This window comes from Anabaena sp. FACHB-1237 (assembly GCF_014696225.1).
Taxonomy (GTDB): domain Bacteria; phylum Cyanobacteriota; class Cyanobacteriia; order Cyanobacteriales; family Nostocaceae; genus FACHB-1237.
The window spans coordinates 1-57671 of the sequence record NZ_JACJPV010000005.1; the positions used below are offsets into that span (position 1 = coordinate 1).

Annotated in this window: 48 protein-coding genes and 1 tRNA gene (1 of these 49 running past the window's edge); 26 read left to right on the plus strand and 23 right to left on the minus strand. The window is 34.6% G+C overall.

Translation table 11 applies throughout. The features are described from left to right. The first annotated feature begins 688 nt into the window (after positions 1 to 688). The 9 genes from H6F32_RS03620 (at position 689) to H6F32_RS03660 (ending at position 9990) form a co-directional block, all read left to right on the plus strand. Positions 689 to 3004: a ribonuclease R family protein gene (locus H6F32_RS03620; RefSeq protein WP_190367983.1), complete on the plus strand. Its 2316-nt coding sequence runs from the start codon at positions 689 to 691 to the stop codon at positions 3002 to 3004. Positions 3005 to 3394: 390 nt separating this feature from the next. Beyond that, on the plus strand, positions 3395 to 4006 hold the full coding sequence (locus H6F32_RS03625; protein WP_190367984.1) for a flavin prenyltransferase UbiX: 612 nt from the start codon (positions 3395 to 3397) through the stop codon (positions 4004 to 4006). A 120-nt stretch (positions 4007 to 4126) separates the two neighbouring features. After that, a complete protein-coding gene (locus H6F32_RS03630) occupies positions 4127 to 4759 on the plus strand; it encodes a LapA family protein (RefSeq protein WP_190367985.1) in 633 nt (210 codons plus the stop codon). 234 nt (positions 4760 to 4993) lie between these two features. Continuing rightward, positions 4994 to 5542 carry a shikimate kinase gene (locus tag H6F32_RS03635; protein ID WP_190367986.1) on the plus strand — a complete coding sequence of 183 codons (549 nt, stop codon included), beginning with the start codon at positions 4994 to 4996 and terminating at the stop codon, positions 5540 to 5542. Positions 5543 to 5620: 78 nt separating this feature from the next. Then, positions 5621 to 6514 carry an acetylglutamate kinase gene (gene argB / locus H6F32_RS03640; RefSeq protein WP_190367987.1) on the plus strand — a complete coding sequence of 298 codons (894 nt, stop codon included), beginning with the start codon at positions 5621 to 5623 and terminating at the stop codon, positions 6512 to 6514. A gap of 108 nt (positions 6515 to 6622) precedes the next feature. Beyond that, complete coding sequence (locus H6F32_RS03645; protein WP_190367988.1) at positions 6623 to 7141, plus strand: tetratricopeptide repeat protein; 519 nt, start codon at positions 6623 to 6625, stop codon at positions 7139 to 7141. A 64-nt stretch (positions 7142 to 7205) separates the two neighbouring features. Then, a complete protein-coding gene (locus H6F32_RS03650) occupies positions 7206 to 7979 on the plus strand; it encodes a DUF3153 domain-containing protein (protein ID WP_190367989.1) in 774 nt (257 codons plus the stop codon). Between the two features lie 90 nt (positions 7980 to 8069). Next, positions 8070 to 8675, plus strand: a complete 606-nt coding sequence (locus H6F32_RS03655) for a 2OG-Fe(II) oxygenase (RefSeq protein ID WP_190367990.1) — start codon at positions 8070 to 8072, stop codon at positions 8673 to 8675. A 109-nt stretch (positions 8676 to 8784) separates the two neighbouring features. Next, complete coding sequence (locus H6F32_RS03660; protein WP_190367991.1) at positions 8785 to 9990, plus strand: bifunctional 2-polyprenyl-6-hydroxyphenol methylase/3-demethylubiquinol 3-O-methyltransferase UbiG; 1206 nt, start codon at positions 8785 to 8787, stop codon at positions 9988 to 9990. Positions 9991 to 10564: 574 nt separating this feature from the next. Here H6F32_RS03660 and H6F32_RS03665 read toward each other — a convergent pair. The 3 genes from H6F32_RS03665 to H6F32_RS03675 all read right to left on the minus strand — a co-directional run bounded on the left by H6F32_RS03665 (position 10565) and on the right by H6F32_RS03675 (position 14129). Continuing rightward, complete coding sequence (locus H6F32_RS03665; RefSeq protein ID WP_190367992.1) at positions 10565 to 11182, minus strand: hypothetical protein; 618 nt, start codon at positions 11180 to 11182, stop codon at positions 10565 to 10567. Positions 11183 to 11644: 462 nt separating this feature from the next. After that, positions 11645 to 12103 carry a YlqD family protein gene (locus H6F32_RS03670; protein ID WP_190367993.1) on the minus strand — a complete coding sequence of 153 codons (459 nt, stop codon included), beginning with the start codon at positions 12101 to 12103 and terminating at the stop codon, positions 11645 to 11647. Between the two features lie 82 nt (positions 12104 to 12185). After that, positions 12186 to 14129: a long-chain fatty acid--CoA ligase gene (locus tag H6F32_RS03675; protein ID WP_190367994.1), complete on the minus strand. Its 1944-nt coding sequence runs from the start codon at positions 14127 to 14129 to the stop codon at positions 12186 to 12188. Positions 14130 to 14468: 339 nt separating this feature from the next. On the opposite strand from H6F32_RS03675, the gene H6F32_RS03680 reads away from it, so the two are divergent. After that, complete coding sequence (locus H6F32_RS03680) at positions 14469 to 14708, plus strand: hypothetical protein (protein ID WP_190367995.1); 240 nt, start codon at positions 14469 to 14471, stop codon at positions 14706 to 14708. An 801-nt stretch (positions 14709 to 15509) separates the two neighbouring features. Here H6F32_RS03680 and recQ read toward each other — a convergent pair. Both recQ and H6F32_RS03690 read right to left on the minus strand, forming a co-directional pair. Next, positions 15510 to 17678: a DNA helicase RecQ gene (gene recQ / locus H6F32_RS03685; RefSeq protein ID WP_190367996.1), complete on the minus strand. Its 2169-nt coding sequence runs from the start codon at positions 17676 to 17678 to the stop codon at positions 15510 to 15512. Positions 17679 to 17984: 306 nt separating this feature from the next. Further along, positions 17985 to 20219 (minus strand): IMS domain-containing protein, encoded by a 2235-nt coding sequence (locus H6F32_RS03690; RefSeq protein WP_199294463.1) that lies wholly within the window; start codon positions 20217 to 20219, stop codon positions 17985 to 17987. A gap of 269 nt (positions 20220 to 20488) precedes the next feature. Here H6F32_RS03690 and H6F32_RS03695 point away from each other — a divergent pair, with 269 nt between their 5' ends. After that, the gene (locus H6F32_RS03695) at positions 20489 to 21400 is read left to right on the plus strand and encodes a TIGR04168 family protein (RefSeq protein ID WP_190367997.1); all 912 of its coding nucleotides are present in this window, start codon (positions 20489 to 20491) and stop codon (positions 21398 to 21400) included. A 202-nt stretch (positions 21401 to 21602) separates the two neighbouring features. Then, positions 21603 to 21687, plus strand: a tRNA-Ser gene (locus H6F32_RS03700). 6 nt (positions 21688 to 21693) lie between these two features. Here H6F32_RS03700 and pyrE read toward each other — a convergent pair. Next, positions 21694 to 22302: an orotate phosphoribosyltransferase gene (pyrE, locus tag H6F32_RS03705; protein WP_190367998.1), complete on the minus strand. Its 609-nt coding sequence runs from the start codon at positions 22300 to 22302 to the stop codon at positions 21694 to 21696. A gap of 465 nt (positions 22303 to 22767) precedes the next feature. Further along, complete coding sequence (locus H6F32_RS03710) at positions 22768 to 23832, minus strand: mannose-1-phosphate guanylyltransferase (protein ID WP_190367999.1); 1065 nt, start codon at positions 23830 to 23832, stop codon at positions 22768 to 22770. Positions 23833 to 23934: 102 nt separating this feature from the next. On the opposite strand from H6F32_RS03710, the gene H6F32_RS03715 reads away from it, so the two are divergent. From H6F32_RS03715 to H6F32_RS03755, 9 genes are all read left to right on the plus strand, one after another. Beyond that, positions 23935 to 25560 carry an LCP family protein gene (locus H6F32_RS03715; protein ID WP_395939576.1) on the plus strand — a complete coding sequence of 542 codons (1626 nt, stop codon included), beginning with the start codon at positions 23935 to 23937 and terminating at the stop codon, positions 25558 to 25560. A 127-nt stretch (positions 25561 to 25687) separates the two neighbouring features. Further along, positions 25688 to 26176 carry a pentapeptide repeat-containing protein gene (locus H6F32_RS03720; protein WP_199294464.1) on the plus strand — a complete coding sequence of 163 codons (489 nt, stop codon included), beginning with the start codon at positions 25688 to 25690 and terminating at the stop codon, positions 26174 to 26176. Between the two features lie 649 nt (positions 26177 to 26825). Next, entirely contained in the window at positions 26826 to 28430 is a 1605-nt protein-coding gene (murJ, locus tag H6F32_RS03725) for a murein biosynthesis integral membrane protein MurJ (protein WP_190368000.1), read from the plus strand. Positions 28431 to 29181: 751 nt separating this feature from the next. After that, positions 29182 to 30534 (plus strand): magnesium transporter, encoded by a 1353-nt coding sequence (gene mgtE, locus H6F32_RS03730; protein WP_190368001.1) that lies wholly within the window; start codon positions 29182 to 29184, stop codon positions 30532 to 30534. A 308-nt stretch (positions 30535 to 30842) separates the two neighbouring features. Further along, positions 30843 to 31844 carry an aspartate carbamoyltransferase catalytic subunit gene (locus H6F32_RS03735; protein ID WP_190368002.1) on the plus strand — a complete coding sequence of 334 codons (1002 nt, stop codon included), beginning with the start codon at positions 30843 to 30845 and terminating at the stop codon, positions 31842 to 31844. Positions 31845 to 31928: 84 nt separating this feature from the next. Then, positions 31929 to 32768, plus strand: coding sequence for a hypothetical protein (locus H6F32_RS03740; RefSeq protein ID WP_190368003.1), 840 nt, complete (start codon positions 31929 to 31931; stop codon positions 32766 to 32768). 31 nt (positions 32769 to 32799) lie between these two features. After that, a complete protein-coding gene (locus tag H6F32_RS03745) occupies positions 32800 to 33810 on the plus strand; it encodes a pentapeptide repeat-containing protein (protein WP_242031040.1) in 1011 nt (336 codons plus the stop codon). 91 nt (positions 33811 to 33901) lie between these two features. Continuing rightward, complete coding sequence (locus H6F32_RS03750; protein ID WP_190368004.1) at positions 33902 to 35413, plus strand: FAD-dependent oxidoreductase; 1512 nt, start codon at positions 33902 to 33904, stop codon at positions 35411 to 35413. A gap of 459 nt (positions 35414 to 35872) precedes the next feature. Continuing rightward, positions 35873 to 36307: a molybdopterin-binding protein gene (locus tag H6F32_RS03755; RefSeq protein ID WP_190368005.1), complete on the plus strand. Its 435-nt coding sequence runs from the start codon at positions 35873 to 35875 to the stop codon at positions 36305 to 36307. A gap of 305 nt (positions 36308 to 36612) precedes the next feature. On the opposite strand, the gene H6F32_RS03760 is transcribed toward H6F32_RS03755, so the two are convergent. Both H6F32_RS03760 and H6F32_RS03765 read right to left on the minus strand, forming a co-directional pair. Next, positions 36613 to 36894, minus strand: coding sequence for a DUF427 domain-containing protein (locus H6F32_RS03760; protein WP_190368006.1), 282 nt, complete (start codon positions 36892 to 36894; stop codon positions 36613 to 36615). A gap of 37 nt (positions 36895 to 36931) precedes the next feature. Next, a complete protein-coding gene (locus H6F32_RS03765; RefSeq protein WP_190368007.1) occupies positions 36932 to 37291 on the minus strand; it encodes a hypothetical protein in 360 nt (119 codons plus the stop codon). Positions 37292 to 37509: 218 nt separating this feature from the next. Here H6F32_RS03765 and H6F32_RS03770 point away from each other — a divergent pair, with 218 nt between their 5' ends. Together H6F32_RS03770 and H6F32_RS03775 are read left to right on the plus strand one after the other, a co-directional pair. Next, complete coding sequence (locus tag H6F32_RS03770) at positions 37510 to 37911, plus strand: DUF2809 domain-containing protein (RefSeq protein ID WP_190368008.1); 402 nt, start codon at positions 37510 to 37512, stop codon at positions 37909 to 37911. A 538-nt stretch (positions 37912 to 38449) separates the two neighbouring features. Beyond that, complete coding sequence (locus tag H6F32_RS03775; RefSeq protein ID WP_190368009.1) at positions 38450 to 40114, plus strand: serine/threonine-protein kinase; 1665 nt, start codon at positions 38450 to 38452, stop codon at positions 40112 to 40114. A gap of 317 nt (positions 40115 to 40431) precedes the next feature. Here the strand turns inward: H6F32_RS03775 and H6F32_RS03780 are convergent, their stop codons facing one another. The 4 genes from H6F32_RS03780 to H6F32_RS03795 all read right to left on the minus strand — a co-directional run bounded on the left by H6F32_RS03780 (position 40432) and on the right by H6F32_RS03795 (position 43798). Continuing rightward, complete coding sequence (locus tag H6F32_RS03780) at positions 40432 to 41067, minus strand: hypothetical protein (RefSeq protein WP_190368010.1); 636 nt, start codon at positions 41065 to 41067, stop codon at positions 40432 to 40434. 82 nt (positions 41068 to 41149) lie between these two features. After that, on the minus strand, positions 41150 to 42376 hold the full coding sequence (locus H6F32_RS03785; RefSeq protein WP_190368011.1) for a GUN4 domain-containing protein: 1227 nt from the start codon (positions 42374 to 42376) through the stop codon (positions 41150 to 41152). A gap of 72 nt (positions 42377 to 42448) precedes the next feature. Beyond that, the gene (locus H6F32_RS03790; RefSeq protein ID WP_190368012.1) at positions 42449 to 43243 is read right to left on the minus strand and encodes a serine protease; all 795 of its coding nucleotides are present in this window, start codon (positions 43241 to 43243) and stop codon (positions 42449 to 42451) included. A 6-nt stretch (positions 43244 to 43249) separates the two neighbouring features. After that, a complete protein-coding gene (locus H6F32_RS03795; protein ID WP_190368013.1) occupies positions 43250 to 43798 on the minus strand; it encodes a COP23 domain-containing protein in 549 nt (182 codons plus the stop codon). A 682-nt stretch (positions 43799 to 44480) separates the two neighbouring features. Between H6F32_RS03795 and H6F32_RS03800 the strand changes: the two genes are divergently transcribed. Continuing rightward, the gene (locus H6F32_RS03800) at positions 44481 to 45830 is read left to right on the plus strand and encodes a family 10 glycosylhydrolase (RefSeq protein WP_190368014.1); all 1350 of its coding nucleotides are present in this window, start codon (positions 44481 to 44483) and stop codon (positions 45828 to 45830) included. Positions 45831 to 45902: 72 nt separating this feature from the next. Here H6F32_RS03800 and H6F32_RS03805 read toward each other — a convergent pair whose 3' ends face one another. Continuing rightward, entirely contained in the window at positions 45903 to 46181 is a 279-nt protein-coding gene (locus H6F32_RS03805) for an Hfq-related RNA-binding protein (protein ID WP_190368015.1), read from the minus strand. Positions 46182 to 46425: 244 nt separating this feature from the next. On the opposite strand from H6F32_RS03805, the gene dapF reads away from it, so the two are divergent. Then, positions 46426 to 47265, plus strand: a complete 840-nt coding sequence (dapF, locus tag H6F32_RS03810; RefSeq protein WP_190368016.1) for a diaminopimelate epimerase — start codon at positions 46426 to 46428, stop codon at positions 47263 to 47265. A gap of 118 nt (positions 47266 to 47383) precedes the next feature. Here dapF and H6F32_RS03815 read toward each other — a convergent pair whose 3' ends face one another. From H6F32_RS03815 to H6F32_RS03830, 4 genes are all read right to left on the minus strand, one after another. Then, the gene (locus H6F32_RS03815; protein WP_190368017.1) at positions 47384 to 48130 is read right to left on the minus strand and encodes a creatininase family protein; all 747 of its coding nucleotides are present in this window, start codon (positions 48128 to 48130) and stop codon (positions 47384 to 47386) included. A 101-nt stretch (positions 48131 to 48231) separates the two neighbouring features. After that, the gene (locus H6F32_RS03820) at positions 48232 to 48447 is read right to left on the minus strand and encodes a DUF2839 domain-containing protein (RefSeq protein WP_190368018.1); all 216 of its coding nucleotides are present in this window, start codon (positions 48445 to 48447) and stop codon (positions 48232 to 48234) included. A gap of 84 nt (positions 48448 to 48531) precedes the next feature. Then, positions 48532 to 49299, minus strand: coding sequence for an ABC transporter ATP-binding protein (locus H6F32_RS03825; protein WP_199294465.1), 768 nt, complete (start codon positions 49297 to 49299; stop codon positions 48532 to 48534). A 97-nt stretch (positions 49300 to 49396) separates the two neighbouring features. After that, entirely contained in the window at positions 49397 to 50614 is a 1218-nt protein-coding gene (locus H6F32_RS03830; protein WP_190368019.1) for an ABC transporter permease, read from the minus strand. 512 nt (positions 50615 to 51126) lie between these two features. Between H6F32_RS03830 and H6F32_RS03835 the strand changes: the two genes are divergently transcribed. Continuing rightward, positions 51127 to 52476 carry a protein kinase domain-containing protein gene (locus H6F32_RS03835; protein ID WP_190368020.1) on the plus strand — a complete coding sequence of 450 codons (1350 nt, stop codon included), beginning with the start codon at positions 51127 to 51129 and terminating at the stop codon, positions 52474 to 52476. 63 nt (positions 52477 to 52539) lie between these two features. On the opposite strand, the gene H6F32_RS03840 is transcribed toward H6F32_RS03835, so the two are convergent. The 5 genes from H6F32_RS03840 to metK all read right to left on the minus strand — a co-directional run. Continuing rightward, positions 52540 to 53142 (minus strand): hypothetical protein, encoded by a 603-nt coding sequence (locus H6F32_RS03840; RefSeq protein ID WP_190368021.1) that lies wholly within the window; start codon positions 53140 to 53142, stop codon positions 52540 to 52542. 479 nt (positions 53143 to 53621) lie between these two features. After that, positions 53622 to 55550: a tetratricopeptide repeat-containing serine protease family protein gene (locus tag H6F32_RS03845; protein WP_190368022.1), complete on the minus strand. Its 1929-nt coding sequence runs from the start codon at positions 55548 to 55550 to the stop codon at positions 53622 to 53624. 253 nt (positions 55551 to 55803) lie between these two features. Beyond that, positions 55804 to 56319 (minus strand): COP23 domain-containing protein, encoded by a 516-nt coding sequence (locus tag H6F32_RS03850; protein ID WP_190368023.1) that lies wholly within the window; start codon positions 56317 to 56319, stop codon positions 55804 to 55806. A gap of 329 nt (positions 56320 to 56648) precedes the next feature. Then, complete coding sequence (locus H6F32_RS03855) at positions 56649 to 56861, minus strand: DUF4351 domain-containing protein (RefSeq protein ID WP_190368111.1); 213 nt, start codon at positions 56859 to 56861, stop codon at positions 56649 to 56651. A 426-nt stretch (positions 56862 to 57287) separates the two neighbouring features. Continuing rightward, on the minus strand, positions 57288 to 57671 hold the end of the coding sequence (gene metK, locus H6F32_RS03860) for a methionine adenosyltransferase (RefSeq protein ID WP_190368112.1). It continues 855 nt past the right edge of the window; the window shows 384 of its 1239 coding nt (coding positions 856-1239); the start codon falls outside the window, past its right edge; its stop codon occupies positions 57288 to 57290.

Below are 57671 nucleotides of genomic sequence, written 5' to 3' on the forward strand. Positions count from 1 at the left end.
TGTAGATGTCTATGTTGCATTGTGCTGTCGAGAGTTTAGTAATTTCTCTCATTCTCCCATACCGATTACTAGACGACCCTTATTTATCAATGCACTATTTTTTTATTCTGTCAATGCGTAAGTCCTAGTAACTATTTTCACAGAACTATATTCTAAGTCTATAATCATAAAAATAAGGTTCGCCTTGAAAACCAGTAAAGCTGTTTACCTGATTGTTGCTGATTGTACAGATGGTAAAATTAGGTGAAAAAGCGGTTTTTCTCAATAAAAAACTCAGATGTTGGTGCAAAATACTAACAAGGATGTGAATAATCTAACACCTGTAGTTAATTTTGCAGATGGTACTGGTGGGGATGGGAAGTTCTTCAAACCTAGCCTTTCATCGGCCAGTAACGTCTCACGGTTAATGATCGGTAAATTCAGGAGTGCATAATTAAGATTGTTCCGTTTGGGCAAATTGGTACAGGGATAAATTATGAGATTGTTGGGTAGTGAGAAGTTGTAGCAGGGACCTCCACTGCACAAGTAGGTGACAATCTCGTTATTTCCGGGTTGGTTATTTGCCAATGCTAGGTAGTGATACAACTATTTAGCTCCACCAGGAAAAAAATATGAACACCTGTAAGCATTTTTGCATCCAAAGAACCAGATAAAAAAGTAATGTTTTGACCAAAGGTCGGTTCACTGCATGGAATTTTCAATCGCTACACTATTGGCCAATTTTACAGATGATAAATTGGTAGCACCTAAAGTTTTGGAAAAAAAACTGGGTTGCGAAGATGAGGAAAATTTAGAGAAATTACAAATTGCTTTAGATGTCCTCGAAAAAATCGGTATTTTGGTCAAGGAACGAGGTAAGTACCGTCGGATCACTGAAGAGGGGTTAATTGAAGCCAAGTTACGCTGTTCTAGTAAGGGCTTCTGTTTTGCAATTCAGGATACTGAAGGTTCAGAAGATATTTATATTCGTGAAAGTCATCTCAGTAATGCGTGGAATGGCGATCGCGTTTTAGTTAAGGTTCTCAAGGAAGGTAGTCGTCGTCGTTCTCCTGAAGGAGAGGTAAAGTTGATTATGGAACGTTCTAATCATACTTTACTGGCGAGAATTAAACAGGCTGAAGACGGCTTTCAAGCCGTTCCTTTGGATGATCGTCTGCTATTTGAGTTAAAATTACAAATCAATAGTATGGATTTAACTCAGGCTATAGATCATCTAGCTCATGTGGAAATTCTCCGCTATCCTTTAGCACAATATCCTCCTCTAGGACGGGTTGTGCAAATTTTGGGGAGCGATGCAGAGGCAGCCGCAGATATAGATTTAGTAACTTGTAAACATGATCTTGCACGTAATTTTTCGGCTAATGTGTTAGAAGCAGCACAACAATTACCCAAAAAATTACTCAAGTCTGATTTAAAAAATCGTCTGGATCTAAGAGATATATTCACATTTACGATTCAGATGAGGAATAATGATAATTATGTAGTAGAGAATGCTTTTAGTTTAAGAAAATCTACTGATAATTGGCAGTTGATTTTTCACATTACGGATGTTGCTCATTATATCCAAGCTGATGAGTTGTTAGATAGGGAGGCTCTAAAACGCGGTAAAACTGCTTATTTGGGGGAAGTGGTGTTACCAATGTTACCAGAAATAGTGGGAGAACGGGCTTCTTTGGTGCCTGGAAGCGATCGCCTAGCTTTATCTTTTATAATTACCATTAATCCCCAATCAGGAATAGTAGCGGAGTGGGAAATTCAACCCAGTGTGGTGAATGTGGATACTACTATTAGTGATAGTGACGTGGAAGCTATTCTCAAGGGTGAACCTCATGGAGTTATCAGTGATATAGCTGAGATAGTGAAAGATTTAGCAATAATTAGTACCGCTTTGACTCAAATTCGTTTACAAAGGGGAGGAGTACAATTAAACCTACCTGTAAATAATAATCCCTATTATGATGAGGGGATAATGGGGGCTGTAGTTATGAATAATCACCAGCAACCGCAGCGATCGCTAATTACCGAAATCGTGTTATTAGTTAATGAACTAATGGCTAAACACCTCAGTGCTTTGGGAGTTCCCAGTATTTGGCGGGTACAGGGTATCCCTGATACAGAAGACCTTCAGGAAATGCTCAAATTAGCAGTTAATTTGGGTGTAGAATTAGGGATGGATCCAGAATTGGAAATACAACCTTTGGATTATCAAGATTTGACTACGGCTTTTGCTGAGTCTTCCTCAGAACAGGTTTTGACATATTTACTACAAGATACTCTTAAACCCTGTGTGTACAGCACTACTCTAGCTCCTCATTTTGGTTTAGCATTACCCCAGTATTTGCATATTACTGCACCTCTGCGGCGTTATCCTGATATGATTTTACAACGGGTATATCATCATCTCTTAGAATATGGACGCGATCGCCGTAATACTCGCGTTAAAGAGCGTGTTAATTTGCGTCATTCTGCCTCTCACCAAGAAATTAACTGGAATATATTACCTTCAGAATTACAGCAAGAAATACAAAGTGATTTGAATAGGGTTATTGTTCAGATTAATGATCGGGAGAAAGAAGTTAGAGATGCTGAATCAGATTTAGCAGGATTACAAAAAGCATCATTAATGAAAAAGCGAATCACAGAGGTATTTTCTGGAGTAATTACTGGTGTACAGTCTTATGGATTTTTTGTAGAAATAGAAGTACCTGTAGAGTCAAGTAATGAAGGAGACGTAAAGCAAACATTAAGGGTTGAAGGTTTGGTTCACGTAAGTTCATTAAAAGATGACTGGTATGAGTACCGGGCTAGACAACAGGCCTTATTTGGCAGAAAAAACCGAGCTTCCTATAGGTTAGGCGATCGCGTATTTGTGCAGGTTAAAAGTGTGGACTATTACCGTCAACAAATAGATTTAATCATTGTAGGACCTGATGGAAAACCTAAAAGTTCAACAATGAATAGTTCTGCAGAAGATACTAAAGAATCATTTAACCTAGAAGAATAGGAGTTAGGACTTCAAAAATTCAGCAGGGGTTTAGCATGGTTCATTGGTGTCAAATATGGCTTACGCCACGCCATGCTATGCTATAATCTACAAGATACTTCTGTTAGAATAGCTAAAGTTTACTAAAGTAAACTAAATACAGCAGTTTCCGTTATTATGAGGTACAGAAGTTAATGGTAAAACCTTTGTAACACAGGCATCTTGCTGTGTTCATAGTGTACCTCATGTAGATGGAATATGCTGTAATTTAAAAAGTATACAATACAACCTCATATTATCATAAAAAACGGTAAAAACCGATTGTGACAGTTGAGGGTGCGGAAGATAGGTTAGACTAAGAATTCATTCCCAGTGGGGCTGTTTTACTCCCAACTCACTATAATTGTAATTGTGCTTAACCAAAAAAAACCCTTAATTATCGGCGTAACAGGTGCATCTGGACTTATTTACGCAGTTCGCAGCCTTAAATACTTACTTACAGCCGATTATCATGTCGAATTAGTAGCTTCTAAATCCACTTACATCGTTTGGCAAGCAGAGCAAAATATCCGAATGCCGCCAGAACCAGATAAACAAGAACAATTTTGGCGACAACAAGCGGATGTTCCTACATCGGGAATATTGCGTTGTCATGCTTGGAGTAATGTAGGTGCGGGTATTGCTAGTGGTTCTTTCCGTACTTTGGGGATGATTATTATTCCCTGTAGTATGAGTACAGTAGCAAAATTAGCCGGAGGATTAAGTTCAGATTTATTAGAGCGAGCGGCCGATGTACAATTAAAAGAAGGACGTAAACTAGTCATAGTCCCTAGAGAAACCCCTTTTAGTTTAATTCACTTACGTAATTTAACCACTTTAGCTGAAGCAGGTGCTAGAATAGTTCCCGCTATTCCTGCTTGGTATCATAACCCGCAAACTATAGAAGATTTAGTTGATTTTGTAGTTGTGCGAACTTTAGATCAATTAGATATTGATTGTACCGCAATTAAACGGTGGGAATAATTGGTAATTGGTAATTGGTAATTGGTAATTGGTAATTGGTAATTAGGTAAAATATAGTTATATTCTGGTTATACAACTCCTAATTTTCAAAACCCTACACTCCGCACTATTCAGACTCCTATGAACTTATTCCGTTCCATTATTTTATTTACATTATTGGGGGGATTAATTATCTTTCTCTTCCAAAATTTATCTCCTAGTTTAGCTTTGGTGTTTTTAGGAATGCGAAGTAAACAATTACCTCTAGGTGTATGGATTTTATTTAGTTTAACTGCTGGTATAATTACATCTTTGGTAATTACTAATTTACTCAAATTGACTACTTTTAATAATATCCAAGCATCCCAAACTAAAGTTACTCCAACTCGTGCATCTTCTGAGAAAAGTGCGAGAACATCTAGCAATTTTACATCTTCTGTAAATCAAGAAGAAGATAATTTTGATGATTGGGAAAATAGGGATGATGAGGAAGAATGGGAAATAAAAGATAATTATAGAACATCCGGTAGAACATTAAGAACATCCGCAGATGAACCTCGTTCTAGTTCTGTCTATTCTTACAGTTCTCAATCTCCAGAAAATACTGGTGTGGGAAAAACAGAAATGATTTATGATGCTAATTATCGTGTGATTATTCCTCCTGCTGATCAAAGAATTAGTGATATTAATAATCAAGATGATGAGGATGATTGGAGCTTTTTTGAAGATGATGAAAATGATGATTTTGATGATGTAAAAAGTCGTAAATCTTGAATATGATATATTAAAAATATTAAAAATCTTGAAAATCTTGAAAATCTTGAAAAACTTACAGCAATTTCCATTATTATGATGAAGTACAGAAGTTAATGATCAAACCCTTGTAACACAGGCATCTTGCTGTGTTCATAGTAAGCAAGATGCTTGCACCACAGTAATTTTAGTTTAGCTACACATCAGCTTACCTGCTATAATTACTATTTTTTACATGATATTCAGGAGGAAGTGGTGAATAATTTGTTAAAAGGAGTGAATCTTTACTTAATTGGGATGATGGGATGTGGAAAAACTACGGTAGGAAATTTATTAGCGTCCGAGTTGGGTTATAGGTTTATAGATACGGATGATATTATAGTTAAAGCTGCTGGTAAGTCTATTAATCAGATATTTACAGAAGATGGCGAAAAGGAGTTTAGAAAACTAGAAAGTAATGTTCTATCTCAAGTCTGTGCTTATACAAAATTGGTGATAGCAACAGGAGGGGGAATTGTGATGCAAAAAGAAAATTGGAGTTATTTGCATCATGGTGTCATAGTATGGTTAAATGCACCTATAGAGGTATTGTATGAGAGATTAATAGAAGATAAAACTAGACCTTTATTACAAGATACTGATCTTAAAGAAAAATTGCGATCGCTTTTATCTGAACGTCATGGAGTTTACGCTCAAGCAGATTTACATATTACTATTAATGCTCAACAAACACCAGCAGAAATTACTCAGCATATATTAGAAGTAATTCCCGGTATTCTCAGAAGTGAAAATAGCCAAAATTAGAAAATTAATAATTGCAAAACTTAGGAAAATTGGCAGATAACAGCCTAAACTAGATCACTAAGTAATTAAATCAAAACAATGGTTAACGACATAGAATATATCAGGCAAGCAGAAGCTAACCGCGTAGAAATCCTAAGCGAAGCATTACCATACATTCAACAATTTGCAGGCCGTACCGTAGTTGTAAAATATGGTGGTGCGGCCATGAAAGATAGTAACCTCAAAGATAAAGTCATCCGTGACATAGTATTTTTATCTTGTGTAGGGATGAGACCAATTTTAGTACATGGTGGCGGACCAGAAATTAATAGTTGGTTAAATAAACTAGGAATAGAAGCACAATTTAAGAATGGTTTGCGTGTCACGGATGCACCAACTATGGATGTAGTTGAGATGGTTTTAGTTGGTCGTGTGAATAAAGAAATTGTGTCACTAATTAGCCAAGCTGGAGGTAAAGCGGTTGGTTTATGTGGAAAAGATGGTAATTTAATTAAAGCGCGTCCCCAAGGAGATGAAGGAATAGGTTTTGTGGGAGATGTGTGTAATGTGGATATTAAAATATTAGAAACTCTGGCTAGTAATGGATATATTCCCGTAGTTTCTAGTGTAGCAGCCGATGAAACAGGACAAGCATATAATATTAATGCGGATACAGTAGCAGGAGAAATTGCTGCGGCCTTGGGAGCAGAAAAGTTAATTTTACTGACAGATACCAGAGGGATTTTAACAGATTATAAAGATCAATCCACCTTAATTCCGAAAGTGGATATTCGAGAAGCAAGGGAATTGATTAGTGATGGTATAGTTAGTGGTGGTATGATTCCTAAAGTAAATTGTTGTGTGCGATCGCTGGCTCAAGGAGTAAAAGCAGCGCATATTATTGATGGCCGCATACCTCACGCTTTACTGTTAGAAATTTTTACAGATGTTGGTATTGGAACTATGATTTTAGGTTCTCAATTGAGAGAATAGGAGTTAGGAGATCAAGGAGTCAGGAGAAAGAATAAAGAATTTCACACTCCGCACTCCGCACTCCGCAATTGTCAATTATCAATCATCAATCATCAATTATTAACTACCATGACAGACAGTTTAGAAATTGCGAAAACTCGTTATGAACAAGGAAAAATTGCTTTTGAAAATGGCCAATATAAACAAGCAGTAGAAACCTTAAAAATAGCTAGTAGTTTAGTAGTAAAAAATAGCAAATTACAAGGAGAAATTGATATTTGGTTAGTCAATGCTTTAGAAGCTGCGGGACATTCAGAAGAGGCGATCGCGTTGTGTCAAGAACTTACCCGTCATCCTCACTATGAAACTCGTCATCAAGCTAAACGTTTAGTTTATATCTTAAAAGCGCCAAAACTGAAACGGCCAAAAGAATGGATGACAGAAATTCCTGATTTATCCACAATGAAAGATAATGAATCACAAAGATTTGTTAATTCTACACCTCGAAAATCTACTTCTGCTAAAAAAACACCCGAAAAAGAATATATTGATCTGAGTACCATAAATACCAAAGATAATAGTTTTGTTTGGGTAGCTTTAACTGCGGTTGTGGGAATAATTTCCTATTTAGTTTGGATGAGTTATTAGCTAATTTTAGCTAATATTGTCAATTCATATTAACTACATAAAAATTTCACAAAGGAATGAAATTATGAATGTCACTTTCACATTACCAAAATTCCAAATAAAACTGCAAATAATTAAGATAATTATATTAGTATTTCTATCAATATTTTGCCTATCTGGTTGTGTACAGTATGACTTAGGAGTAAACTTTAATCATACTAATAATGGTGAGATCATTCAACATATTAAACTAGGGGATAAAATCAGTATTTTTGGCAGTGATTATATTTCAGAATGGTTAAGAACCTTAGAAAATAGAGCGCGAAAATTATCAGGTTCAGTGACAAGAATTTCTTCATCAGAAATAATTGTCAAAATTCCTTTTACTAATGGTAAAGAATTAGAGCAAAATTTCACAGCATTCTTAAATACCCACACATCAGAGGATAAAGAAGGTACAGAATTATCTAGCATTAATACAAAATTAGTAGTAGAGGAAAAAAACTTAATTCTAGTATCCAGAAATCATTTAACTTATGATTTAGACTTACGTTCTTTAGCCATAGTAAACACAAAAGCTAATAATTCTCTAGTGAATTTAGACTTTAGTTTACAAGTTCCCTGGGGCTTAAAAAATCTCACTAAAAATAGTGAAACTCTTCCAGCAGATAAACAAAAACAAAATCTTGTTGTTTGGACTATTAAACCAGGAGAAATGAATCATATAGAAGCAGTATTTTGGCTACCAAACTTCTTAGGAATTGGAACATTGTTAATTGTTTTATTTGTGTGGCTTGGCTTATATTTGCGATATACAATCTTACCGAAACCTGATTTAGAAAGCAGTCAAATAGTCTAAAAGTAGTGTCAGCATCTTGATCTTGCTTGCATTGCTGATATACATTAATTTACATCCCTTATCTACATTAAACACACAACAACATATACCGTGAAATATTGTCAACAAAAAACCGACGTTTTCCACTATAATTACCTCAATGACCTATGGGGAGAAATTAATTCCTGTCCTTACTTTGCTATTAACAACCTTAACCGAGATTTTGTCAACACAAAAGGATTTTCTGTAGTATTTCAACGGGGAGGAATTACCCAAGTAGAACAAAAATTTCCCTTTTTTAAGCCTTATTTAGATGTGGCTTTATTACCCAATTGTAACGCATTTTACCTCAATCCTTTATTATTAAAAGAAGGATCTCGTGTTGATCCACATATAGATCGTTCTCTACGTTCCTATTGTAAAACCGTCCAACCTCCTGCTTTTGTCAGTGTTCTTTATGTGCGTATTCCTGAAAATATGCAAGGAGGAGAATTAGTTTTAAAATCACAAAAACGTCAATTGGGACAAATTAAACCACAGACTAATACTTTACTTTATTTTCAAGGTGATTTAACACATTCTGTTAATGCTGTAAAAACTCCAGGAAGTCGTTTAAGTTTAGTTTGTGAACAATATATTTTAGATGAAGATGAACTGGAAGAAATACCACAATTTATATTAGAATCAAGAGTAAATCAAACAACTAAAAAACGATGATATACTCAATAGATCCCCGACTTATTTCAGAAGTCTGGGATCTGAATTTGAATTTGCCCAAAATTCCCTAATCCGCTAAACTCAAAAATACTGCATTCTTGATCATCTTATGTCTGACTCCCAAAAAACCGCTCAAGTAAGTGCTGCTGTTGCAAAACTTTACGATACCTACCCCTTTCCTCCTGAACCTATCCTGGATGAACCACCTCCAGGTTATAATTGGCGCTGGAATTGGTTAGCAGCTTACAATTTCTGTACTGGTAGAAAACCTGGAAAACAAGATATTCGCATCCTTGACGCTGGTTGTGGTTCAGGAGTCAGTACAGAATATTTAGTACATCTTAACCCCTACGCTCAGGTTGTAGCTATAGATATTAGTGCTGGAACCTTGGAAGTTGCCAAAAAACGCTGTCAAAGTTCCGGTGCTAATCGTGTAGAATTTCATCATCTCAGTTTATATGATATTGAACAAATACCAGGACAATTCGATTTAATTAATTCCGTTGGTGTCCTTCATCATTTACCTGATCCCATTCGCGGTATTCAAGCATTAGCGAAAAAACTCGCTCCTGGTGGAATTATGCACATTTTTGTCTATGGAGAATTGGGTAGATGGGAAATACAACTAATGCAGCAAGCGATCGCTCTCCTCCAAGGTGACAAACGTGGAGACTATCGGGATGGTGTGCAAATAGGCAGAAAAATCTTTGCTTCTTTACCACAAAATAACCGTCTTGTCAAGAGAGAACAGGAAAGATGGTCATTAGAAAACCAACGGGATGAATGTTTTGCGGATATGTACGTACATCCCCAGGAATTTGATTATAATATTGATACATTGTTTGAATTAATTGATGCTTCTGGATTGGACTTTGTAGGGTTTTCTAATCCTAGTTTTTGGCAACTGGAAACCTTACTAGAAAAAGCACCGGAGTTAATTGAACGAACGCAGGAATTAACGCAACGTCAACGGTACAGACTAGTAGAATTATTGAATCCTGATGTAGCACATTATGAGTTTTTCCTCAGTCGTCCTCCATTACCGAAAATGGACTGGTTAGCAGATAACAGTTTATTAATAGCAGTACCGGAACTTAACCCTTGCATAGATGGGTTTCCCAGTAAATGTTTATTTAATTATGATTATCAAATCATCAATTTATCCACCACAGAAATAGAATTTTTGCAAGAATGTGATGGGGTTTTAACGGTATCTCAAATAATAGAAAAAATCACCACTACAGGAAATACAACATTAACAATTTCTGAAATTAGAAACCTGGTTAAACAACAAATAATAATGTTGACTCCATGATAATGAATTACAGTACATTCCATCTACATGAGGTACACTATGAACACAGCAAGATTCCTGTGTTACAAGGGTTTTATCATTAACATCTGTACCTCATAATAACGGAAACTGCTGTATATTCCTGACTTCTGATATTATTTGATCATTTATTGATAGGCTAAAAAAAAGAAGTCAGGGATATTTCTGTTAAACTGTTCTATTATTAAAAAGTTTCGAGAATGAGCATTTTCAATTGATTTGGATGACTCCTGAAAGTGAAAGATTTACCGCAACCCAAAATCTGCGCTTGAAATATTTGGATAAGCCTTTAATTTGATTTACAGATTTATCATCAATGGCTGTCATGAAAGAATTAAAGATTAATCTAATTTTAAATGGTGATGACTATTTTAATCAGGTTGGGATGGGATTTATTAAAGTTCCTAGTTTTTATACCTGAAATTACCAATATTCGGATTTTAACCCTAATTTCATTAAGTTTAATCAAAATAGCGATCGCATTTGGCAAGTTTTTGAAACTGAACTTCCCCCGTTCATTTGTACTACCTTGCATTATTAGCTTGATATTAGATGGTTATTGAGATGCCAGAATCTCTACTAAAATCCGCAAAAGCTCCTCTAAGTCAGCAGGAACACGGTATAAATCTAGGTCTTGAGTTATTATACGACCCTGAGGATCAAATTGCCCAAACTGCCAAATATTGCCGGTGGAAACAGCACCATGTAATATATTATTGTCTGATTCAATCCATTGATAAAGCGCGATTAATTCCACTGCTAACTGTAAAAAACCTTTTTCTAGGTCTTCATTTTTAGCTTCTACAACCAGAAAAACCTGAGAATTTTCGATAAGGTAGTCCAAAGAACCTTTTAATTGATGGTTGACAACTATGGGATATTCAATATTCAGGGTGGCCTGTGTGTAGTGTAGCAGGTCTGTTAATACTGGAGCAATCAAAAATTCTCGACGTGCAATTTCACTGGTAAGACTCAGACGAGGCAATATTTCTTCAATGCGTGTTTTTAAGTCAGGTAGACGATCAAGATCATGAGTAGATTGTGGTAATTTTAAACTACGACGTTCTAAATTAACATTAAAATAAGCTAAAATATCCTGTGGCGCAAAGTTCAGTTTAAAATAATCTGCAAATGTATAAGATTGTTCTGGATTGATAATATTTCTTTTTGGCATTCTTGATATATCGTTAGTAACTATTTAACTTAAGTTACTAGTTATTTAGTTAAAGTTGCTAAAGTAATTCATAATGAAATCGCTATTTTTATTCTGTTCATCCTTAAATTCTGGATATCTTGATTTAGATAGTTCTTCCTCGTCAATAGTACTATAACAAATCCAAAATTATTTGTCAAGCCCCTAATTAATTTTTTGCTGGGGTTTTTTGAAGTACCAGTTATGGAAAATACTTAAGTTATGTAATTTATCTAAGTAAATCAACAGAAGCAGGTTGGGTTGGGGTACAAAACCCAACACTTAGCTTAATATTGATGGCAATATGTTGGGTTTAACTTCTTTTAACCCAACCTACTAGCTAGGGAAAAATCCTTGATTTTTAACCTGCGTAGGCGGGTTTTGCCTGTGTAGACGCGATTTCCAATCGCAGATTTTTGTGGTAATTTAGAGTTTACTAAATATCTAAATATCGCCGCGAATTTCTTCTACTACACCATCACGCAGCACTATTTCCACTTGCATTTTACTAATTAAGTTATCTCCTACTTCAGCGCGAAAAACACTTTCCATCTGAAATTGGTTAACTTCTTGATCCAATTCCAATAGTTGCACTTGTTGGAGATTTTGCAACATTTGATTTTTTTGTTCTAATAGTTCACTTTTCTTTTGGTTTACCTGTAGTTGGATATTATCCATTTGTTGTAGTGTTTGAGGACCTGGTGGTTGTATACTCTGCTTTTGAATAGCACTTATCGCTCTTTGTCCTTCCATTTCTAATTGTTGCAGTTGTTGATCAATTTGATTGATTTGTGCTTGTAACTGCTCTTGTACTTCATTTTTCCACAAGGTAGTGACTATAGCTTTGACGTTAACAGGACGTTTTAACAAGAGTTGTGGGCTATTTTGGTTAGATATATCCATAAAGTTTGAGGTTTACTCTCTCTATATTTGGTGATTTTTGGCTTTTTTTTGATGTTTATGGAAAAAATACCCTTTTATAAGGCTATTTACTAAACATTCGGTTAATGATATCAGAGTATTTATCCATGACGATATGACGACGAATTTTTAAGGTTTGTGTCATTAGGCCATTTTCTATGGAAAATTGCTCTTCTATAAGTTGAAATGGTCCTATTCTATCATCGGCTCGATATCCAGGGCGGTTTTGCACTTCTGAGTTTATTTCTTGCCTAAATAAGTCCTGGACTATTTTACTCTCTAAGTCAATTTTTTCACTAACTATGTTTTGAGTTTCTAGCCATTTTTGTAATGCTTCGATATTGGGTACTATTAATGCTCCTAAACTCCGTTGATCTTGTCCCACTAACATGATTTGATCAATGTAGGGCGATCGCAAACAAGCATCTTCAATAGGTTGAGGTTCTATATTCTCACCATTGGTTAAAACTATGGTATCTTTAGCTCTTCCCGTCAAGACTAAATCATTTTGTAGTGTTACCCAACCCAAATCTCCACTATCAAACCATCCTTTACTATCTATAGCTTTAGCTGTAGCTTCTGGATTTTGATAGTATCCTTGCATGATTTGGGGACCTTTGAGTAGGACTAAACCTCTTTCCCCTGGAGGTAATGGTTTTCTGGTTTCAGGATGGACTATTTTTACTTCTGTTCCTGGTACGGGTTGTCCTGATGCTCCCAGTACATTTCGCCAAGGACGACGTGCATTTGTTACTGGTGCTGTCTCCGTAAGTCCATATCCTTGTAAGATGTTAATACCAACGGCTTCAAAAAAAGTGTCTATATGTCGAGGTAATGCACCACCCCCACTGAGGACGTGCTTTATTCTTCCGCCGGTAGCTTCCCGCACTTTTTGATATACTATTTTTTCGCCGAGTTTGTGTAAGGGTAGGATAATTACCGCTTGTATTTGGCTGGTTATTTTTTCTATGGGAGAGGGATTAGTTTTTTCTAATCTTAACCCTTTAGCGATTCCTTGTAGTCTCATATATTTGGTACTATTTCCCACAAGGAAGTTAATTAACTTTTGTTTAGTTGGAGGTTGATCTCTAAACTGCTTTTGTATTCCTTCGTAAATTGATTCCCACAAACGTGGAACAGCGATCATGTAATGGGGTTTATATTTTTTCAGGTCATTTTTAACTGAACGCAAATTAGTGTAAATCTGTGTACAACCTTGAGATAGTAAGTAATACTCGCCAGTACGTTCATAACTGTGCCATGTAGGTAAAATACTTAAAACCACTTCTCCCGGTGTAGGAGGAATTACTACCCCTAATGTAACAACTTGGTGTAATAAATTACGATGAGATAACATGACACCTTTAGGTTTTCCTGTGGTACCAGAGGTATATATTAGGGTTGCTAAATCTTCTAATTGTCTGGGTGCGGGTATAAAATTATGATTTGTGCCTATTTCTAAAAGTTGAGAAAAATTGAGAATTTGTAAACTGTCTTCTGGTGGTGTTTCATCAGATAGTAAAATTACAAATTGTATGGGTAAATCATTAAGACGTTCTCTTAATTTTTGCAATGTTTTAATATCTTCCACTACTAAAGCTGTACTACCACTATTAGCAATAATAAATAGTAATTCCTCTTTTTCAGCTTGGGAACTACGCACAGCGTTTACTGCACCTGCTGTCATAATACCTTGGTCAGCAATAAACCATCTAGGACTATTATCTGCTATTAAAGAAAGGCGATCGCCTGATTTCACACCTAATGATTGTAAACCATTGGCAAATAATTGGATATTTTCTGCTAATTCTCGATAGGTAATTTTAATTTCTGGTTTAGTATGGGGACTATGTAAAGCGACAATATTAGCAAACTTCTGAGCAGCTAAAGGCCACACCTCTGATAAACTATGAACATGGGTATAATCAGCTAAATTTCTTAGTGCCTGTCTTTCCTGATCAGAAATATTACTTAAAAAAGACGCTAGAGTAGGATTTGCTTGAATCATAGTTTGATTAAAGTTATTCAAGTGGTTTGTGTGTGATCATCAGAACCCGTAAAAAAGAAGTCAATGGTTTTGATCATGATTATCTAGTATAATTTATTGATGAAAATATTAAATGTGACACTTGTGTAAGTTAACTGCCTAATTTCTCACAAAAGTCTACCGTTTTTATCAAGATTTTTTGCTCCTATTTATAAAAACTTATGCTAAACTGATTTTATATAAAGTAAAACCTATGGTTTAAGCTAGTTTAATGACCAGCTTGAGTCATAAATGGGTGAGATTTTACCACCTTAACTTTATTAATTGTAATTTATGTGGGGGTGATTCCCAATAAGTTCGATGGAAGTATTATTAATTACTGTGATTAACGTTGCTGCTTGTATAACTTTGCCTAAACTATTATCTGTATTTTTAAGTCGTAAATCCCCCAATTGTCAAACTTCTAAAAAAGATTCTTCGTTAGCAGCAGCGAAAAACAAACTTACCAGTTTTCCGTACTGTACAGTTTACAATATAACTGGTACTCAATATTGTAAATTCAGACCGCGTTTTTGCGATCAATGTTCTCCCAATAGTTGATAGGAGTTAGGAGAACTGATAGAATGCCCAAGTCATCATTGCTCTAGCTGTTTTGTTCCTTAATTTCCGTTTCTTTTTGACAACCATTTGGGAAGTCTCAAAAGTAGGAAGTACAATCACATCATAGTTTTTAGCTAGATAGGAGCAAACTTGTTTATGGCACTCAGAACGGAGGTTTTTAATCTTAGTTCTGAGTCTTTCCATTGCTAGTCTTAGCTTGTATCTAAGTCGTTTGAATTTGTGTCCAATACTTAGATCATGTTTTGATTTAAGTTTATCAAGATGTGAGCAAAGTTTGGCTATTTTGCTGAAATCTCCACACTCTACTTTTTGTGTAATAGGGAAGACCAGTCATCCCTTTTTCCTGCTGATAACGTGCATTAAAGTTTGATTTAAACGATTTAAACTTGTGTAGCCAATAATTTTATACAGTTATTACATACAGTTATTACTACAATATCATATTCTCACAGCTAAACAAAGCATCCCTTCACCTAATTCCTTAACATTTCTTAACATTTGTACATAAATCTAAACATCATTTTCATTTATATCAATGACAAGAAATTCAAAAAATGGATTTTGTACAATTGTGGTCTTTTTAATGGAAACTAAAGATCATAACAAAAAAACCATAGCAAATTTCAGCAGTGAGAATAATTTATGACTTTAATTGATTGTGTATTCTTAACCATTGTTAGCACTGTTATTTGTTTAGCTTTACCCAGGTTATTATCCATAGCTTTTGCTAGAAAATCAACTCTTAACTAACTTTTAACTAATCTTAATTGAGATAATTAGTTAAGCCTTCTTCTTATCTCTTTTCCATCTGGCTTTCACTAACCGAATTTCCTCATAAGTGAAACTTTCGCCTAAATTTTCCCGAATTGGCGTTAGGGGAATATCCCCTAAAACCTCTAAAATTTGCCAGATTTTTTTCTGGCGTTCTAAAGGTATTAAATTATTTAAGTCTATGGGTTGATTTTTCTCAATTAAGTTCTCTATATGATTAACAATTGTACTAGGTTTAAGATGGCGATCGCGGGCGATTTCTTCTATACTAAAACCTTGTTTATATAATTCAAATGTAGTAATTTCCGTATCAGTGGGAAACTCTACAGAAGAATAATTTAACTGATAATTAGCAGGAATTTGGGAATTTTTATCTTTGACATAATCTTGAATTTCTGCTAAAAATCTTTCACCATATTGTGATAATTTATGACTACCAACTCCTGACAATTCACCAAATTCTTCTAGGGTTTTAGGCTGCATTTGTGCCATTAATTTTAAAGTAGAATCTTGAAAGATCATGTAAGGTGGTACATTTTGTTCATCTGCTATTTGTTTGCGCAGCGATCGCAGTCTATAATTAAGAATTTCAGCTTCCGCAGCTTTACTACTATTATTCTCATCCCAATTAGTTTTTTGTACCACAGGAACAGCAATAGAAACCGTTCTTTGTTTTCGCATTACTTCCCAACTTAAAGCATTAAGTTTTAACACAGAATAACCATCAGCAGTTTGTTCTAATAAACCTTGATGTAATAATGATCTGCCTAAAAGTCGCCATTCATCCACAGATTTTTCCTTACCTATACCATAGGTAGAAAGTTGATCATGACGGTTGAGAATAATTTTTTGATTTTTCGCTCCACGTAACACATCAATAATGTATGATATGCCATATCTTTCCTTACATCGTGCCACACAAGATAGAAATTTCATCGCGTCAATAGTGCAATCTTGTACAGGTTTAGGATAAAGACAATTATCACAATTACCACAATTTCCCGGAAATCTTTCGCCAAAATAACCTAATTGAATTGTTCTCCGACAATCTGTACCTTCAGCATAATCTATCACTTGACGTAATTGTTGTTTAGCGATTAATTGTTCTTGAGGATCGGGTTTTTGTCCAATAATAAATTCAATAGTTTTCACATCACCATAATTTAAAAATAGTGTACAACGGGAAGGTTCACCATCTCTACCAGCAAGTCCAGATTCTTGATAATAACTTTCTAAATTTTTAGGTAAATCATAATGAACTACAAATCTCACATCGGGTTTATTAATTCCCATTCCAAAGGCAATTGTTGCTACCATAATTCGCACATCATCCCGAATAAACCGAGTTTGATTTTTTGACCTTTCATCATCACTTAAACCAGCATGATAAGGTAAAGCAGAGATTTTATCATTTTGTAATTTAAAAGTTAATTCATCTACTTTTTTACGAGTTAAACAATAAATAATACCTGAACCTTGATGTTCTCTCACTATTTCTAATAAATCATTATAGGGACGTTTACTTTTAGTTTTTACTTCATAATAAAGATTTTGCCGATTAAAACTAGCTAGATGAACTGCCGGATCTTTTAATCCTAATTGTCTAATTATATCAGCCTTGACTCTATCCGTTGCGGTGGCTGTTAAAGCAATAGTAGAAACTTGAGGAAACCGCCTTTTTAATAACATTAATTGGCGATATTCTGGACGGAAATCATGACCCCATTCCGAGACACAATGGGCTTCATCAATAGCAAAGTTAGCAATTCCTATTTTTTCTTTAACTACGTCTAAAAGAGGTAAAAATCTGTCACTAATTAATCTTTCTGGAGCGACATATAATAACTTTATCTTACCATTCATGATCGCTTCTTCACGAGTGCGAACTTGATAAGTATTGAGACTACTATTCAGAAAAGTGGCAGGAATATTATTATTTCTTAATGCTTCTACCTGGTCTTGCATTAAGGCAATTAAAGGTGATACAACTACAGTTAAACCCTGTTTTAATAGTGCTGGTAATTGAAAACATAGAGATTTGCCACCTCCTGTGGGCATAATTACCATTAAATCACGATTTGCTAAGGCATCTTCAATAATTTCTCGTTGGCCAGGACGAAAATGATCATAACCAAAGTGATATTTGAGGTGTTTTTCCAGGTCGGGATACTGAAGCATGGTAAATGACTATAATTTTCCTGTCTATGTAGTTTATCATTAAGGTATGGCAATGATAACTCATTTTAGGTAATATGTCGTTATTATAAATATTAGCCTCAAGAATTGGCTAATATTTTTGATGATTATTTATCAAAATTACCAGGGAGTAAAGATTAGTTTGACTAATATTTGACTCATAAAATATTCAAGATATATATTCAAGATACCGGACTTCTTAAAGAAGTCCGGTATCTGTCACCTTGAATACTAATAATTGCACTTGTCTATTTATTTAATAGTGGTGGATATATATTATTGTAGTAATTAATCTACATTACTTTGAACAACGGACATACCTTGAATAATCCAACTATCTCCTTCACGAATTAAATCATAACGCACCCGTAAATTCTCATCGCTGTTTCTCTGCTTCACACCATTTTCATAAAACTCTGTTGATTCTCTTACTTTCGCTTCTACAATTACATTATCTGCACTTTTCTGATTTAATGACTCTACCTCCACACTATGTTCATAAACACGATAGCTATTATTTGCTGCTTCTTCCTTTACTACCCCTTGCCATTTAGTCAAGACTTGCCCCGTTAATATTTTACCTAAACCAGAAGTATCATGATTCTGTCCTAATGCTTGCGCTTTTGTATTTAACCAGCTTCTCACTACTTGCGTTGCTATTTCATTAGTCAATTCCCTATTTCTCGGTTTCGCTTGAGTGCGAGGATAAGGTATGTCTATCACAGGTTTATCTAGTGATATTTGCAACTGCTGTCCTTTTAAGTCTACACCAGAAAATAACGTATTTTTAGCCCATCCAAAAGTTGTGGACAGTAATAATACTGTGACTAATACTCCTGTTAAAAATAAAAATACTATCCATGCTAACCGAGTTTTTGCGTCCAACCTCTGTAACAACCTGTTACTACTTTTCCCATAGGCTAAAATAAGTTCTTTACCTTTCTGTAAAAAAGATTTGCGCCGACTGCGGGGACGATGCGCTTTCCCTGTACCTAGTGGGTGTGATTTAGTTGTAGGATGATAATAGTTGGTTCTATGATTTACCTTGACTCGCTGAGAAGGTTTTACAGGAATTTCTGAAGTAGTAGATGTATTTTGGTGATGATATTCAAATTGTCGTTGATAATGGGGTTCTAAGTTGGTTTGATTACTTCTTTGATAATTGTAATGAGCATAACTCACATCAGGCTGTGGAAAAGACTGATGATTAATTACAGACCATTCATCAGTATTTTGGGCATCTGTGGGTAGCGATTCCAAATATGCTTGTACCTGTTGATCTGCAAAATAATCTTTTAAAGCTGCTTTTTGTTTAACTAAATCTCGAAAATGGGGAAATACTTCCTGTTGTAACCATTGTTCAGTATATAAACACAATCCTGGCAATAAATCAGGCGCGTCCTGGGATTTTTCCCGAATCACAGCTAAAGCCTCGTATTCTTGACTTAATTCTAAAACACGAGTGGCTTCTTCTGTTTGCCCTAATAATAAAGCACAAAGTGACTGCTCCAAATGAACATCTTGACGTTTACCCAACCGTGTTAATAGTTGTTTGGCTTGGCGAATTAATGCTGGTTGACGCTGGACAAAACCCCTAGCAATTAAAGCATAAACAGCTAAATAGGTGGCTACAGGTGATGGACGTTTACTTTCAGACTCGAATATCTTATGTTGTTCTGCAACAGTTAAATAATGGCGAATTTGCTGAATAAAGCGGAGAAAATCATCTATATTTAATCCAGAATGATCATTATCCGTACCGTCAATACCACCACGATCTTGAAGAATACTTTGTAATAATTCTAAACCCTGACTGCGTTCAGCGGTTTGTGTAGTGGGTAATGCTAATAATTCTAAGATGCGATAGGGACGCAGTTTATAAATATCTGCTGTCATTTCTGCTCTCACAGTGGGGAATAAAGTTTCTTTAGCTAGTAATTCTTCGCCGGTTTCTAAAGATATAGCGGCATTTTCATAGTGTCCTTGTTGCCATTGTTCTCGTCCTAATTCCAGACAGGCTAACGCTACTGTCAGTATAATATCTGGTAAATCATGATGTTTTTCCAGTTCCCGGACACTGTGATGATGCCCAGTTTTTACGGGGACAGAACTAGGTTTTTTAGCCAGATAAGGACGACCTAGTTGTAATACTAACTCATATTCGCCCAACTCCTGGAGAATTAGTAAAGCGCCAACTAATTGATCACGAGTAATTTGGATAGTGAGATTGTTAGTGTCCTGATCTGGGGGATGATCAGGATGGGGTTGGTAAATATAAGATAGATAAATTTGATCATAACTTTTTCGTTGTTGATGATCTGATAATACTCGATAGGCCTTTTCAATAAGCTGTTTACGTGAGTTTATAGCCGCAGACGAATATTCCCGTCTGGGCAATTGGACAATGCGATCGCTATAAGCCTGATGCAATTGTTCCTCACTGGCTGCCAACGGTAATCCTAAAATTCGGTAGTAATCGAGAGCAATTCGCACAGCCGACTTCCCCTGTACTGCGATAGACATAATATTACCTAAACAATTCCAGGTTTGTAAACCGTGCCATATTTATGTTTGAGTTGCCACTGTACCATATTTGTAAATACTAGTAAATAGTGGTGTAAACAGTAGTATATTTATAGCTCAATTGTGGTTAATCTCTGACAGAAATCCACATTTATTAACATGGCTCTAGTTGACGGTTTTTCACCTAATTTACTTTTTTTTAATCATTGAATCTTATGCAAGTTGATTTTTAGTTGCATATCCTAAAGATAAATAACTACGAAAATAACATGATTCATCAGGAAAATCAATCAATAACTCTGAAAATTGCTGTAGTTGGCGATGTTCATGATCAATGGGAAGAAGCAGATGGTTTAGCACTAAAGCATCTAGGTGTAGATTTGGTGCTGTTTGTGGGGGATTTTGGTAATGAATCAGTATCAGTGGTTCGAGCGATCGCTGCTTTAGATATTCCTAAAGCAGCCGTGATGGGTAATCATGATGCTTGGTATACTGCTACCGAATGGGGAAGAAAAAAAGCACCCTATGATAAAACTAAGGAGGATCGAGTACAACAACAATTAGATTTATTAGGTAAATCTCATGTGGGCTATGGTAAACTAGACTTTCCGGAATGGAATTTAACGGTAGTGGGAGGTCGTCCTTTTACCTGGGGTGGCCATGAATGGAGATTTGCGGATATTTGTCAAGAAAGATTCGCTGTAGGATCTTTAGAAGAGTCCGCTATGAGAATCTTTGAAAATGTCAAAAACGCCCAAGGTGACTATATTATCTTTTTAGGACATAATGGACCTAGTGGTTTAGGCGAGCGACCAGAAGACCCCTGTGGCAAAGATTGGCCTCCCGTTGGTGGAGATTATGGCGATCCAGATTTAGCTGAAGCAATATCACTAAGTATCAATGCGTGCCGAAGAATTTCCCTGGTCACTTTTGGACACATGCACCGTCATTTACGCAACACTAAAAGCATTCAAAGACGGGCTGTATTTAGAAGTCCAGAAGGCATAATCTACTTAAATGCGGCTAATGTACCGCGTATTGTGGAACAAAACGGTGTAAAATTGAGGAATTTTTCCTTAGTCTTATTAGAAGATGGTCAAGTTACCCAAATATCTTTAGTATGGGTAGATAAGGACTTACAAATAGTCACGGAAGAGCTATTTTATAGATTTTTAAATTAAAGATCCCCGACTTCTTCAAGAAGTCGGGGATCTGACTTATGCAAGTGTCACACCAAAAATCTGTTGTAGGGTGCGGTTCTGTGATAAAGAAATTATAAAGATTATCAATTTTCTCCTTGAGTGGTGACAACCACATAAAGATATGCTATGATATTATCCGTAGGTTTATGTACTGACAGGTAATTCCATAATTAACTGACGTGGAGAGGTGGCAGAGTGGTCGAATGCGTCCGACTTGAAATCGGATGAGGCTAAAACCTCCGGGGGTTCGAATCCCCCCCTCTCCGTTGCTTTCAACTACGCTGATAATGTTGTTGTAAGTCAGTAATTGTGAACAAAGCCTGAAATTTTAACCCCACAGATTCATATAATTCACCTCCCCCTTGCAGTCTGTCAATAAGGGAAATTACCATGTCTACTTCATAACCTGCATCTTTTAAGCGTTTTACAGCTTTTAGTGCTGATTGTCCTGTGGTAACAACATCTTCTAAAACGACTATTTTCGCACCTGGGGCTAAAGTTGGACCTTCAATATAAGCCATTGTACCATGACCTTTAGCTTCTTTACGAATAATCAATGCAGGAAGAGGGCGATTTTCATATACCGATACTACACTCACAGCAGAAACAATAGGATCCGCGCCTAAAGTTAAACCTGCCACAGCTTGAGTATTTTCTGGTAACATTGGTAATAATAATCTTGCTAAAGCTGTAGCACCTTGAGGATCAAGAGTGACTTGTTTACCATTAATATAATAGGAACTACTTTGACCAGAAGAGAGAATAAAATCGCCTTCTTGATAAGCAACTTGACAAAATAAATCTAGTAATTTTTGGCGTAAAGTAATTAAATCACTATTAATTGCCCAAATATTGGAAGGTGTAGAAGTAAAATCAGACATGAGAAAAACGTTACTGTGATTACTGGGATAATTATGACACAAATTGCATTGTTTTAAAACCAACTGGGTTTCCGTACATTCTATGGAGTTCAACCACAAGTCAAACTCGATTCTAGACTAAGCTAATGTGCAGCACTCACTGTATAATTAAAAAACCTGAAGTTACAGTAGCACAAGCATCTTGCTTGTATTAATTATTCAAGTTAAAGGCACAACAGCTTATTAACCTTTGCTTTTAATGGTGTACCATAAAACCAACGCAAGAGCCATAAATAGCAACTAGGGTGTTATGTTGGTTGTATATAAATGTATAGGTTATCACTGTCATGTCCTCATTTATTGATAATTATAAAGATTGATAAAGACTCAAAATCATTTATTAACATAAAATATAACAAAATACTATTGATAGTTAAGTTATAATGAAGAATAAAGAATTTGAGCCTCTACCAAAGATTGTATACTTTATAATAGATTAGTAAATCTACTATCAGTTTGCAGGATTTTTAACACTTGTTTAATATCCTGAGTGCGGTGTTTATTAACTACCAGGGTGACATGGCGATCGCGCACAATTACCACATCTTCTAAACCAATGGTGACAATAACATCATCTGGATCAGAAGCATAAACGATAGCACCTTGAGTATCTAAATTTATATGGGTAGCCAATTCTACATTAGCTTGATCTTCCTGTTTGAGCAAGCGCTCAATAGCATTCCAATCACCAAGATCATCCCATGCAAAGGAAACTGGTAAAACATAAGCTAAACTAGTTTTTTCCATGAGTGCATAATCTATACTTTTTTTAGGTAATTGGGGATAAATATCCACACCAAATTGTTCTAAAGGTGTAATAATTTCTGGAGCATGGAGGTAGAGTTGTTCTAACACTACACCAGCACGAAAGACGAACATCCCAGCATTCCAGCTAAAACGTCCCGTTGATAAAAAAGTAGTGGCGGTTTCCCGATCCGGCTTTTCAGTAAAACGGTGGACATGATAGGCTGGTAAGTCATTAAAAACACCAATGTTTTCGCCTTGTTCAATATAACCATAACCAGTGGAGGGAAAATTCGGTTTGATCCCCAAAGTGACAATTGCTGGTTTGCTAGTAGCTAAAGCGATCGCAGCATGGATAGTATTTACAAATACATCTTGATCCGCGATCCAATGATCAGCAGGAAAGAAACCAATAATAGCATCATCACCATAACGCTTTTTAATTTCCAAAGTAGTCCAAGCGACGGCCGCTGCGGTATCTCTTCCCTGGGGTTCGATTAATAAATTAGATTCTGGTAAATTAGGAAGTTGTTCTTGTACACCTTGGGCGATCGCACTAGCGGTAACTACCCAAAGACGATCCCAGCCTCCAGCTAACTCTAATAATCTTGCGGCAGTGCCTTGAAGTAAACTATTAGGAGTACCATCAAGGCTTAAGAACTGTTTAGGGCGATTTAATCTACTTAGAGGCCAAAAACGTTCACCTTTACCGCCAGCGAGAATTACGGGAAAAAATAAATTATTCATATTGTCACAGCTATCAACAACAATCTAGTGTATAGGGAGTTGGGAGTTGGGAGTTGGGAGTTGGATATAAGTGTTAATTTAACGTAAAAACCATAACCAGCTATGGGAATTAATTCCCTGTCTAATGGGAATGATAGCCTAACCATAGCGCCTCCCAACTTCGCACTTCGCACTCTTCTGACTCCCAGATTTATTTACGTGGTTAAGTGGGGAAAAATTGTGATTAAACCAGTTCCATTGTCCGATAATCCAATGACAAATCAGCCAGTAGAAACAGAATTAGACGTTATACAAGATACTACATCAGAAAAGCCACTGCAAGCTCACAAGGTATATAGACCTGTAAAATCTGGAAAAACTCAACCACCAGTTAAAAAGCAACTTAATAATGCTGGTTCTGTGGTTGAATCAGTTGGATCTATCCCAGATGAATTGTATAAGCGATTAGGCTTGTCTATGCCTCAATGGTTATTGTGGCTGTTAACCATTGTTTTAGGAATCATCATCTCTGGGTTAATAGCATCAATTTTAGCATTGTGGACTCCTCTGTGGAGTAATTTAGATCAGCCTAAAGATGAGGATTTTACAGCTAATAATAAGGATCAGCCTAAATTAACCAGCGATGTATGGACTAAATTCTCTCAGTATAAACTCTCAAAACCCATGAATATTTTAGTCATGGGTATTGAACCAGTTAAAGGTGCTGTAGATGGTTCATTAGAGAGCTTTAGTGGTAGTAGTGATACAATGATGTTAGTGAGAGTAAATCCCAGCGATAAATCTATCCGCCTACTCTCAATACCCAGAGGAACGATGATCGCTATTCCTGAACAGGGATTAAATAAAGTATCAGAAGCTAATGCTAAAGGTGGACCTGTATTAGCCGCAAGAGTTGTTAGTCGTAGTTTAAGCAACGCACCTATAGATAGATATATTCGCATTTCTACTGGTAGTTTCCGACAGCTAGTTAATTTATTGGGGGGAGTAGATGTATTTGTACCCCAAGCTATGAATTATCAAGATACTAGTAGCGGGTTCAATATGAATTTGGTAAGTGGTTGGCAGACTTTAAACGGAGAACAAGCGGAAGCGTTTGCTCGTTACACAGAAGGATTTATGGGAGACTTACCTAGAGTGCAACGACAGCAAACACTAATCACTGCTTTAATGCAACGATTAAGCAATCCTTCTGTACTCAACAGATTACCTCAATTAACTCGCATTATGCGAAAATATTTCGATACCAACTTAAAAACGGAAGAAATTATGGCTTTAGCTAATTTTTCCTTGACTGTGGAAAGGGAGAAATTTCAAATGGCCATGTTACCTGGGACATTTAGCAAATTTAGCCAAGATCCTAACAGTTATTGGTTAAATTTGACAGGTCAACAAAGTTTACTTAATGATTATGCAGGTGTAAATGTACCCAGCTTGCAGGAAGATGTTAGACCTGTGTTAATTCGCAAAGTTGCTATACAAAATGGTACTAATAGACCTGAATTAACAGAAAAGGTTATTGCTTATTTAAAAGAAAAGGGATTTACAAACGTTTATGCAGTTGCCCCTTGGTCAGATAATCAACGTCAAACTCAGATTATTGTGCAAAAAGGAACTAGAGAAATAGGTCAAGAAATGCAAAAGGTTTTAGGATTAGGACAAGTTGAACTTTCTACTACCGGCGATTTAGAATCAGAGATAACCATTCGCATTGGTAAAGATTGGCAGTAGTAAAACATAACTAGGGGTAATTTATGAATTACCTCTACGGAAGAATAAGGATTTTAGCTACATCTTGTCTAAGTCTTGAGTTTTTTAAATTTGTTTAGTTTACTATTGATGACAAATAAACAAAGTTATGTACAAAACTTTATTATTTACTTTTGTTTTATCGGGATTTATTCTCATCTTTCATGTTCAAGCTGCTTTTGCACAAGTTAATACCATTAACTATAGCAATATGAACTTAGAAAACCGTGACTTTTCTCATATTGATTTAGTTGGTAGCACCTTTGTGGCCGCAGAAATGCGAGGAGCGAATTTTCAAGGATCTAATTTAACTAATGCCATATTAACAAAGGCTGTATTATTAAGAGCTAATTTAGAAGGGGCAAATTTAACAGATGCTTTAGTTGATCGTGTCACCTTAGATAGCGCTAATCTTAGAAATGCTAATTTCACAGGTGCAACTTTAACACGCAGTCGCTTTTATGATGCTGATGTTACTGGTGCTGATTTTACAGATGCACTAATTGATCGCTATCAAGTTACACTACTTTGTAAAACGGCCGATGGTGTTAATCCTATTACTGGTGTTTCCACTAGAGAAAGTTTAGGTTGTCGGTGATTTAGAATCACAAATAACCATTTGTTTGGTAGGGTACGTCAGACAGTATAAATCATGTGAATAACCAAATTGTTGATATCTGACGCACCCTACAACTGTGGACTAGATAGTGCCGACACTTCTAGGATAAAGCAAGAAGAAAAAGCAAACTTTTGTTAGCATTAGTTAGCTTTTTTGTATCGCCAATTTACCTGTATAATTTTCTAGTTCAGATAGAATTTCTGGGATCTGCATGATTATAAAACTTTAACTTTTATTAAGTTGCGTTAATATCTATTCCATTGCAGATGCATATATGATAGTAAAGACTATTAGAAATTTATTAAAAATTTATCTGGTCAATTGTTCACTATTTTACTTTATATAGTAACCTCAAATAGTGGTAATATGCAAAGTATCACTTTTTCATAAGAGGATGTTTGGAAAGGCAATTGGAAATCGCGTCTACACAGGCAAAACCTGCCTACGTAGGTTAAAAATCCTTGTTTTTTCCTTAGTCCACGCAGGTGGTCACTGATCCTGTACAGTAGCGAATTATATTCGCCCTATACTTTTAAAACATCATCTAAGTGATAATCTAAGTGATAAGTTTAAATATTAACCTATTATTTGTATTAATTAACTACTTACTTCAATAAACTTAAAGTTTGTGACACAAAAAGATCAAAAACCAACCCGTTCTTTTGCTGGTATTGCTGGTATTGTGGCAGTCGCCACATTTATTAGTAAAATATTTGGGTTAATTAGACAACAAACCATCGCAGCTGCTTTTGGTGTTGGTGCGGCCGCAACTGCTTATAGTTATGCTTATATTATTCCCGGTTTTCTATTAATATTATTAGGTGGGGTAAATGGACCATTACATAGTGCCATTATCAGTGTTTTAGCTAAGAATAAAAAAGAAGATGCTGCACCAATTGTAGAAACTGTAACTACTTTAGTAGGAGGAATACTATTAATATTAACAGTTGCCCAATATTTTGCTGCTGATATTATAGTTGATCTGGTGGGTCGTGGTTTACAAGCAAGTACAAGAGCGATCGCTATTCAACAAATTAAAATTATGTCACCGATGGCCTTATTTGCTGGTTTAATTGGTATTGGTTTTGGGACATTAAATGCAGCAAATCAATATTGGTTATTATCAATTAGTCCTTTATTATCTAGTATAACTGTTGTGATTGGTATTGCATTTTTAGGACTGCAATATGGCAGGGAAATTATTAAACCAGAATTTGCCTTTATTGGTGGTATGGTGTTAGCTTGGGGGACACTAGCCGGAGCAATTTTACAATGGATTGTACAATTAATTGTACAATGGCGTTTAGGATTAGGTAAATTAAAACTGCGGTTTAATTTCAAATCTCCACCAGTACAAGAAGTAATTAGAATTATGACACCTGCCACAATTTCCTCGGGAATGATGCCGATAAATGTAGCTACAGACCTTTATTTTGCTAGTCCTATTCCCGGTGCCGCCGCAGGTTTTAACTATGCCAATTTATTAGTACAAACTCCATTAGGCATCATTTCTAATATTATTCTATTGCCCTTATTACCCATATTTGCTAAACTATCAGCACCAGAAAATTGGCTAGATTTAAAATTACGTATTCGTCAAGGTTTACTACTAACTGCTGTCACTATGTTACCTTTGGGAGCATTAATGATAGCCTTAGCAGTACCCATAGTACAAATAGTTTATCAACGGGGAGCATTTAATCAAGAAGCAACTTCCTTAGTATCATCATTATTAATGGTTTATGGTGTAGGAATGTTTGTCTATTTAGCCAGAGATATTTTAGTTAGAGTATTTTATGCCTTAGGAGATGGAGAAACACCTTTTAAAATTAGTACCTTTAATATATTTTTAAATGGTGTTTTAGATTTAATTTTTGTGCAACCTTTTGGTGCCCAGGGTTTAATATTAGCTACAGTGGGAGTTAATTTAAGTTCCACAATTATGTTGTTATATTTACTCAATCGTAAATTAAATGGTATTCCTTGGCAAGAATGGAGTAAACCAATTTTAGGGTTATTAGGTGGTAGTATCATTAGTGGTGGAGTTAGTTATGCAGTGTTAATGGCTTCTCAACAAATTCTCGGTACACAAGGTTTAATAAATTTATTAATAGAATTATCTATTTCTGGAGTTTTTGGTATAGGAGTATTTGCATTGTTTAGCACTAAGATGAATATTCCTGAAATTAATGATTTTGTGCTGAAAATGCGCCAGAAAATTTGGAAAAGATAGCAGGTATAATTGATCATTGATAGCTGAATACACAAAGGATTTTTTGACTAATTAAAAACTAAGAACTTTTTAACATAAATAGGCAAGTTTTGCCCGTGTAGATGCGATTTCCCATCGCCGATTTTTGTTACTACTTACGCAAGTGTCACAGTAAAAAATCTGTTTATTTGCAAGCAAGATTTACAGCAGTTTCCCTTATTATGAGGTACAGATATTAATAAGCTAATGTGCAGCACTCACTGTATAATTAAAAAACGTGAAGTTACAGTAGCACAAGCATCTTGCTTGTATTAATTATTCAAGTTAAAGGCACAACAGCTTAACCCTTGTAACACAGGCATCTTGCTGTGTTGATAGTATACCTCATGTAGATGGAATGTGCTGTATACTGTCTGACGTGGTTGGTGAGCTTGTCGAACCACACCCTAGGAATCTGCCAGTTGCGTAAGTCTTGTTTGTAATAATTTAGACCTTGCAACTATCCTCTAACTACGGAATCCCCACTCCCGACTCCTGATAAATAAAATACTTGTGTATTTCACCACGTGGGATTAAACTAGTAATTAGCTAGTTCTAGGATCTTCAACACTGGGCTGAAATACCTAGAATTATGTCTTGACAAACTTATTCATGTTGAGTTCTGAAGATTTTTTATGGACAACAGTCCAACTGATGGTAGTAGTATCCTCCTCTAAGCTGGTGAGATGAGATAATCTCCTGGCGCGGAGGAGATTTTAGGAGGTATAGGATAATGCTTACACAAGATATTTGCAATTCTTTAATTGGGGTTACTGATTTAAACCAACTTAAATTGGATTTGAACAGTCTACAACCTGTGGACGTAGGTGAATATATTAGTAATTTACCAGAACAAGAAAGAGCGATCGCTTTTCGTCTATTAAATAAGTCCCAAGCTATAGATGTATTTGAATATTTACCTACAGATATTCAGGAAGAATTAATTAATTCTCTCCACGATATTCAAGTGGTTCAATTAGTAGAAGAAATGAGTCCCGATGAAAGGGCGGAATTATTTGATGAGTTACCCGCAGGAGTAGTTAAACGACTATTACAACAACTTAGTTCTGAACAAAGACAAGCCACAGCCACAATTTTGGGTTATCCAGAAGGAACTGCTGGCCGGGTAATGACTACAGAATATGTGAGGTTAAGACAAGGGTTAACTGTAGGAGAAGCATTAAGCAAAATTCGTCGTCAAGATGAAGATAAAGAAACAATTTATTATGCTTATGTTACGGACGATAATCGTAAATTAGTTAGTGTTGTATCCTTACGTCAATTATTATTTACCTTCCCTGATGTTTTAATTAAAGATATCGCTAGTGGCCATGTCATTAAGGTAAAAACCGAAACTTCTCAGGAAGAGGTGGCTAGAATTATGCAGCGTTATGATTTAATTGCTATTCCTGTGGTAGATAGGGAAGAAAGACTAGTGGGAATTATTACTATTGATGACGTTGTAGATATTTTAGAAGAAGAGGCCACCGAAGATATTCAAAAATTAGCAGGGGTAAGTGGTGATGAAGAAGCCCTATCTTCGCCATTATTAACAATTCGTAACCGTTTACCCTGGTTATTGGGGATTATGGCATTATATATTGGTGCTGCTAGTGCCATCGCCCCCTTTCAACAAGTAATTGCCGCCGTACCAGTATTAGCCGTAATTATGCCCATATTTTCTAACACGGGTGGTACTGTGGGTATTCAAGCCTTAACGGTGACTATTCGCGGTTTAGGAGTGGGAGAAGTTACTCCAGAAGACACCAGTAAAATTCTCCGTAAGGAACTATTAGCTGGTTTTGGTACAGCTTTAGCATTGGGTACAACAATGATGTTACTATCCTTAATCTGGGCTAAACCTCAAGAAAGATGGGTAGCTGTAGTTGCTGGTATGGTTATGGCTACTAATACCTTAGTAGCTGTAACATTGGGAACATTATTACCTATGGGATTGAAAAAGTTCAAGTTAGATCCTGCTTTAATGAGTGGACCGTTAGTAACTACGATGTTAGATACTATTGGATTTTTAACATTCTTAAGTATGATTTCTCTTGCTTTGAAGGTATTTCATTTTCCTAGTTAATTTGTTGATTGATCATTGGTGATTAGTAACATATAATTATTAACTAACAATTATTAATTAAAAATTATTAATCATCTCCAATAGACATTTGGTGGAAATCAATATAAAAACGGTTATGTAATTTTCACCACAGGTCTAATAAATAAGATGGCCACAACAACATTTATGCTCTTACAAAAACACGCAGTACACACCAAAATATGAACCAACTAATTGAGCTATTAACTATATAAAATGCTATTTGATATAAATTAGCATTAAAGTACAACTACAAAAGTTCATTCAATATAATATAACAGTAAAATTTTATGCCTAATACTACTTGGAATCGTCATCATATTCTCTCATTATCTGATTTTACTACATTTGAATATAATGCCGTTTTGCAAACTGCGGCCTCATTTCAAGAAGTGTTATCACGACGAACTAAAAAAGTACCAACTTTACAAGGGCAAGTGGTAGCAAATTTATTTTTTGAACCTTCTACTCGCACTCGTAGTAGTTTTGAAATAGCAGCAAAAAGACTCAGTGCAGATACTTTGAATTTCGCTTCTTCCACATCTTCTATGACAAAAGGAGAGACGATTTTAGATACCGCAAAAACTTATTTGGCCATGGGTACAGATATTATGGTAATACGCCATAAAGATGCAGGAGTACCCCAGGCGATCGCTCAAGAAATGGATAATTTAGGAGTTAAAGTTAGCGTATTAAATGCTGGAGATGGGCAACATGAACATCCATCCCAAGGGTTATTAGACTTATTCACAATTTGCAGTTTAATAGACCCAAATAATCCCAGAATTGAACTATTAAAAGGTAAAAAAATAGCCATAGTCGGTGATATTTTACATTCTCGTGTAGCCCGTTCTAACATTTGGAGTTTAACAGCTAGTGGCGCAGAAGTACATTTAGCCGCACCACCTACACTATTACCAAAATACTTTGCTGAATATCTAGGAGTAACAAAAGGATATCAACGTTTATTTACTCATTGGCACATAGAACCAGCTTTAGAAAATGCGGACTTTGTGATGACATTAAGACTACAAAAAGAAAGAATGACCTCTCATTTACTCCCCAGTTTAAGAGAATATCATCAATTATTTGGCCTTACCTATGATAGAATCAAAAAATGTCAACCTCATGTAAAAGTATTACATCCAGGACCCGTAAATAGAGGAGTGGAAATTAGTTCTGATTTAATGGACAATCCAGAAATTAGCTTAATACAAAATCAAGTAACTAGTGGTGTAGCAGTCAGAATGGCGCTATTATATTTTATAGGTAGTGGTCGTCATTACTCGTAGTTGAGCTTTAGCTCAACTCTTAATTACTCTTAGTTGAGCTTTAGTTCAAATTCGTAATTGGGCTTCATCCCAGGAGAAACATCAATGAATCTATCTATTATTCATGAAATTACTCAAGATTTAGAACAGCATGAAAACTCAAAAAGAATTAAAAAATTAATGTTTTATGCTTGTACAAATCAGTGGACAAATGATCAAAATCAGTTAGCACAATTAACATTACCACAATTAGTAGAACAACTATGGAATTTAAACCCCACAGTGGCAGATTTAAAATCCAACTTATCCAAAATTGCTAACACTCTCAGTAAGCCAAGTGAATATATCAACGTTGCCAATATTATTACCAGTAAAATCGAAAAAATATATTTTTGTTTTAAAAATGAAGAACTACCACAAATAATATCTAATCAACTTCATCAAAAATATCAAGTAAAAAATAATAAATATAATATTTTTGATATACGTCAAAATATTATGCGTCTTACCAACCCCTTGAGAGCAAAAATAGTCTTATTTTACGCAGTATATGATCAGTTTCACTTTAAATCAGAATATTGGTCAAAATTAAGATTAGAAACACTAGATAGTTTGATCACCAAATTATTTGATTCCTGTGAAACATTCTCCCAAGTAGAATCTAAACTTAATAATAGTGTTTTATCCTTGGGTATAGATGAGGAGAATAAACAAGCGGCTAGTACAATTAGCAGATTTATGAAAAATTTGTATAGTGATGTTTATTGCACATCCGTTTATCAAAATTCCATGAGTTCCATAGAAATGCAGACATTAGTTAATTCAGATGATGAAATAGATAATCAAACCCAGCTAAATATTATTAATAATGTTCATGAATTTTATCCCCATGAACTTGATGATAATAACACCTGTCCAGCATTAAAACCACCTACCAGAAAATAAACTTATCAATTATCTCGCACCAAATCTCATTATGGAAAACAGGAAAAATATGGATCCACAACGACTTTTAAGGCTATACGCACACGGAGAAACAAATTTTACAGGATTTAACCTCAATGGTATTAACCTTTTTGGTGCTGACTTAATTAAAGTAGTTTTTAAAGAAGCAAACTTAACTAGAGCTAATTTAGTATTGTCATATTTAAATCAAGCAGTATTAACCAAAGCAGATTTGGAATCTGCTAATCTTAGTGGGTCTAATTTAAATTATGCCAATTTAATGAATGCTAACTTACATAATGCCGACTTTCATGGTGCAAGTTTACAAAATGCTGACTTACGCAATGCTAACTTAACCTTGGCTACCTTTATTGATGCTAACCTGATGAATAGTGATTTACGTGGGGTGGATCTCAGTGGAGCTAATCTTAGTGGTGCGTGTTTAGTAGGAGCTAATCTGAGAAAAGAAGCTAGAACGTATGTAGCTGTTATGCGTGGTGCAAATCTCAGTAGGGTAGATTTACGAAGTACAGATTTAACTGGTGCAGATTTAACTGGTGTAAATTTAAGTGGAGCTAATTTAACCAATGCTACATTACGAGAAGCTAATCTCACTGATGCTAATTTAAGTGAAGCAATTTTAAATAATACATCCTTAATAAGTAGTAACTTATCAGGTGCTAACTTAAAAGGTGCTAGTTTAATTAATTCTCAACTAGCAAAATCAAACTTTACTAAGGCTGACATGACAGATGTTAACCTACAAGGTGCAATTATGTCTTTAGTTAAATTGAACAAAGCCATAATGATTAGAGCAAACTTAAATGGTGCTAGACTAAATAAAGCAGATTTAACTAGAGCAGATTTATCTAATGCCAGTTTAATTGATGCTGATTTAGTAGAGACTTATCTGGCCAGGACAAATTTTAGTGATGCTAATTTAACTAAAGCGAAACTAATTAGGGCAGATATTAGTGCTACAAATTTAGCTGGAGCAATTTTAGAGGAAGCTGTTATGCCAGATGGTACAATTTATTATTAAAGTAAAGGTTTAGCACTGGTAAACCCTTACAGGAGTCAGAATTATCAATTATCAATTATCAATTATCAATTATCAATTATCAATTATAAAAATGTCACAAGAAAATCAACAGAAAAAAGTTATTATTGTTGGTGCTGGATGGGCAGGTTTAGGTGCTACTTACCACTTGGCAAAACAAGGTTATGATGTCACACTTTTAGAAGCAGGAAAATATCCTGGAGGTTTGGTTGCAGGTTGGCAAACTAGCACTGGAAAGTCTGTGGAAGCTGGTATTCATGGTTTTTGGTATCCCTACAAAAATATATTTTCTCTTATTAATGAATTAAATATTAATCCTTTCACAAATTGGACTCGTTCAGCCCAATATTCTCCTGCTGGTTTGGAAGTGGAATCTCCTATTTTTCAACAATTACCAAAATTACCCACTCCTTTAGGAACTTTTATATATACTCAATTTCAAAGATTACCATTAATTGATCGTTTAAGTGCCTTACCTTTACTATATTCTCTGATTGACTTTGATAATTCTGATGATGCTTGGCAACGTTATGATTTTATTACCGCTAGGGAATTATTTAAAACTTTTGGAGTGTCGCAAAGACTGTATAAGGAAGCATTTGAACCGATGTTATTGGTGGGATTATTTGCCCCTGGACAACAATGTTCTGCTGCGGCTACTTTAGGAATGTTATACTATTTTATTCTGGCACATCAACCGGATTTTGATGTGGTTTGGTGTCGTGGTACTGTGGGGGAAAAAATCTTTCGTCCTTGGGTAGAAAAAATTACATCTTTGGGTGGAAAGGTGTTAGCTAAACATAAAGTTACTGATGTAATTGTTGATGAAAATAACATTATTAAATCAGTGGTTTGTGAGGATCAAAAATTCGATTGTGATGCGGTAATTTTTGCGGTTGGGGTTACGGGAATGAAGAAAATAGTGGCTAATAGTCCCACTTTACAACGACATCCACAATTTAGAAATTTACATAATTTAGGGGCAATTGATGTGTTAGCTACGCGGTTATGGTTTGATAGAAAAATCCATATTCCTCGTCCTTCTAATGCTTGTTTTGGTTTTGATGATGCTACGGGATGGACTTTTTTTGATTTGAATGCTTTACACGATGAATATCAACAGCAACAAGAAACGGTGGTAGAGGCGGATTTTTATCATGCTAATCAATTTTTGCATTTAGATGATCAGGAAGTTGTTAAGACTGTTCATGGTTATTTAGCTACTTGTATTCCTCAATTTAAACAAGCAAAGGTGGTAGATAGTAGTGTGATTAGGTTAGGAAATGCTGTGACACATTTTGCCCCTGGTAGTTATCGTTATATGTTACGGGGAAATACGGTGTTTAAAAATTTGTTTATGAGTGGTGATTGGATTATTAACCGTCATGGTTCATGGTCCCAAGAAAAGGCTTATGTGACTGGTTTGGAGGCTGCTAATTTGGCGATTTCTTATTTACAAATGGGTGATTTTGCTAATATTATTCCTGTGGAAGTTGATGAGGTTCATATTCAATTTGCTAGGAATATTAATCAATTGGGGCGTAATTTTAGTCAGTCTATTTTACCTAATTTTTGGTTGCCGTAGTTGAATTTAATAAGCTGTTGTGCTTTTAACTTGAATAATTAATACAAGCAAGATGCTTGTGCTACTGTAACTTTAGGTTTTTTAATTATACAGTGAGTGCTGCACATTAGCTTATCATGTTTTTCCATCTCCTTAAGGGTAAAATTTCAGCAAAAACTAAATACAGATACCGGACTTTTCAAAAAAAGTCCGGTATCTTCTATTTCTATTCCCTTGGAGGGAATAAGTTAGAAATTTGATTAATCATGAAAAAAATAAATCAGTAAAAAATGTTGATTTTTGCTACTATTGTACCAGAATTATACAGGACTTACCCAGTTGGCACATTGGTAGGGTGCATCAAATATCAACAATCTGTTTATTTGCAGGATTTATCCAGTGTGATGCACCCTACAAGAGATTTTTGGTGTGAGACTTGTATAAGTCCTATTATAGTTACTGAATAAACTACTAAAAATTATGCCAAGAAAAGAACAAGGATGGGTAACATTTCAAATATCAGAAGAAGAACGCAAGATATTAGAAGAATTTTGTGAAAATTCCCAACGTACTAAAACTGAAATATTGCGAGAATTAATACGAGGACTTAATAAGTATTCATCAGTGCCTACATCATTATCAACTTCCAAAGAAACAGTAAACAATAACACTCCTGAGTTGGAATTTGCGAGTTCTAAAAAACCTTTAAAAGTGAGTTCTCGCAATGTTCTCAAAGGAATTATTAAACGAGTAACCACTGGAACTATTAACACAGAAATAACTTTAGAAATAGTTCACAAAGTGGAATTAACCTCCATAATTACCAAAGTTTCAGCGGAAGAATTAGAATTATTTGCAGGAACAGAAGCCTATGCTGTAATTAAATCTAATGATATAGTCATTGCTAAAGATTAGTTATTAGTTACAGGTTTGTTTTGTGGGTGCGTCAAAATTTAATTATCATAGGAGTTATGCAGAAAGTAATCAAAAATTCGATTCTTTGGTAGGGGTAATTCATCAATTACCCCTACTTTCGTCATGTTTCGCGTAATTCCTTGATTAATTTCTACTGAAAAATTGGCTATTTACAGCACATTCCATCTACATGAGGTACACTATGAACACAGCAAGATGCCTGTTTTACAAGGGTTTTATCATTAACACCTGTACCTCATAATAACGGAAACTGCTGTAACACACCCTACAGATATAATTTTAGCTTAAGATTCTACTTTTACTCCTTTCCAAAAAGCTATATATCCTTCAATATTTTTCGCTCTTTCTTTGGTGCTAGGATAATACCAAGCAGCATCTTTATTAATTTGTCCATTAACAGTGATAGTGTAATAACTAGCTACTCCTTTCCAAGAACAAGTAGTGTGAGTATCGCTTTCTTGAAAATACTCTTTGTTGATAGTATCCGCAGGAAAATAATGATTTCCTTCCACAACTACAGTGTTGTTACTTTCTGCTAAAACTGCACCATTCCAAATTGCTTTCATAGTCAAAATTTCAAAAATGTTAATTTTTAATTGTGATTTAATTATGATACATTTCTGCATCAATATCAACTAGTTTAAATCCCCAAGGTTTGATGGCTGCGATCGCAACTTCTCTACTTACACCTTCATAAATTTCCCACAGAGAGTTTTTATCCTTGGGATGCCCATCTCCCACATGGCCAGCCACCTTGATCACGGGTAAACCTCCTAAATAATGGCGTTCCATACCTTTAGGAAGCACCAGACGCACTTTATGACCGATAAATTTACATAACCCCGTTTCTGCTACAGATTCACGGATCAAGCAGATATCACCAGCAGTCCCCCAAGTAGTTGAGTAGATATGCAAGAATGATATACAGTCTTGTGGTTTAATCGCTCTTTTTAAAATTTGCATTATCCATACCATTTATACTTGCTAATGAAATCATACCGCAGAAAATAGGGAATATCATATTAATTTATCATATTAGTTTATCATTGATTGATAAGAGCAAAAATAAATTCGGCATCTTTTGAGGTTTTTTTAACAGATAATTAGGAGATCATAATTATTACTAGTAACTAAAATCCAAAATAAATCCAAAATAAATCCAAAATAAATATTATCAAATCATGCCACTTTTGACAAACATTCAATTAAAGACGATTTTTTCTCTAGCAATTATCTTACCTATAGGATTATCATATAGTCGCTATCGTTTTTCTGTATCATGGTTAAATCAAGAAGTAGGGGGAATTTTTTATGAGATATTTTGGTGTTTATTAGCATTTTTATTTATTCCTACACGCAAAGCAGTTTGGCAAGTTCCAATATGGGTATTTGTGATTACTTGTTTAGTGGAATTTTTGCAATTATGGCACACACCATTTTTAAATTTCATCCGTTCATATTGGTGGGGAAAAATGTTATTAGGTTCTGTATTTACTTGGGCAGATTTTCCTTATTATATGATGGGGAGTACATTAGGATGGTTATGGTTAAAGATGTTATTGTGGGGATATAAAGAAAAGTGAAGAAAAGATTCATATATTTTTTGATGTCACTGTAGTATATTTATAGTATATTTATTGATTGGCAGGATTTACATAGTCATCATTGAATTACAATTCAACATCCTGTCAATCCTTCAATCCTGAATACAGCACATTCCATCTACATGAGGTACACTATCAACAGGCAAGATGCCTGTGTTACAAGGGTTTGATCATTAACATCTGTACCTCATAATAACGGAAACTGCTGTATCCTAATTAGTGACAATTAAAGTATAATATAATAACCCTGCTTCTGCACCCTAAACTGTCACACAACGAAAATTGGTCGTTTGGGGATTTGAGATTGGCGAACTGCTTGCAGCAGCACTTCGGTATCGCTACCTAAGATTTCGATCATTTTGTATAAAAGTTATCCTCAAAGTGGTTGAAAAATCCAATAGCGGAGCGTGGCGTTAGCCATAATTACCGATTGTGACACCGAGGGTGCAGAATGTGAGTAATAAAGACTATAATAAAAAGAGTATTAAAAGCAGCATTCCTACTATTTACTAAAGCCATGAGTCTTTGTATTAATCCTAACTGCCAAAATCCAGATAATCCGAATAATCGGGTAAATTGTGCTACCTGTCGTTCAGAGTTATTACTACAAGGGCGTTATCGGGTAATCAAAAAGTTAGGAAGCGGAGGTTTTGGTAATACCTTTGAAATTGAGGAAGCCAGAACCAATACTCCTAAAGTTCTCAAAGTTTTAAATAACTATGACCCTAAAGCCATAGAATTATTCAAACAAGAAGCAGATGTTTTAAGTAAATTGAGTAAATTAAATCATCCTGGTATTCCTCAAGTAGAACCAGATGCTTATTTCATATATAAGCCCTATCAAAGTAACTATCCAATTTATTGTATAGTCATGGAAAAAATTGAGGGAATTAATTTACAAGAATATATGGAAATCCGTAATTATCGTCCCATTGATCAAACTTCAGCTATTGAATGGTTAAAGGATTTAATTAATATCCTAGATGCAGTACATGGTGAAAACTTTTTTCACAGAGATATTAAACCCCCTAACATTATGCTTAATAATAGTAGCCAATTGGTACTAATTGATTTTGGTACAGTTAGGAAAAATACACGTACTGTGGTTAACCAACAAGGAGGAGTTACACAAATTAATTCTGCAGGTTATACACCGCCAGAACAACTCAATTTTAATGCTGTACCTCAATCTGATTTTTACGCTTTAGGCAGAACTTTTGTTTATTTACTTACAGGAAAATTTCCCCTTGATCCTGATATTTATGATAATCAAAATGATCAGTTAAATTGGCGTAATCATGCTCCTGAAATATCACATAAGTTAGCAGATTTACTAGATGATATGATGCAGCGTTTATATAAAGATCGTCCTCAAAATACTCAGGAAATTTTACGACGTATTGCCGCTATTGAAGCTAATGTAAAGTCTACCAAAACTCCCAATCAACCGCCAAATTCTACCTCTCAAACACTAAATAAGACAACACCAGTTACAGACAATTCATCTCCTGGATCAACTATGATTATGGAAAATAATCCAATTACACAAGATCCATCTTCTAGTTCAGATACAAATATTATTCCAGAAAATAATAATATTCAAAATCAGGGTTTAAGTAAACAGTTAATAACAGGAATTCCTCTTACTCTCGCTATAATTACTACAATTATTGCAATATTAATTATTGCAATATTCAGAGCAATTACAATTACACCAAGAGAAAATCTACTGACTTATGAAAATCAACAATATGGAATAAAAATAATTAAATATCCAGAATCTTGGAACAAAACAGAACCACAAAATCCACTGACAAAGGAATTTGTTAGTTTTATAGCACCTAAACAAAATCCTGAAGATAAATTTCAAGAAATGTTAACCATCGGTGTAGAAAATTTTAATGGTACACTAAATGAATTTGCTGATTCTAATATTAAAGACATTAAAAATACTATTTCAGCAGCAAAGATTCTTGAAACAAGTTCCACTACTTTGGCTGACGGAAAAGCTAAGAAAATAGTGTATATTGGTAAAAATGGCACAGATAATTTAAAGAATATGCAGATTGTCACATTAAAAGGCGATCGGGCTTATATAGTAACTTATACAGCAAAAACAGATGATTATGAGCAGTTTCTCCAAACAGTAGAAACAATGATTAAATCATTAGATATCTTGTAAAAATGATGGTAGGGACAATTCATGAATTGTCCTTAGGACAAGTTTCAACTTATGGAGATTTATGTCAGGTTTAGTGAATAAAGCCAAGACCTATATAAATCAAAGATTTGAGTATTTTTTGAGTTAAACAAGAGCAAGGCTTTTGAAAGTGAGGGTGGTAAAATAGAGCATTTTAAGTATGAAATATCGAAAAATTTATTACTGATTTTGTTACCAAAATATAACCCAAACTGTGGCAAGAGTATCTCTTAATTTTTATCTCTGTTTACCTCTCTCCAGCACACGATTTTTTCAGCAATCCCTGTCCCTATATAATTTTAGTCCTTAGGACACTCTCTAACTTTGTTAGATACCCACCGACGACAAGATAAAAAACCTAATAAACCACTGCCTTTTTCTGCACAATATCCTTTATCTGTTTCTGTTGCTTCTCGATTAACTTCTGAGACAGTAGAACTACTAGTCACAAAAGCAGAAAATTGTCCTCTTTCAATTACGGAATTTTCTTCTCTAATTTCATACTCAAAGTCATTGTTATCTCTTTTTACCACAAATACTCTATTGCGATGTTCAGTACCACTAGTTATCTCAGTTGATTGGGATGATCTACCTTTGCTATAGTCGCGTTCCGTAAAGGGAAAATTATCAGGAGACATTCCTCTGCTAATATTTCTAATAATAACCTTTCTGCCCTTTTTTGGAGGTTCTGTGGATGACGTAAACCATGCTTTTACTTTACCTATATAAATTTGGGAACTAGGACATTCGCCTACATATCTATATAAAGGTAGGACTATTTGATTCAGTTGTGATTGTCCGTCAACTTCAAAACCCACTTCTGGTTGAGCAGAAGAAGACTGTCCCCACACTGGAAAAGACTCCATAAATACTAATGGAGTTGAAAGTAGAAAGATTTTCATTAAATAAGATAGATAGCTAATTTTCTTGGACATTTTTATACCTCAATAGATGAAAAAAATTGATTAAAAAAATGCAAATTATTGAATTGCGAGGGAATGGAATTATTATACTAAACTATATCTTACAACTGTCCAAATAGGCAATAAATTTTCCCCAAATAGGACCATCTAAAAATAATTTAGGAAGATGTCCAACAGGAGCATCTGTAGAATAGTTAATATCTTCATTAGGGATGTATCTACCACGATAACGCCAGCCTAATTCAGTAGCAAAGTCTGCAAAATTTTGGTTATTTGATTCAAATTTGCTCCCAAATAACTCTTTCCACTTCTGTAGTTGCACCGTAAAACCAAACCTCCCTTGACTACTGGTTTTCCACATTTGACTTATCTTGCTTAAACTGGTGCAAGATAATCGAGAAATTCCCTTTTCATTAATTATATTAGAACTTTGACTCATAGCTAACAATAGAGATTTTGTTTCTTGATCAGCTTCTTTCCAGCTACCTTGAAATAAAAATTCTTCCAATTTATCAGTATTGGTACTAGAATTTGCTATAGTATCTGTTGGTGAAATTATATCTACACTTACCCCAATTCTAGTTAATAATGGTAGAAAAATACTGCTGGAAATTCCTGAATTTCTTCCTGATTTTATAATAGCAACATCCCTATTGATAAGATCAGGAATGATCTCAGTTGCTCTTTCACCTCTACCATGTATTGCTATAACTTGCTTGGCATCATTTAGAACTGCTCCTCCACTCATTCCTGGTAATGTAGGATTATCATAACTTAAATTATAGCCATCATTATTAATATAAGTTTTACCAATATTTTCTATTACTTTCCCGTCTCGGCAATCATAAATAGATGATTTTATGGCTCCAGTTTTTACTGGATAACCAGCCACATAAACTTTTGTTCCTCTTTTTATTTTTTCAGAATTACTAAATTTAGCAACTTGATAATCTTCATCACTTGTAAATTCTAAAATAGCTAAATCAAGATTATTTGCTAGGGGTTTTACTGTTTCATAATTAAATTGATGTATTTGTTTATCTGCAGTCAATATTTCATATTTAAGTTTTGGATCATCAACAACATGATAAGCTGTAAGCACAGTGTAAACATTACCTTTTTTATTGATAATTACACCAGAACCTGGTTTTCGACTATTGATTAAAACAGTTATTTTTTCAGCGATTCTATCTACTTTAGTATTACTACATATTGCCTGAGCAACTTCCGACTGAATAAATGTGATTAATACTCCACTGATTACTGTTAATATTTTATACTTAATCTTCATAATTGCTAGAATTGTGTATTCATAATTCATTTATTTGCCTTCCTCTGTCAAAATCTGAGATAATAAATTTGGTGCAATGTGAAAACCAGCGTCTTCGGATAACTATCTATGAAAATCTGAATTAGATATCTCGAATTTACCCATCATTTGCACTACCTGATCTATTGGTATAGCCCAACTCAAACGTACAATTTCTTGATGTAACTTTTCCTCTGCTTGGGAACCATCAATAAACATAGAAGGAGCATCCCATAAAGGATAAGCGTGCATTCCATTTACACCTACAACCTCACCCTGCTTATTCAATAAAGCACCGCCACTCATCCCTTTTTCTAAACGATTTGTATATCCCACTTGATAACCAGCTTCTAAGGCTTTTGATAACACCAAAGATACTGTACCACCAATGAATACAAAGCTGACTTGTTGACTTTCCTCCTCCATGGGAAAACCAGCCACAAATACCTCATCTCCTACTTTGGGAACATTACCAAAATTGGCCACAGAATACACTTTTTTAATACTCGAAAATTCCAATATTGCTAAATCATAATTGTGAAAATTTATATTTTTTGGTACATCTGCTTGATAGATTTCTCCGTCTGGTGTTTGAATACGATAGGGTGGATTATCTGCTCGTAAAACATGGGCATTGGTTAATACTCTATAAACTGAATTTTGTTTATTCAGTAATATTCCTGAACCCAAAAACTCTGTTGATAATATCTTTACAGTAATTGCCATTGCTTTTTCCTGTAATTGTACTAGTGATAATTGAGTGGGCAGTTGTATAATATTGGATGGTTCAGTGTAAGTATTTATAGTTGCTACTGAACTTAAAACCAACATTGACAAACTGCCTATATAAGTAATAACTTTTAATACACGCCAATTCATGTTAATTTAATCTGCTTCAACCGTAGCATTATCCAGATAAAGATCGAAATCAATATTGATTGCGTCATCTGCACTTTCATTGAGTACATTACCAGCAGCTAAACCCCGACGATCTAACAGTCTGCGTAAAGTCTCTCCAGGATTAACCCCACGTTTGAGGGTAAATAATAAATTCCTATCTGTACAAATAGTATTTTTCTTAATACCAGCACAAACAACTGGTTCACCTCTAAGCGTCCCAGTAGTAATATTTTTCAGAGTACGGTTATCATTACTGCGTTGAAATCTTCGTGATACCTCTTCACAACGTTTTTGAGCAGTCCAAGGTGGCGGAAAATAACTATTTGATGTCCAGTTAATTATGGTAACTTTCCTCCCATCTTGAGTACGGGCAAAGGTAACAGGTATCCCTTTACTTTTGCCACAGTAAAAATTTGTTCCTTGGCCGTTACTGGGTTGAACTAGGGTAGTAATTGTGGCTAATGTTGTTAGGGAAGCTAAAGTAACCGTTGTTGTTACTCTCAGCAAAATTTTACTAAAAATTTTTTCTTTCATAAATAACAACCAAGCTAATAATGCTGGTATTTACGCTAATCTAAGATAGATATTATTTATCATACCACTATAATGGTGTTTTTTATGAGTATAAAGTTTTTGTAAAGTTAATAAAATTATATTTGCATAATTAATAAGTAAAACTAATGAATAGCCACAAATACTTTTAAATGTTTATAATTCACTCAAGTTCATAAAATCTCATATTTATACTTTATTTATACTTTATTTATACTTTGTGATCATTTAATTGATAGCTTACACAAGACAATGGATAGGTTATGACGTAAGTTAATTGACTAGATCCCCGACTTCTTTAAGAATTTGGGGATCTCCTCCTAAGTCACTTTTTCATAAATACACTATGAGGTAATACCCGTATATTATGTCCAATTAATATTTATTTAAATTTAATTTAATTAAATTTAAATAAACATAATTATATTATGGGTAGATATTGTTAATTTTGTCAACAAGGAAATTTTGAGATTTTTATGAGGACTTTTGTAACCATTTTTAAAGATATAACCGAAAATTAGACCATCGGAGTTGTATCTTATTGATGTTAATGAAGTCTTTGAGTATCTGATTAGTAGTGCAGGCATTTTACCTGCTAGAGTTAGACAAATTTCATAGACTAGATAGACTAAAAAATACTGTATTACTCAATCAATATATCACTATGGCACAGAAAAAATTAGAACCCAAACAAGACAGCAAAAAACAACCCAGTGGATGTGGATGTGCTAATATTCCTCTATCTTTAATTATCGTAATTATGGGATGTTGTTATTGGTTATTTACCCAAAGAGATAATTTAAAAATTAGTCAATTTGTTTCTAATATTGTCTCTAATTTTTTAGCAGAAAATCCCCAATTGAATATTGGTAATATTCCTATTTTGCAACCTCAAGTTACTCCTACTTTACAACCTACTCCTTCTGTCATTTCTGTTAATAGTCAAAATGCAAATTCTCAAACTACCAACACTGCAACTACAAAGATCAAACCTTCTGTAATTCCTCCCTCTTCTCAACCAAGTTTATCAACTAGGCCTGATATTACTGCTAATCAAGAAAATACCATTAATAAAACACCACAGAAAAAAAGTAAATTAACTGCCAAAGTACCTGCAAATACTTGGGATAAAAAAGGCATTAAAGCTATTTATTTAAGTCGTTATCAAGTTACTAATAATGCTAGTGAAGCTACAATTCGTCAACGAGTACGCTATTTTCGTTCCCAAGGATTTAATACTATTATTCATGGTGTTTGGGGGAATGGTTGTACAATGTACAATAGTAAAGTTATGCAGCAAACTTTAGGTTTTAAAAGTTGTCCCAATAACTTTGAGGATCAATGGTTAGATTGGTTAATTGATGAAGCCCATAAACAGAAAATAGAAGTTCATGCTTATTTTGAAAAAGGGATTAAAATAGATAAAGACAGTCCTATTTTTGATTTAGCAATTGCGCGAAAATGGATAGTTCCAGGGATAGATAAAACCTATCCAGGAATAGAACATTATGTTTTAGATGTAGAAATTCCTGAAGTTGCTAATTTATTTAAAAATACTTTAGTGGAGTTTGTACAAAGATATCCTAAAATTGACGCTGTACAATGGGATGATTATTTAGGTTATCATGCTGATTTACCAGGAAAAGTAGATCGTACCACTAAACTAACAGCTTTTGTACAACAAATGATTGGGGGAATGAAAAAAGCAAATCCCAATGTAAGTTTTGATATTTGTCATCATAATCCTTATTGGGCTAAAAGATATTTTGCTGCAGACTGGGAAAAATGGAATGTGGATAGAGTATTTATTCAAGTTTATAATGATGCTAATTTTCAGGAGGAATTAAATTATGTGAAAAATTATGATGGTATTGCTTTTAGTGAACAGCAATTTTCACGGTTAAATGATGTGGTAAAAAATCCAGATGTTAAGAGTATTTTAGTGTTTCCTTTGTCGGGTAAACCGGAAGAAACTGCTTCTAAATTAAATAGTTTACTGACAAATAGTAAATAGCTGTCGGCTATCAGTAGTCAGCAGTCAGTTAATAAAGATGATCTTATGCTTCAGTTTGCATACTATACTTGTCTATTCAGACGCAATTTCTACACTAGCATTTTGTGGCACTAATTTCCGTTTTTGTACTATCATACCAGTAGGTTTCATGTAGGCGATCGCTTGTTTCCAAATAGTAGTTTGTCCACCCACATCATCTACTATACACATACAATTGTGATCTTGCCAAAAGATATTACCAATAATCACATCTCCTGTTAATAATTTGATTTCAACTATTAATTTTTCTTTCTGACATTTTTGAATTTGTCGAATACTAGGTAAGGATGTATCAAAGTCATTACTCGCCATTGTTTTATTTCTTATAATTAGTATTGGTTAATTTATCTATTAGCTTTAGTGACGTTTTTATAGCCTAAATTTTTATGATACTTGATATTGGTAAAATTGGCAATTTTCCTCTCTGTGATAATTTGTCAAACTTGAGATTTTTCACAGTGAAAAATATAATATTATTTCCGATCTGCTGATAGCTTGTAGCTGACGGCTGACTCCTCATCATGTAATATATACTTAATAATTCATTTACAGCAAAATGACTCTCGAATTTACAAAATATCACGGATTAGGTAACGATTTTATCCTCATTGACAATCGTTCTTCGCTTACACCCATTTTAACACCACAAAAATCTATAGAATTGTGCGATCGCCATTTTGGAATCGGTGCTGATGGTGTAATTTTTGCACTCCCTGGTCAAAATGGTACTGACTACTCCATGCGAATTTTTAACTCTGACGGTTCAGAACCAGAAATGTGTGGTAATGGTATTCGTTGTTTAGCCGCATTTCTCACGGAGTTGGAAGGAGTGAACCGCACTAAAGATAGTTATCGCATTCATACTTTAGCTGGAGTAATTACACCTCAACTGACAGATGATGGACAAATTAGAGTAGATATGGGTACACCCCGCTTATTAGCTATAGAAATACCTACTACATTAGCACCTGCTGAATTTCAAGTTATTAATCAACCTTTAGAAGTGGGTGATAAAACTTGGAATGTGACTTGTGTAAGTATGGGCAATCCTCATTGTATCACTTTTGTAGAAGATGTACATCAGATAGACTTAGAAAAAATTGGTCCACAATTTGAAAATCATCCAGTTTTTCCTAAACGTACTAACACGGAATTTATCCAAGTTATTAACCGCAACTATTTAAAAATGCGAGTTTGGGAAAGGGGGGCAGGTATTACCCTAGCTTGTGGTACAGGTGCTTGTGCGTCCCTGGTTGCAGGAGTATTAAATGATAAGTGCGATCGCACAGCCACAATAGAATTACCCGGAGGATCTTTAGAAATAGAATGGTCACAAAGCGACGATAAAATCTACATGACAGGACCTGCAGAACGGGTATTCACAGGTAAGTATTAAATTATACTAGTCACTTGTCATTTAAGCGATTGTCTACAGAATTGTAGGCGATCTGCTTACGGTTAGCATCTGTAGTAACAGAATATTTGATAACTTACGCAAGTGTCAAGGTTGTGATCTATTCATCTTTGATAAACTCTAAATATCCCTTACTTAATTCTTCCACAGCTACATCATAAAATTGTTTACCATGTTCTGGTGTAGCTAAGTTAGGATTTGATCCCATTCTTCCATCAATGTAACGAGAACGAAAATCACTCGCACCATAAATTTTATGTCCCCTAGCAACTTCGGCAGATAATTCCACTTTTTTAATGGCCTGTGGATACATATATTGAGTAACAGCAACTTCGCTAGGAGTAGCATGAGAACCTTCTTCATCTCCATACAATTCTTTGGCTAGTTTATAAACAGAACTACACATAAACCAATTTGCAATTTGACATTGTACTTTTTCATAATTAGCAATTTTTAAATCTTCTAAATAAGCGTAGGTTTCCGAAAATGCAGCTTTTAAAGTCGCAATATTTCCACCATGTCCATTAATAAAATAAAACTTGGTAAACCCAGCTTTTACTAAACAAGTAATCTGTTCTTTTACTACTAATATTAAGGTACTAGGACGTAAACTAATTGTACCAGGAAAACCAGTATGATGTAAGGCCATACCAATATTAATGGTTGGCGCTACCATTGCTTGATTAATTTCTCCCACTCCTTTAGCGATCGCTTCTGCACAAATCGCATCTGTACCAATTAAACCACTCGGTCCATGTTGTTCTGTTGAACCAATGGGAATTATAATTCCTGGGGATTTTTTTAAATAAGTTTCTACTTCTTGCCAAGTGCTTAAATGTAAGATCATTTTCTATTTTTTACCATTAATTATTATTACGGTTCCGATCCTTCTCTAGATCCCGGACTTCTTTAAGAAGTCCGGGATCTTAGTCCTGGATCTTAAGCTCATTATCCAGCAACTTGCCACCATCCAAAAGCCGGACCAATAAATCTAATTGTTACCCATATAACAACCATTGTACCAATACCAATCCATGCTCCGCGAGTTGTCCAAGTTACAAATAATTGCGCCTGGGTTTTGGTGATGGGTAACCAAGGTAATATATTAGCTTCTTGACCATACTTATCGCCAATAGTCTCTTTACGACGTTTTGCTTCACCCATAATTAGTTGTTTACTGTTATTTACTTGCTGTTTACGTTGATGTTAAGTTGCTATATCGCCATTTTATATCATTTTTTGCGCCCATTAAGATAACACTAATTGATGTAATTCATGGGGAGTTAAATGAGAATGTAAAACTTGTCCATCACGAAACCAAACCACTCGTTTTGTTTGACGCGCAACTTCTGTTTCATGAGTCACTATCACTACAGTAATTCCACTAGTATTAAGTTCATTAAATAAGTCTAATACCTCTTGGGTAGTGTGAGAGTCCAACGCGCCAGTAGGTTCATCTGCTAATAATACCACAGGATGATTCACAATTGCACGAGCGATCGCTACTCTTTGTTGTTGTCCTCCTGATAATTGATTAGGTTTATTATTTAAACGATGTTCTAAACCAACTCTAATTAATGCTTCTTTAGCCCGATCTTTTCTTTCTCCAGGTTTAATACCAGCATAAACCATCGGTAACATCACATTTTCTAAAGCTGTTAATTGTGGTAATAAATGAAATTGTTGGAATACAAAACCTAGTTTTTTATTGCGAATACGCGCCAATTCCACATCATTCATATTCGCCACATTTACCTGATCTAAATAATAACTACCAGCAGTAGGACGATCTAAACATCCGATAATATTCATCGCTGTAGATTTTCCCGATCCTGAAGGTCCCATAATGGCACAATATTCACCTTGTTTAATTGCTAAACTCACATCATTTAAAGCTCTAACTTCTGTTTCTCCACTACCATAAACTTTACAAATATTTTCTATGTGAATAATTCCTGATTCTGACCTACCATCATCAATATTTGTATGATGATTATTTATCACGGTATTTGCCATATTTTTCACCAACTTTTCCTTACTATTAACATTTGTAAAATTGTCTAATTTATGTCTCAATCCCTTAGATAATTAATAATCTTCCAATTATCAATTATTAGGCCGTTCTTAACGCTACCATTGGATCTAATTGAGCCGCACGACGCGCAGGAACAACACCAAAGAATAACCCAATACTACCAGAAACTCCCACGGCTAAAATTACCGCACTTGAAGAAACTTTTGCTTCTAACGGTGTCAATATACTCACTAATAATACTCCACCTCCTCCTAACGCAATTCCCAAAACTCCACCAGCTATAGAAAGAATTAGAGCTTCAATCATGAATTGTAATAAAATATCATTTTGCGTTGCCCCAATCGCTTTTCTTAAACCTATTTCTTGGGTTCTTTCTGTCACAGAAACTAACATAATATTCATAATTCCAATCCCACCCACTAGTAAAGAAATACTAGCGATCGCTGCCAACATTAGTGTTAATCCTCCCGTAATTGTACCAATAATTTCTAAAATGGTTTTTTGAGTTCTCACTGTAAAATCATCTTCCCCAGTAATTTTATGACGTAATCTCAATAAATTAGTAATTTGAAATTCTGCTGCTTTAATACTCTTTTCATCTTGAGCAGACACGGAAATTAAAGATAGATCAATTCCATAGGGAGATGTTTTACCCACAATTCTACTAGACATAGTAGTTATAGGAATAAAAGCCACATCATCATTATTATTACCCAGAAATGTTCCCTTAGACACTGTAATACCAATTACTTGAAAAGCTACATTTTGAATGCGGATTTTTTTACCAATAGGATCTTCTTTATCAAATAATTTTCTCGCTAGTTCAGGACCTAATACCACCACTGCTTGATTGCGTTTCACATTCAAATCATCAAAAAATCTCCCTTTTTCTACTTCAAAACTACGCACAGTTAAATAATTGGGAGTAGTTCCTATAACTGAACTACTAGAGTTTTTATTGCGGTAGTTTATCGTTACTCTCGTGGTAATTTCAGGACTCACATCTTTAATTGATCTTACTTGTCTCAAGATCGCTTTTGCATCTTCCAAAACTAAAGTTTTTGGTTGAGAAATTACTCTATTGCGTCCTTCTGGACTTCCAGGAACAATAAATAATACATTTGATCCTAAGGATTCAAATTGTTTACTAGCTAATTTTTGCCCCCCTTCCCCAATACCAATCATCGCAATTACTGAAGCATTGCCAATTATAATTCCTAACATCGTTAAACTACTTCTCAACTTATTAGCTAATAATGTAGTAGTGGCCATTTTCACACTTTCTAAAATATCCATATTTTCCCAGGTACAAAAATTGATTTATTGTCTTAGATATCTTGTATAAATCAGGCTAGAAGCCTAATCTACTATAAACATAGTAACACAAGCTGCGTAAAATCATGTAAACCTTCACTTACAAGCGCATAAAATAAGCGACGAAGTTATTTTCAGCTATTGACATCGCCGAAAAAACCTGTTATCATAGTCCTGACGAGGAAGAACTATCTTGTCTGTATAAGCTAATTCAATCAAAATTAATAGCAAATAATCAGGTTTAATAAAATATAGCGTTTTATAATTTAATGAGGTACACTTATAAGCTAATGTGCAGCACTCACTGTATAATTAAAAAACCTGAAGTTACAGTAGCACAAGCATCTTGCTTGTATTAATTATTCAAGTTAAAAGCACAACAGTTTAGCTAGTAAAATACCCAGCATACAAGAATTTTACCAGTGATATTTTTACCTTATTTATCTATATGCTATGTTAAAAATAGTTTAGGATAGATTAGAGGAGTGAAGACAGTGATCGGCAAAATCATTAAAAGACGTTATGAAATTATCAGTCTTTTAGGAAAAGGTACATTTGGTACTACTTATTTAGCACAAGACAACGACTTACCGGGATATCGTTGCGTAGTTAAGCATTTTACCCCATCAAGCAAAAATCCAGAAGAATTAAACAAAGCTACAGAATTATTTGCCAGAGAAGCTCAAACATTACAAAAGTTTCCCAAACATAATCAAATTCCCACACTTTTAGCTTATGTTCAAGAAGATCAGGATTTTTTCATCATTCAAGAATACATTGAAGGACATGATTTAACAGAAGAATTATCAAAACTTGCTGGTGTTACTATGCATGAAAATTCTGTAATTGAATTATTAATAGATATACTGGAAGTATTAGCAATAATTCATGAAAATAAAATTATTCATCGAGATTTAAAACCTAGTAATATTAGAAGAAGAACCAAAGATAATAAAATTGTCATTATTGACTTTGGTGCTGTTAAGCAAGTAGGAGATCCAGTACAAACAATTGTCGGTACTTTTGGATACATGGCACCGGAACAAATACGAAAAAAACCACAACTTAATAGTGATATTTATTCCATAGGAATCATTGGCATTCAAGCATTAACAGGAATTGATGCTCTAAATTTAAAAGAAGATAGTGTCACAAGAAAAATAATTTGGCGAAATAGTAGCAAAGTCAGTCATAAATTGGCCAATATTTTAGATAAAATGGTTAGTTATGATCCCACAGAACGTTATGAAACAACACAAAAAGCATTAAAAGATCTAAAAGTATTAAAAAGTGGTGGTGATAAATTAAATGTATGGTGGATAATTGTAGTTAGTTTTTTACTAATTACAATTACAGGATTAGCAATATTTTTGTTTATTAAACGTCCTGTTGCTGAGTGTGGAGGATCAACATTACCATATTCTCACCAAAAATATCTAGTAAATATCCCATATCCTGAATGTTGGAACCGGGATGACTCGGAAGATCCTTACGGTAAAATAGTAACATTTATTCAACCTGATTTAAAAGCCAAGTTGATTATTCATGCTTTTGAATATTCACAGAATTTAGATAATTATCAAATATCAGAAGTTGACGATTTAAAAACATCCTTAGATATGGCAGATATAATTAAAAAAAATGATGCTATTATTGCCAACAAACCAGGTAAAATGATCATTGTTACTGCTAAAGATGGTAATGAAAAAATCAAAAATATGTATTTACTAACTTTAAGAGGAAGTACCGCTTATCGCATTACCTACACCGCATCAGAAAAAGACTATGATAGATTTTTACCAACGGTAGAATCAATGATAAAATCATTAGAAATTAATAAGTAAGTTGAGAGTCAGATCCCCGATTTCTTACAGAAGTCGGGGATCTTATGGGGATCTGATTGTCAATTATTCCTGCTTAATCGCACTGATTAAAATTCCTAAAATCTTTTTCACATCCTTGATATAATATTCAGTTAAATCAATAGAAATTATCTTATTTTCCAACTTTAAAAACTGCCAAATAGTACCGATAGTTACAGCACCATAAATAATCTTAATCGGATTTTGTTTTTGTTGATTAAACAGTTGGGCAGCCAGCATTTCCGCTATACATTGAGCTAAACCTGATTTTAAGTTCTCATTTTTACTTTCTACCAATGTAATTACAGGTGCACGGATAAAAAGCTGTTCTTTAGAAAGACTAATCAGAAAATCACAAAAACCATTTAAACCTTGTTGGTTATCCACATTAAAATCTACTCCTGAAAATAGACTAATTTGATTATTTAATTTCCTTCTCACTTCTAATAAAATAGGGCTAATTATCATTTCCGAACGAGCTTTTTCTGTATTAATTGAATTTGCTAAATCAACATTTTCTTTCAAAATTATTGTTAATAAATCACTAGGTTCTTCTTCTGATACATCCGCAAATAATCCCGATACTTCATTTAATGTCAATTCAAATTTTTGGATAATTTCACTTAATTTAAAATCACTATAAGCCATTTTTTGTTACCTTTAATAATTTCTGTCTGAATCAGGATAAGCAAAATGTTAGGATGTACAAGATGGATATTGACTGTGATTTTAACATATTAACGTAAGTTGCCAGTTAGATGAAGTAGAGTGCATCATAATCTTAAAATTGGTGATTTTCACCTAAATTATTCTGTCTGACGCACCCAAAAATTAATAACTAGCAACTTGGGTTATTGTTTGTCAAAATCAGGATATCCAGGATTTTAAGATTTACAGGATTTTCATCATCTCAAAATTGTCAAGATTATCCTTCACTACCCCTTGACAACTTTCTGAATTTACCCTATCATTAAATTATTGTGGAAATCTGTGCCGGCAGATATAGTCAAGTTATGAACAGGATCATAGAAACACAGATAGCAAACCTTCCCAAATACCCATCAACATTATACAAATAACCATCCTATACATCCTTAAATCCTGGGTATCCTGATTCTGAGAAAATATTATTGTTTTAATTCTCTAGGTAAAGTAGATAGCAATTTCTTAGCATCTCTGATTATTTTATCACCCCAAAGATTCTTTTTGAGAAAGTTGACATCAGCAAAGTTTTTATTTAATTTTAACGCAGTCGCTGCTAATTGATAAGCTTGTTCTTTTTCTCTTTTAGTATATAAAGCCACAGCTAAAGCTAATATGGGTTCAGCTGATTTATTATCAATTTTCATGGCTTTTTGCCATTGTTTAATAGCTGTTTCTTTGTCTCCCTGTTCATATTTTATCAAGCCTATATTAATAACAGCACCTAAACTATTGGCATCTTTAGCAACCGCCTGATTATATTCAGATATTGCAGCTATGTAGTTTCCTTGTTGATGATAAACAACTCCCCGGTTGAAGTAGGCATTGGCATATTTAGGATTAATATCAATAGCTTTGGTGAAATCTGCTATTGCTCCTTGGTTATCTCCTAAATCAGATTTAGCATTTCCCCGGTTGAAGTAGGCATCGGCATATTTAGGATTAATATCAATAGCTTTGGTGAAATCTGCTATTGCTCCTTGGTTATCTCCTAAATCAGATTTAGCATTTCCCCGGTTGTTGTAGGCTAGGGCATATTTAGGATTAATATCAATAGCTTTGGTGAAATCTGCTATTCCTCCTTGCTTATCTCCTAAATTATATTTAGCAAGTCCCCGGTTGTTGTAGGCATTGGCATAGTTAGGATTAATATCAATAGCTTTGGTGAAATCTGCTATTGCTCCTTGCTTATCTCCTAAATCAGATTTAGCAACTCCCCGGTTGTTGTAGGCTTGGGCAAGGTTAGGATCAATATCAATAGCTTTGGTGTAATCTGCTATTGCTCCTTGGTTATCTCCTAAATCAGATTTAGCAACTCCCCGGTTGTTGTAGGCATAGGCATAGTTAGGATCAATATCAATAGCTTTGGTGTAATCTGCTATTGCTCCTTGCTTATCTCCTAAATTATATTTAGCAAGTCCCCGGTTGTTGTAGGCATAGGCATAGTTAGGATTAATATCAATAGCTTTGGTGTAATCTGCTATTGCTCCTTGCTTATCTCCTAAATCAGATTTAGCATTTCCCCGGTTGTTGTAGGCATCGGCATTGTTAGGATCAATATCAATAGCTTTGGTGAAATCTGCTATTGCTCCTTGGTTATCTCCTTTACTGTATTTATTATAAGCTACAGCAAAATAATCATCAGCTTTTAAACCTACTCCTGACGACTTAATACGCTGATCTGACGTAATTCGCACATAAGTATTAATAGGAACACCAGCATATCTATCTGTGTTTCCTTGACTGTTTTCCTCTATTAATCCATTAATACCAATTAACTCACCCTGTTGATTTAAAACTGGTCCCCCACTCATCCCCTTTAAAATTTTATTAGTATAAATTAAATTATATCCACCATCTACGGTTACTTGGGTAGCATTAGCGTTAATTTGTCCATTCCGACATTCAAACAAATAACTATTAATTGCACCAGTTTTAGCAGGAAACCCAGCAGTATAAACATTATCCCGACGTTTAGCGTTATCAGAATTACCAATTTTAGCCACTTGATAACTCCTACTACTATTAAACTGCACCAGTGTTAAATCTATATTTGTTGCTAATTGCTTAATATTTTTAACATCTATTGGATAACGTTGCCCATCAGGAGTGACAAGGGTATATTTTAAAGTTTTATCTGCAACGTTATGAAAAGAAGTGAGAATAGTATAAGTATTACCATCCCGTTTGATGATAGTTCCTGAACCACCATTTCTATTTTCAATTAAAACGGTGATATTTTGGGCTATATCATCAACCTTTTGAGGACATGGTAAGTTTTGTCCTCTCGCTGGAGATGCCAGAGTGATAAATGTGAGAATAAATAAGCTAGAGATAGTATATTTGTACTTCATATAGTTTTCATATTAGTTTATTCAAATATCTATTATAAAGACATTTATCTTTCTGAAGTTGTACTTAATTTCAAACCTGGGTTCTTTAACTGCTACAATGGGTAAAAATATACTTATGATTCAGATACCGGACTTCTCTAAGAAGTCCGGTATCTAACTACTCACTATTCAGATACCGGACTTCTCTAAGAAGTCCGGTATCTTAGTTAGTCCGCTATCTTAGTTAGTCCGCTATCTTAGTTAAATAAGATGTTTACTCGCTTTGTAAATTTTCCAAATATCTATTAAAGTCAAAATTTATATCATCTGAACCGTTAGCTGTAACATATTTACTATTACCTACAGCAACAGGATTAAATAATCTTTTACTAATATCTTTGGCTTGTGATTGTGTTGTTAAGGTAAATAATAAATTATTGTGATCGCAAGGTGTACCTATTTCTTTTGTAGCACAAATCACAGGTTGATTATTCAGTCTACCAACAACAATTTTGTTCAATGTACCATTATCGTAACTACGCTGAAATCTTGATGATACCTCTTCACAGCGACTTTTGATATTATTATATGGTGGTGGAAAATCTGTAAGTGCAAATTGCATCACTTTGTATTTTCTTCTATCTTCAGTACGCATAAAAGTGAAAAATTCACCCCCCCTTCTGTCACAATAAAAGGTGGTACTTTGACCATAAGTAGGTTTACTAATAGTAACAATGTTAGATAAAGCAGTCAGAGTCGCAACCATGAAAACTTGTGTTAATTTTAACATATATCTTAAATCTCCTCATCGGATATGTTTAGTATATTACAGCACATTTTTTCTCCAGGAAGTACAGGGATAACAGGCCAGATGCCTGTGTGACAAGGGTTTGATCATTAACATCTGTACTTCATAATAATGGAAACTGTTGTATCTTCTATGGTAATAGTGTAAGTTGCCAGTTAGATGAAGTAGAGTGCATCATAATCTTAAAATTGGTGATTTTCACCTAAATTATTCTGTCTGACGCACCCTACAGACTATGGTAACACAAATTGCTAACTTAGTAATTCTTTCTATTATCCACAATTTATCACTTATTGATCCGTTGAATCACCTCAACTCTTCACATTATTTAACCAAACCTGCAAATCATGGACATTATTAAAATCTAACAGTGCTTCACTTAAATCCTGTACAACTGATAACAATAAACCACAAATCAAAGAACGTTTTTCCTCCCCTATGTCTCCAAATTTCCTAGTTAATAGTCGGATAGTCAGGTTAATAGCTTCACCTATTTGGCCTTGTTCTCGTCCCTCTTCCTTAATCTGTAATTATAGTAAAAATATACTGAATAATTAGTACAAGCAAGATGCTTGTGATACTGTAACTTCGGGTTTTTTAATTATACAGTGAGTGCTGCACATTAGCTTACTTTCTGATGCACCCTCAATATTTTACTTGGTTACTTGTCTTCATGCTTTGTCACAAACCGCTTAAAATGAGCGCGAAAAGTTTTTTCACCCCTTGACAATTCCCAAGAAACCTGTTACCATAGTCTTGATGATGAAGAACTATCTTTATCGCATAAGCAAGACAAATCAAAAATAAACAAAAATAAATTTTACATAAGTTTTACACAATTTGACATAAAGCTAAAAAAACCATTAAAAAAACCCCATCATCAAAGTAGATGGGGAATTTACAAATACTTGCAGGTAATTTAAACCTGAAAAAGCATTTTTCAAATAGAATTAGGAAATAGCTTGTTTAAGTAAATCCACCTTGTCAGTGCGTTCCCAAGGTAAATCTAAATCCATTCTTCCCAAGTGACCATAAGCTGCAACGTCCTGATAAAAACGTCCGCCTCTTTCACTAGGTAAGTTACGTAAATTGAACACATGAATAATGCCCGCTGGACGTAATTCAAAATGTTCTTTCACTAATTCTAGCAACCTTTCATCAGAAATCTTACCTGTACCAAAAGTATCTACAAAAACACTTACAGGGCGAGCTACACCAATAGCATAGCTTAACTGCACCTCACATTTTTCTGCCAAACCAGCAGCCACAATATTTTTAGCCGCATAGCGAGCAGCATAAGCAGCAGAACGATCTACCTTAGTAGGATCTTTGCC

What these genes read in the sequence shown, in the direction of transcription:
- H6F32_RS03750 (WP_190368004.1), top strand. Translation starts at nt 33,902, where the DNA reads ATGTCACAAGAAAATCAACAGAAAAAAGTTATTATTGTTGGTGCTGGA.
- dapF (WP_190368016.1), top strand. Translation starts at nt 46,426, where the DNA reads ATGACTCTCGAATTTACAAAATATCACGGATTAGGTAACGATTTTATC.
- H6F32_RS03620 (WP_190367983.1), top strand. Translation starts at nt 689, where the DNA reads ATGGAATTTTCAATCGCTACACTATTGGCCAATTTTACAGATGATAAA.
- recQ (WP_190367996.1), bottom strand. Translation starts at nt 17,678, where the DNA reads ATGCTTCAGTATCCCGACCTGGAAAAACACCTCAAATATCACTTTGGT.
- H6F32_RS03840 (WP_190368021.1), bottom strand. Translation starts at nt 53,142, where the DNA reads ATGGCTTATAGTGATTTTAAATTAAGTGAAATTATCCAAAAATTTGAA.
- H6F32_RS03795 (WP_190368013.1), bottom strand. Translation starts at nt 43,798, where the DNA reads ATGAAAGAAAAAATTTTTAGTAAAATTTTGCTGAGAGTAACAACAACG.
- H6F32_RS03825 (WP_199294465.1), bottom strand. Translation starts at nt 49,299, where the DNA reads ATGGCAAATACCGTGATAAATAATCATCATACAAATATTGATGATGGT.
- H6F32_RS03820 (WP_190368018.1), bottom strand. Translation starts at nt 48,447, where the DNA reads ATGGGTGAAGCAAAACGTCGTAAAGAGACTATTGGCGATAAGTATGGT.
- H6F32_RS03845 (WP_190368022.1), bottom strand. Translation starts at nt 55,550, where the DNA reads ATGAAGTACAAATATACTATCTCTAGCTTATTTATTCTCACATTTATC.
- H6F32_RS03740 (WP_190368003.1), top strand. Translation starts at nt 31,929, where the DNA reads ATGAATCTATCTATTATTCATGAAATTACTCAAGATTTAGAACAGCAT.
- H6F32_RS03695 (WP_190367997.1), top strand. Translation starts at nt 20,489, where the DNA reads ATGATTCATCAGGAAAATCAATCAATAACTCTGAAAATTGCTGTAGTT.
- H6F32_RS03690 (WP_199294463.1), bottom strand. Translation starts at nt 20,219, where the DNA reads ATGTCTATCGCAGTACAGGGGAAGTCGGCTGTGCGAATTGCTCTCGAT.
- H6F32_RS03650 (WP_190367989.1), top strand. Translation starts at nt 7,206, where the DNA reads ATGAATGTCACTTTCACATTACCAAAATTCCAAATAAAACTGCAAATA.
- H6F32_RS03680 (WP_190367995.1), top strand. Translation starts at nt 14,469, where the DNA reads ATGGAAGTATTATTAATTACTGTGATTAACGTTGCTGCTTGTATAACT.
- H6F32_RS03760 (WP_190368006.1), bottom strand. Translation starts at nt 36,894, where the DNA reads ATGAAAGCAATTTGGAATGGTGCAGTTTTAGCAGAAAGTAACAACACT.
- H6F32_RS03630 (WP_190367985.1), top strand. Translation starts at nt 4,127, where the DNA reads ATGAACTTATTCCGTTCCATTATTTTATTTACATTATTGGGGGGATTA.
- H6F32_RS03775 (WP_190368009.1), top strand. Translation starts at nt 38,450, where the DNA reads ATGAGTCTTTGTATTAATCCTAACTGCCAAAATCCAGATAATCCGAAT.
- H6F32_RS03710 (WP_190367999.1), bottom strand. Translation starts at nt 23,832, where the DNA reads ATGAATAATTTATTTTTTCCCGTAATTCTCGCTGGCGGTAAAGGTGAA.
- H6F32_RS03660 (WP_190367991.1), top strand. Translation starts at nt 8,785, where the DNA reads ATGTCTGACTCCCAAAAAACCGCTCAAGTAAGTGCTGCTGTTGCAAAA.
- H6F32_RS03745 (WP_242031040.1), top strand. Translation starts at nt 32,800, where the DNA reads ATGGAAAACAGGAAAAATATGGATCCACAACGACTTTTAAGGCTATAC.
- H6F32_RS03830 (WP_190368019.1), bottom strand. Translation starts at nt 50,614, where the DNA reads ATGGATATTTTAGAAAGTGTGAAAATGGCCACTACTACATTATTAGCT.
- H6F32_RS03645 (WP_190367988.1), top strand. Translation starts at nt 6,623, where the DNA reads ATGACAGACAGTTTAGAAATTGCGAAAACTCGTTATGAACAAGGAAAA.
- H6F32_RS03720 (WP_199294464.1), top strand. Translation starts at nt 25,688, where the DNA reads ATGTACAAAACTTTATTATTTACTTTTGTTTTATCGGGATTTATTCTC.
- H6F32_RS03785 (WP_190368011.1), bottom strand. Translation starts at nt 42,376, where the DNA reads ATGAATTATGAATACACAATTCTAGCAATTATGAAGATTAAGTATAAA.
- H6F32_RS03770 (WP_190368008.1), top strand. Translation starts at nt 37,510, where the DNA reads ATGCCACTTTTGACAAACATTCAATTAAAGACGATTTTTTCTCTAGCA.
- H6F32_RS03780 (WP_190368010.1), bottom strand. Translation starts at nt 41,067, where the DNA reads ATGTCCAAGAAAATTAGCTATCTATCTTATTTAATGAAAATCTTTCTA.
- H6F32_RS03735 (WP_190368002.1), top strand. Translation starts at nt 30,843, where the DNA reads ATGCCTAATACTACTTGGAATCGTCATCATATTCTCTCATTATCTGAT.
- H6F32_RS03715 (WP_395939576.1), top strand. Translation starts at nt 23,935, where the DNA reads ATGGGAATTAATTCCCTGTCTAATGGGAATGATAGCCTAACCATAGCG.
- H6F32_RS03670 (WP_190367993.1), bottom strand. Translation starts at nt 12,103, where the DNA reads ATGGATATATCTAACCAAAATAGCCCACAACTCTTGTTAAAACGTCCT.
- H6F32_RS03815 (WP_190368017.1), bottom strand. Translation starts at nt 48,130, where the DNA reads ATGATCTTACATTTAAGCACTTGGCAAGAAGTAGAAACTTATTTAAAA.
- H6F32_RS03850 (WP_190368023.1), bottom strand. Translation starts at nt 56,319, where the DNA reads ATGTTAAAATTAACACAAGTTTTCATGGTTGCGACTCTGACTGCTTTA.
- argB (WP_190367987.1), top strand. Translation starts at nt 5,621, where the DNA reads ATGGTTAACGACATAGAATATATCAGGCAAGCAGAAGCTAACCGCGTA.
- H6F32_RS03765 (WP_190368007.1), bottom strand. Translation starts at nt 37,291, where the DNA reads ATGCAAATTTTAAAAAGAGCGATTAAACCACAAGACTGTATATCATTC.
- H6F32_RS03665 (WP_190367992.1), bottom strand. Translation starts at nt 11,182, where the DNA reads ATGCCAAAAAGAAATATTATCAATCCAGAACAATCTTATACATTTGCA.
- H6F32_RS03755 (WP_190368005.1), top strand. Translation starts at nt 35,873, where the DNA reads ATGCCAAGAAAAGAACAAGGATGGGTAACATTTCAAATATCAGAAGAA.
- H6F32_RS03790 (WP_190368012.1), bottom strand. Translation starts at nt 43,243, where the DNA reads ATGAATTGGCGTGTATTAAAAGTTATTACTTATATAGGCAGTTTGTCA.
- H6F32_RS03805 (WP_190368015.1), bottom strand. Translation starts at nt 46,181, where the DNA reads ATGGCGAGTAATGACTTTGATACATCCTTACCTAGTATTCGACAAATT.
- H6F32_RS03675 (WP_190367994.1), bottom strand. Translation starts at nt 14,129, where the DNA reads ATGATTCAAGCAAATCCTACTCTAGCGTCTTTTTTAAGTAATATTTCT.
- pyrE (WP_190367998.1), bottom strand. Translation starts at nt 22,302, where the DNA reads ATGTCTGATTTTACTTCTACACCTTCCAATATTTGGGCAATTAATAGT.
- H6F32_RS03800 (WP_190368014.1), top strand. Translation starts at nt 44,481, where the DNA reads ATGGCACAGAAAAAATTAGAACCCAAACAAGACAGCAAAAAACAACCC.
- mgtE (WP_190368001.1), top strand. Translation starts at nt 29,182, where the DNA reads ATGCTTACACAAGATATTTGCAATTCTTTAATTGGGGTTACTGATTTA.